This is a genomic window from Streptosporangium nanhuense (assembly GCF_059358815.1).
Window position 1 is genome coordinate 112,763 of sequence record NZ_JCADBG010000006.1, and the last position, 57,671, is coordinate 170,433.

At 72.0% G+C, this 57,671-nt stretch carries 46 protein-coding genes and 1 tRNA gene (2 of these 47 running past the window's edge); 15 read left to right on the top strand and 32 right to left on the bottom strand.

All coding sequences use genetic code 11. From position 1 onward, the window contains the following. The 5 genes from AC5L38_RS14065 to AC5L38_RS14085 form a co-directional block, all read left to right on the top strand. Positions 1-307 carry the 3' portion of a carbohydrate ABC transporter permease gene (locus tag AC5L38_RS14065; RefSeq protein WP_495243224.1) on the top strand. 599 nt of this gene lie to the left of the window's left edge, so only the last 307 of its 906 coding nucleotides appear in the window; its start codon lies off the left edge, out of view; its stop codon occupies positions 305-307. A 107-nt stretch (positions 308-414) separates the two neighbouring features. Beyond that, positions 415-1,017, top strand: coding sequence for a hypothetical protein (locus AC5L38_RS14070; RefSeq protein WP_495243225.1), 603 nt, complete (start codon positions 415-417; stop codon positions 1,015-1,017). Continuing rightward, positions 1,004-1,294, top strand: coding sequence for a 4a-hydroxytetrahydrobiopterin dehydratase (locus tag AC5L38_RS14075; protein ID WP_495243226.1), 291 nt, complete (start codon positions 1,004-1,006; stop codon positions 1,292-1,294). Before AC5L38_RS14070 ends, AC5L38_RS14075 begins: the two co-directional genes overlap by 14 nt. 210 nt (positions 1,295-1,504) lie before the next feature. Beyond that, positions 1,505-2,362 carry a 1-aminocyclopropane-1-carboxylate deaminase/D-cysteine desulfhydrase gene (locus tag AC5L38_RS14080; RefSeq protein ID WP_495243227.1) on the top strand — a complete coding sequence of 286 codons (858 nt, stop codon included), beginning with the start codon at positions 1,505-1,507 and terminating at the stop codon, positions 2,360-2,362. A 385-nt stretch (positions 2,363-2,747) separates the two neighbouring features. Next, positions 2,748-3,320 (top strand): superoxide dismutase family protein, encoded by a 573-nt coding sequence (locus AC5L38_RS14085; RefSeq protein ID WP_495243228.1) that lies wholly within the window; start codon positions 2,748-2,750, stop codon positions 3,318-3,320. Positions 3,321-3,360: 40 nt separating this feature from the next. Here AC5L38_RS14085 and AC5L38_RS14090 read toward each other — a convergent pair whose 3' ends face one another. Together AC5L38_RS14090 and AC5L38_RS14095 are read right to left on the bottom strand one after the other, a co-directional pair. Next, entirely contained in the window at positions 3,361-4,347 is a 987-nt protein-coding gene (locus AC5L38_RS14090) for a pirin family protein (protein WP_495243229.1), read from the bottom strand. Between the two features lie 231 nt (positions 4,348-4,578). Then, positions 4,579-6,048, bottom strand: coding sequence for a serine hydrolase (locus AC5L38_RS14095; RefSeq protein WP_495243230.1), 1,470 nt, complete (start codon positions 6,046-6,048; stop codon positions 4,579-4,581). Positions 6,049-6,233: 185 nt separating this feature from the next. Here AC5L38_RS14095 and AC5L38_RS14100 point away from each other — a divergent pair, with 185 nt between their 5' ends. Beyond that, positions 6,234-8,060 (top strand): sensor histidine kinase, encoded by a 1,827-nt coding sequence (locus AC5L38_RS14100; protein ID WP_495243231.1) that lies wholly within the window; start codon positions 6,234-6,236, stop codon positions 8,058-8,060. Between the two features lie 25 nt (positions 8,061-8,085). Here the strand turns inward: AC5L38_RS14100 and AC5L38_RS14105 are convergent, their stop codons facing one another. Then, complete coding sequence (locus AC5L38_RS14105; protein WP_495243232.1) at positions 8,086-8,934, bottom strand: spermidine synthase; 849 nt, start codon at positions 8,932-8,934, stop codon at positions 8,086-8,088. Between the two features lie 140 nt (positions 8,935-9,074). Here AC5L38_RS14105 and trhA point away from each other — a divergent pair, with 140 nt between their 5' ends. After that, positions 9,075-9,743: a PAQR family membrane homeostasis protein TrhA gene (gene trhA / locus AC5L38_RS14110; protein WP_495243233.1), complete on the top strand. Its 669-nt coding sequence runs from the start codon at positions 9,075-9,077 to the stop codon at positions 9,741-9,743. Positions 9,744-9,779: 36 nt separating this feature from the next. Here the strand turns inward: trhA and AC5L38_RS14115 are convergent, their stop codons facing one another. After that, complete coding sequence (locus AC5L38_RS14115) at positions 9,780-10,979, bottom strand: M20 metallopeptidase family protein (protein WP_495243234.1); 1,200 nt, start codon at positions 10,977-10,979, stop codon at positions 9,780-9,782. A gap of 278 nt (positions 10,980-11,257) precedes the next feature. Here AC5L38_RS14115 and lat point away from each other — a divergent pair, with 278 nt between their 5' ends. Then, a complete protein-coding gene (gene lat / locus AC5L38_RS14120; protein ID WP_495243235.1) occupies positions 11,258-12,559 on the top strand; it encodes an L-lysine 6-transaminase in 1,302 nt (433 codons plus the stop codon). 101 nt (positions 12,560-12,660) lie between these two features. On the opposite strand, the gene AC5L38_RS14125 is transcribed toward lat, so the two are convergent. The 8 genes from AC5L38_RS14125 to AC5L38_RS14160 all read right to left on the bottom strand — a co-directional run bounded on the left by AC5L38_RS14125 (position 12,661) and on the right by AC5L38_RS14160 (position 21,010). Beyond that, the gene (locus AC5L38_RS14125) at positions 12,661-12,915 is read right to left on the bottom strand and encodes a helix-turn-helix domain-containing protein (protein ID WP_495243236.1); all 255 of its coding nucleotides are present in this window, start codon (positions 12,913-12,915) and stop codon (positions 12,661-12,663) included. A 153-nt stretch (positions 12,916-13,068) separates the two neighbouring features. Beyond that, a tRNA-His gene (locus AC5L38_RS14130) sits at positions 13,069-13,144 on the bottom strand. 76 nt (positions 13,145-13,220) lie between these two features. After that, complete coding sequence (orn, locus tag AC5L38_RS14135; protein WP_495243237.1) at positions 13,221-13,823, bottom strand: oligoribonuclease; 603 nt, start codon at positions 13,821-13,823, stop codon at positions 13,221-13,223. A 22-nt stretch (positions 13,824-13,845) separates the two neighbouring features. After that, positions 13,846-15,057, bottom strand: coding sequence for a DUF2510 domain-containing protein (locus AC5L38_RS14140; protein WP_495243238.1), 1,212 nt, complete (start codon positions 15,055-15,057; stop codon positions 13,846-13,848). A 55-nt stretch (positions 15,058-15,112) separates the two neighbouring features. Then, positions 15,113-16,534, bottom strand: coding sequence for a protein kinase family protein (locus tag AC5L38_RS14145; protein ID WP_495243239.1), 1,422 nt, complete (start codon positions 16,532-16,534; stop codon positions 15,113-15,115). A 19-nt stretch (positions 16,535-16,553) separates the two neighbouring features. Next, positions 16,554-18,254, bottom strand: a complete 1,701-nt coding sequence (locus AC5L38_RS14150; protein WP_495243240.1) for a serine/threonine-protein kinase — start codon at positions 18,252-18,254, stop codon at positions 16,554-16,556. Positions 18,255-18,373: 119 nt separating this feature from the next. Continuing rightward, a complete protein-coding gene (locus AC5L38_RS14155) occupies positions 18,374-20,284 on the bottom strand; it encodes a serine/threonine-protein kinase (RefSeq protein WP_495243241.1) in 1,911 nt (636 codons plus the stop codon). An 81-nt stretch (positions 20,285-20,365) separates the two neighbouring features. After that, the gene (locus AC5L38_RS14160; RefSeq protein ID WP_495243242.1) at positions 20,366-21,010 is read right to left on the bottom strand and encodes a pyridoxamine 5'-phosphate oxidase family protein; all 645 of its coding nucleotides are present in this window, start codon (positions 21,008-21,010) and stop codon (positions 20,366-20,368) included. 67 nt (positions 21,011-21,077) lie between these two features. Here AC5L38_RS14160 and pdxR point away from each other — a divergent pair, with 67 nt between their 5' ends. Further along, a complete protein-coding gene (gene pdxR, locus AC5L38_RS14165) occupies positions 21,078-22,457 on the top strand; it encodes a MocR-like pyridoxine biosynthesis transcription factor PdxR (protein WP_495243243.1) in 1,380 nt (459 codons plus the stop codon). Between the two features lie 102 nt (positions 22,458-22,559). On the opposite strand, the gene AC5L38_RS14170 is transcribed toward pdxR, so the two are convergent. Continuing rightward, complete coding sequence (locus tag AC5L38_RS14170) at positions 22,560-23,642, bottom strand: GNAT family N-acetyltransferase (RefSeq protein ID WP_495243244.1); 1,083 nt, start codon at positions 23,640-23,642, stop codon at positions 22,560-22,562. A gap of 197 nt (positions 23,643-23,839) precedes the next feature. On the opposite strand from AC5L38_RS14170, the gene AC5L38_RS14175 reads away from it, so the two are divergent. Continuing rightward, complete coding sequence (locus tag AC5L38_RS14175; RefSeq protein WP_389915741.1) at positions 23,840-24,865, top strand: phosphotransferase family protein; 1,026 nt, start codon at positions 23,840-23,842, stop codon at positions 24,863-24,865. Positions 24,866-25,197: 332 nt separating this feature from the next. Then, a complete protein-coding gene (locus AC5L38_RS14180; protein WP_495243245.1) occupies positions 25,198-26,442 on the top strand; it encodes a GH39 family glycosyl hydrolase in 1,245 nt (414 codons plus the stop codon). Positions 26,443-26,465: 23 nt separating this feature from the next. On the opposite strand, the gene AC5L38_RS14185 is transcribed toward AC5L38_RS14180, so the two are convergent. From AC5L38_RS14185 to AC5L38_RS14225, 9 genes are all read right to left on the bottom strand, one after another. Continuing rightward, a complete protein-coding gene (locus AC5L38_RS14185; protein WP_495243246.1) occupies positions 26,466-27,695 on the bottom strand; it encodes a DUF418 domain-containing protein in 1,230 nt (409 codons plus the stop codon). A gap of 106 nt (positions 27,696-27,801) precedes the next feature. Then, positions 27,802-31,221, bottom strand: coding sequence for a hypothetical protein (locus tag AC5L38_RS14190; protein WP_495243247.1), 3,420 nt, complete (start codon positions 31,219-31,221; stop codon positions 27,802-27,804). Between the two features lie 279 nt (positions 31,222-31,500). Next, positions 31,501-32,304 carry a polysaccharide deacetylase family protein gene (locus tag AC5L38_RS14195; protein WP_495243248.1) on the bottom strand — a complete coding sequence of 268 codons (804 nt, stop codon included), beginning with the start codon at positions 32,302-32,304 and terminating at the stop codon, positions 31,501-31,503. After that, positions 32,301-33,251 (bottom strand): glycosyltransferase family 2 protein, encoded by a 951-nt coding sequence (locus AC5L38_RS14200; RefSeq protein ID WP_495243249.1) that lies wholly within the window; start codon positions 33,249-33,251, stop codon positions 32,301-32,303. Before AC5L38_RS14200 ends, AC5L38_RS14195 begins: the two co-directional genes overlap by 4 nt. Before the next feature lie 2 nt (positions 33,252-33,253). Continuing rightward, positions 33,254-34,087 (bottom strand): glycosyltransferase family 2 protein, encoded by an 834-nt coding sequence (locus tag AC5L38_RS14205; RefSeq protein WP_495243250.1) that lies wholly within the window; start codon positions 34,085-34,087, stop codon positions 33,254-33,256. Positions 34,088-34,242: 155 nt separating this feature from the next. Further along, entirely contained in the window at positions 34,243-35,370 is a 1,128-nt protein-coding gene (locus AC5L38_RS14210; protein WP_495243251.1) for a GNAT family N-acetyltransferase, read from the bottom strand. Between the two features lie 521 nt (positions 35,371-35,891). Next, positions 35,892-38,552, bottom strand: a complete 2,661-nt coding sequence (locus AC5L38_RS14215; RefSeq protein ID WP_495243252.1) for an RNA polymerase sigma factor — start codon at positions 38,550-38,552, stop codon at positions 35,892-35,894. 201 nt (positions 38,553-38,753) lie between these two features. Further along, complete coding sequence (locus AC5L38_RS14220) at positions 38,754-40,544, bottom strand: substrate-binding and VWA domain-containing protein (RefSeq protein ID WP_495243253.1); 1,791 nt, start codon at positions 40,542-40,544, stop codon at positions 38,754-38,756. A gap of 270 nt (positions 40,545-40,814) precedes the next feature. Beyond that, on the bottom strand, positions 40,815-41,444 hold the full coding sequence (locus AC5L38_RS14225) for a hypothetical protein (protein ID WP_495243254.1): 630 nt from the start codon (positions 41,442-41,444) through the stop codon (positions 40,815-40,817). A 162-nt stretch (positions 41,445-41,606) separates the two neighbouring features. Between AC5L38_RS14225 and AC5L38_RS14230 the strand changes: the two genes are divergently transcribed. Both AC5L38_RS14230 and AC5L38_RS14235 read left to right on the top strand, forming a co-directional pair. Then, positions 41,607-42,380 (top strand): DUF4184 family protein, encoded by a 774-nt coding sequence (locus AC5L38_RS14230; RefSeq protein ID WP_495243255.1) that lies wholly within the window; start codon positions 41,607-41,609, stop codon positions 42,378-42,380. A gap of 52 nt (positions 42,381-42,432) precedes the next feature. Next, the gene (locus AC5L38_RS14235; RefSeq protein WP_495243436.1) at positions 42,433-43,365 is read left to right on the top strand and encodes a TrmH family RNA methyltransferase; all 933 of its coding nucleotides are present in this window, start codon (positions 42,433-42,435) and stop codon (positions 43,363-43,365) included. Positions 43,366-43,369: 4 nt separating this feature from the next. Here AC5L38_RS14235 and AC5L38_RS14240 read toward each other — a convergent pair whose 3' ends face one another. The 7 genes from AC5L38_RS14240 to AC5L38_RS14270 form a co-directional block, all read right to left on the bottom strand. Further along, positions 43,370-43,762, bottom strand: coding sequence for a RidA family protein (locus AC5L38_RS14240; protein WP_495243256.1), 393 nt, complete (start codon positions 43,760-43,762; stop codon positions 43,370-43,372). Positions 43,763-43,832: 70 nt separating this feature from the next. Further along, positions 43,833-45,659 carry an allophanate hydrolase gene (gene atzF, locus AC5L38_RS14245; protein WP_495243257.1) on the bottom strand — a complete coding sequence of 609 codons (1,827 nt, stop codon included), beginning with the start codon at positions 45,657-45,659 and terminating at the stop codon, positions 43,833-43,835. 134 nt (positions 45,660-45,793) lie between these two features. Continuing rightward, positions 45,794-47,389, bottom strand: a complete 1,596-nt coding sequence (locus tag AC5L38_RS14250; RefSeq protein ID WP_495243258.1) for a SulP family inorganic anion transporter — start codon at positions 47,387-47,389, stop codon at positions 45,794-45,796. Positions 47,390-47,392: 3 nt separating this feature from the next. Further along, positions 47,393-48,073 (bottom strand): cysteine hydrolase family protein, encoded by a 681-nt coding sequence (locus AC5L38_RS14255; protein ID WP_495243259.1) that lies wholly within the window; start codon positions 48,071-48,073, stop codon positions 47,393-47,395. Positions 48,074-48,302: 229 nt separating this feature from the next. Next, positions 48,303-48,950, bottom strand: a complete 648-nt coding sequence (locus AC5L38_RS14260; RefSeq protein ID WP_495243260.1) for a GntR family transcriptional regulator — start codon at positions 48,948-48,950, stop codon at positions 48,303-48,305. A 137-nt stretch (positions 48,951-49,087) separates the two neighbouring features. Next, positions 49,088-50,035 carry a D-alanyl-D-alanine carboxypeptidase family protein gene (locus tag AC5L38_RS14265; RefSeq protein ID WP_495243261.1) on the bottom strand — a complete coding sequence of 316 codons (948 nt, stop codon included), beginning with the start codon at positions 50,033-50,035 and terminating at the stop codon, positions 49,088-49,090. A 195-nt stretch (positions 50,036-50,230) separates the two neighbouring features. Continuing rightward, positions 50,231-50,773, bottom strand: coding sequence for a DedA family protein (locus tag AC5L38_RS14270; protein ID WP_495243262.1), 543 nt, complete (start codon positions 50,771-50,773; stop codon positions 50,231-50,233). Positions 50,774-50,942: 169 nt separating this feature from the next. Here AC5L38_RS14270 and AC5L38_RS14275 point away from each other — a divergent pair, with 169 nt between their 5' ends. Continuing rightward, positions 50,943-51,599, top strand: a complete 657-nt coding sequence (locus AC5L38_RS14275) for a hypothetical protein (RefSeq protein WP_495243263.1) — start codon at positions 50,943-50,945, stop codon at positions 51,597-51,599. Positions 51,600-51,666: 67 nt separating this feature from the next. Here AC5L38_RS14275 and AC5L38_RS14280 read toward each other — a convergent pair whose 3' ends face one another. Genes AC5L38_RS14280 through AC5L38_RS14290 form a run of 3 tightly spaced genes read right to left on the bottom strand, consistent with a single transcriptional unit; the run spans position 51,667 to position 57,029 of the window. After that, positions 51,667-55,038 (bottom strand): ATP-binding protein, encoded by a 3,372-nt coding sequence (locus tag AC5L38_RS14280; protein WP_495243264.1) that lies wholly within the window; start codon positions 55,036-55,038, stop codon positions 51,667-51,669. Between the two features lie 53 nt (positions 55,039-55,091). Beyond that, complete coding sequence (locus AC5L38_RS14285; RefSeq protein WP_495243265.1) at positions 55,092-56,153, bottom strand: lysylphosphatidylglycerol synthase domain-containing protein; 1,062 nt, start codon at positions 56,151-56,153, stop codon at positions 55,092-55,094. A gap of 54 nt (positions 56,154-56,207) precedes the next feature. Continuing rightward, entirely contained in the window at positions 56,208-57,029 is an 822-nt protein-coding gene (locus AC5L38_RS14290) for a PIG-L deacetylase family protein (RefSeq protein WP_495243266.1), read from the bottom strand. 72 nt (positions 57,030-57,101) lie between these two features. On the opposite strand from AC5L38_RS14290, the gene AC5L38_RS14295 reads away from it, so the two are divergent. Beyond that, on the top strand, positions 57,102-57,671 hold the 5' portion of the coding sequence (locus AC5L38_RS14295) for a glycosyltransferase family 4 protein (protein WP_495243267.1). The gene runs 624 nt beyond the window's last position; 570 of the gene's 1,194 nt are visible here — the first part of the coding sequence; the start codon lies at positions 57,102-57,104; the stop codon falls past the right edge of the window.

Here is a 57,671-nt window from a genome sequence, read left to right on the forward strand (position 1 = left end):
GCACACCCGGACGTTCTTCCAGGTCATGATGCCGATGGCCAAGCCGGGCCTGATCAGCATCACGATCTTCAACATCCTGGGGCAGTGGAACCAGTATCTTCTGCCGATCGTGCTGCTCTCCGGCAACGTCGAGGACAAGTGGGTGATCACCCAGGGCGTCGCCAACATCTCCACCAGCGCCGGGTACGAGGCCGACTGGCCCGGCCTGTTCGCCGCGCTGAGCATGGCCATCATCCCCGTGATGATCATCTACATCATCTTCCAGCGCCAGATCCAGTCGGGCCTGACCTCCGGCGCCGTCAAATGACCGGATCCGGTCAGATTAAGAGTCCCGGCGAGTAATCCCGGGAGTGTGGTCGGGAGTCGTTCATATTCGGAACGACTCCTGTCCCCTCCCCACGGAGAACCCGACACATGGCCCACCACGACCCCGACTTCCCCTTCCCCTTCTTCGGCGCGGGGGAGGCGAGCTACTACATGTGGGCCGAGGTGCACGTACGCTTCGCCCGGCAGCCCAGCACCTCCCAGCGCGCCGTCATCGTCGACACCGTCCCGGTGCCCCTGCGCGGGGCGCTCGACTGGTGCGAGGGCCGCCAGCTGATGGTGGCCAGCGGCCTGTTCCTGCACGGCACGGTGGTCCGCTCCTACCCGGTCGCCCCCGGCGAGTCCGACCGCATCGGCGACGACGGCTGGCTGTACGCCGCCCCCTCCCGGATCGCCGCGCTCAACGCCGACATCGAGGGGTGGCTGCTCCGCATCCACCGTGAGTGCCCGATCCTGGCCGCCTACCGCGCCGAGGACCCCGACAGCGGCGGCACCCGCCTGTCGGGCTGGCACGAGTGGAGCCTCGCCCGGCTGCCCGGCCTGCTCCCCGAGCTGGAGCCCCTCCTCGACCAGGCCAGCCACGCCACCTCCATGGCCCAGGGCGTCATGGCCATGGCCCGGCGCGCCGGAAGCCTGCCCAGGCTTGGCGTCTTCGCCGGAGACATGATCTCCTGGGAGGATGAACCTGCTTGACGACTCCTCGGTGGACGACCGGCTGACCGGCCTGCCCCAGTGGCGGCGCGAGGGCGACGAGATCCGCCGCACGATCGACGCCACCGACTTCCCGACCGCGATCCGCATCGTGGACGAGATCGCGGTCGAGGCCGAGAAGCTCGACCACCACCCCGACATCGACATCCGCTGGCGCACCCTCCACCTGGCGCTCAGCACGCACAGCGCGGGTGGCCTGACGGAACTCGACTTCACCCTGGCCGCCCGCATCGACGAGATAGCCTCGGCCAACGCCTGAACCGCTCCTCGGCCGATCATGACTGACCCGGGTCACGGGCCTCGGAAGCCCGACCGCACACCGCCCTCGCCCGTCGTGGGGTCCGACCGGGCATCGCTTTCACCCGTCGCGGAGTCCGGCCGTGCGCCGTCCTGGCCGGTCGCGGAGTTCGACGACCGGAGACCGCCCTCGCCCGTCGTGGGGTTCGGCCGTGCGCCGTCCTCGCCCCTCGTGGAGCTCGACGACCCCCGGCTCGCCCGCGCGGGCGTGCGCGTGCTCCTCAAGCGCGACGACCTGATCCACCCCGTCCTGCCGGGCAACAAGTGGCGCAAGCTCAGGCACAACCTGGCGCGGGCCGCCGAGCTGGGCCACGAGACCCTGCTGACCTTCGGCGGCGCCTACTCCAACCACGTGCGGGCCGTCGCCGCGGCCGGGACCCGCTTCGGGTTCCGGACCGTCGGCGTCATCCGGGGCGAGGAACACCTGCCGCTCAACGACGTCCTGGCCTTCGCCGAGCGCTCGGGGATGCGGCTGGTCTACATGGACCGCACCACCTACCGCGCCAAGGACACCGTTCCCGTCATCGAGGCGCTCCGCCGGGAGTTCGGCCGGTTCTACCTGCTGCCCGAGGGCGGCAGCAACGAGCGGGCCGTCCTGGGCTGCGCCGAACTCCCCGGGGAGATCGACGTACCGTTCGACGTCGTGTGCTGCCCCGTCGGCACCGGGGGGACGCTCGCAGGCATCGCCGCCGGGCTGACGGCGGGCCGGCGGGCCCTGGGCTTCTCCGTCCTGCGGGGAGCCCGGTTCCTGGCCGGCGACGTCGCCGGGCTCCAGGCGGCCACCTACGGCGAGGTGTCGGCCAACTGGACGATCGACCACGACTTCCACGCCGGGGGCTACGCCAGGCGCACCCCCGAACTGGACGCGTTCGCCGACGACTTCGCCCACCGGCACGGGATGTCACTCGAACGGATCTACGTGGCGAAGATGATGTGGGGCCTCTTCACCCTCGCGGAACGCGGAGCCTTTCCCCGGAACACCACGGTCGTCGCCGTCGTGACGGGTCCGATGGAGGCGGCCCCGTCGTGACGGGCCGGGTGGGGCGGTCTTGTCGCGGCGAACCCGCCGGAGGCGGTTCCAGCCTGACGGGCCGGGTGAGGACGGTCGTGTCGTGACGAACCCGCCGGAGGCGGTTCCGTCCTGGCGGGGCAGGCGAGGGTGTTCCCGCCCCGCGCGCCCGCTTTCGACGTACTTCTGACCTTCAGCCCCGCGCCAGCCGGCCCCGGCGGTCATATCCGTTGTCGGCGGTGATTCCCGTCTTACCGCCTTTCCGTACGAGGTGCGGACGCCGTCCGGACTCCTGTCATGGATCTTCGAGGCGGCGTGGCCGGGAGCGGTCAATACCGAGCGTGGTCACACGATCACTCGATATGGTGAGCGCTGCTCTTCTCCGGTCCGGTCAAGGAGATCTTGGATGCGCATTCTGGGAGTTCTCGCCGCCGTAGCCCTGCTCTGCGCGGGCTGCGGCGAGCAGGTCGCCGCGCCCCATCCGGCCGGGCACAGCCCCAGCGCGGGCCCGAGTGCCGAGGGGATCCGCCTCGCCGGGGGCGGCACGTTCACCCGCCCCGCGCCCCGCGCCTCCGCCATCGTCTACGACACCACGCTGGTGCCCTCCGGAGCCTCGGCGCAGGTCACCGTGGAGTCGGGGGCGGTGCTCGCCACCGCCACGGTCATCGTCAAGGGCATGCTCCACAGCCGCACGTACGGGGCGCACCTGCACGTCAATCCGTGCGGCTTCGAACCTGAGGACGCCGGGCCGCACTACCAGCACTCCCACAGCCGGGCGAGCGCCGAGAACGAGGTCTGGCTCGACTTCACCACCGACGTCCGGGGCGACGCCATCGCCACCACCACCCAGGACTGGGCGCTCGTCCCCGGGCGGCTGCCCAGGTCGCTCGTGATCCACGCCAAGCCCACCCGCACCTCCGGTGCGGAGGCCGGCACCGCCGGCCCCCGCGTCGCCTGCGTCACCCTCACCGAACGCTAGCCCCGGCGGCGGCCCCCGATGCCGGGCCGGCGTTCCGCGATCAGGCGTGGCCGGCGGGGATGGTGCCGAGACGACCGGCCTGATAGTCCTCGAACGCCTTCGCCAGCTCCGCCTGGGTGTTCATCACGAACGGCCCGTAGTGCGCGACCGGCTCACCGATCGGACGGCCGCCGAGCACGATGACCTCCAGGTTGGGGCTGCGGCTCTCCTGGGTGCCGGCCGCCGAGAGCGTGATGGTCTCGCCGTCGGTGCCCAGCCCGGGAAGGTTGCCGAAACCGTCGAAGACGGCCAGCTGGCCCGACTCGATCGGCTGCCGGTCGCCGCCGACGGTGCCGCGTCCCGACAGGACGTACGCGAGCGCGTTGAAATCCTTGCGCCAGGGGAGCGTCAGCCGGGAACCGGGGCTGAGTGAGGCGTGCAGCAGGGTGATCGGCGTCCGGGTGGAGCCGGGGCCGGTGAACTCGCCGACCTCGCCCGCGATGAGACGCACCAGCGCTCCGCCGTCGTGACTGCTGAGCAGGACGACGTTGGTCCTGCCGATGTCCTGATACTTGGGCGCGACCATCTTCTCGCTGCCCGGCAGGTTGACCCAGAGCTGGATCCCGTGGAACAGGCCGCCCTTCTGGACCAGCCACTCCGGGGGAGCCTCCTTGTGCAGGATGCCGCCACCGGCCGTCATCCACTGGGTGTCGCCGTCGGAGATCGTGCCGCCGCCGCCGTGCGAGTCGGCGTGGTCCATCACGCCGTCGATCATGTAGGTGACGGTCTCGAAGCCCCGGTGCGGGTGCCAGGGGGTGCCCTTGGGCTCGCCCGGCGCGTAGTCGACCTCGCCCATCTGGTCCATCATGATGAACGGGTCCAGATACTGGGACTTGATCGTCGCGAGTGCCTTGCGGACCGGGAAGCCCTCTCCCTCGAATCCGCTCGGCGCGGTGGTGACGGCCAGCACCTGGCGCTCGCGGGTCGCGGTCAGCGGCTGCGGCAGGCGGGGCAGGGTCAGCGGGTTCTCTACGGTCACGGCGGGCATCTTGTGTTCCTTCCTGCGTTGTTCGCAGGTGATAACTCAGTTGATGTTTCAACTATTCCATGACGGACGAGGCCGTGGCAACGAAGTGCCACGGCCTCGTCGATCAAGGCGGCCCACCTGGGCGGGGACGCCTCCCTGCGGCTGCTTCCCGCCCGTGGGGGAGCCGCTTCCCGGCGGCCCTCCCCGGCTCCCGGGGTCACCTCCCGATGGGGCCCGCCGCCCCGGGCGGGACTACTTTCCGGCGGCCAGCGCGAAGCCGCCCCGGCTCAGCGAGATCAGCTCGGGGGCCGTGACCCGCTCGTCCAGCGCGGCGGCGGGGTCGCTGGTCAGCGCGGTCACGACGTAGGTCCTCCCCCCGGCCGAGCGGGCCAGGTACGACAGGTCGAGGACACCCGTCTCGGAGCCGCCCTTGGCCCAGACCAGCGGCCACTTCTTCCTGTCGAGCTTGAGACCGACGTCGTTGGCCGACATCACCGCGCTCACCCGCTTGCCGCCCAGCTTGAGAAGCCCGGCGTAGGCGCGGCAGACGTCGCGGGGCGAGCCGAACCACTCCAGCGTGTCGATCTCCCTGGGCTTCTGCCAGAGCACGATGTCCGACAGCGACTGCCTGGCGACCGTGTCCTTCAGGTAGGCGCGCTTTCCCTCGGTGTCGAGCGCCAGGTAGGCGCGGGCCTGCGCGGGGTGGTTCACGCCCTTGAGCAGGAAGACCTCGCGCGTGGTGAGGAAGGGGGTGTTCCGCTCGGGATGGCTCGACCACAGCCGCACCTTGGCCTCCACGGCCTTGCGGCCGACCGTGTGGATCAGGAGGTCGGTGGCGGTGTTGTCGCTGATCGAGATCATCAGCTTGGCGGCCTCCTCGACCGTGGTGGTGCTGCCGTCGGGGCGGCCCGTCAGCCCGTCCTCGCCCAGGCTCTTCCACTCGGGCCTGATCGTGATCTTGGTGTTCCAGCTCAGCCCGCCGTCGCGGATCCTCTCGGCCACGGCGCCCAGCACGTACAGCTTGAAGATCGAGCCCAGTGGCCGGACCGTGTCCGGTGCCACGGCGTGCGCGACGTCGCACCTGCCTCGCCTGTCGATCTCGGCGGCCAGGAAGCCCACCCGCGGCGCGACCTCGCGGAGCCGGGCGTCGAGCTTCCTCCAGCTTCCGGGAGCGGCGGGGACGGAGGGCTCGGGAGGCGTGAGCCCGAGCAGGTTGATCTTCCCGTCCCCGTCCACACCGAGCTGCAGGGTGAACGCCTGCTCGCCGATCGCCCCGGTCCCGGCCAGCGCGGACGGCGTCTCCTTGGTCAGCTTCTCCAGGCGGAACCCCTTCGACGCCTTGAGGAAGGCGTTGACGCCGTTGACCGTCAGCGACGAGAGGTAGCCGGAGTTGAGATGCTCCTTGAGCTCGCTCTCCGCCAGCGGCGCCCGGTCCGGCGCGCCGAGGAACCAGCGCAGCTGCCGCCCCGCGGGGCTGTCCGGGATCTCCGGCTCGGCCAAAGGCCCGCCGGCCGCGAGCGCCCCTGCCGTGAGCGTCCCGCCGGTGAGCGTTCCGCCGGTGAGTGCCCCACCTGTGACCGTCCCTGCCGCGACCGCCTCGGCCGTGGTCGTCCCTGCCACGGCCGCCGACGCGGTGGCGGCCGGCGGCAGGACCATCGCTGGAACGGCCATGACGGCGACGGCGAGGGCCGGCAGGCGCTTCGATCGGAACGGCAACCGCATGAGATGCTCCTTCGGGATGTTCTCCGGCGTTGCGGCCACCTCCCCGATGGCCTCCATCCGAAACTAGAAAGCGCCCTCGGCTCGCGACACCCGGCGGTCCTCCGTCTCGCGGGTGCGGCGAACCGCACCGGATGTGCGGACAACCCCCTGGACGGCGAAGTCCGCGGCAGGTCACCCTACGTCCCATGACGTCCACGGCCCCTCGAACCGTTCCGGCACCCGCGTCGCAGCCGGGTCCGCCGACGTCGGCGTCGACCGCCCCGCTTCGCGCCCTCGCCGTTTTCATGGCCGCGGTGTCGGTGGCCGGGGTGACCACGGGCGGCCTGCTGGAGGCCGGTGTGCCCGTGCCGCTCACCCAGTGGCTGTTCATCGTGGCCTGCGCGATCCTGCCCTCGGTCGGCCTGCTCGTCGCGGTCAGGCGCCCCGACAACCCCTACGGCTGGCTGCTGCTGGTCACCGCTGACTGCCTCGGTCTCGGCGTCCTCGGCGTGGGCGCCCTGGTGGCGTACGGCGACACCCAGGGCCCTCTCACCGTGGCCGGCGCGCTGCTGACCTCGCTGTTCGTCGGCTTCTACGGCCTGAGCTGGGTGTTCATCCCGCTGATCTTCCCTGACGGCAGGCTGCCCTCGCCGCGCTGGCGTCCGGTCGCCTGGATCGCGGGGGTGGCGATCCTCCTGCACTGGCTGGGCGTCCTGCTGAGCCCCGACGAGGTCTACGTCTCGGCCGTTCCGCACGGCAACCCGCTGGGGCTCGAAGGCGTGGCCGGGCTGATCGCCGCCTCGGTGGGCGGGCTCGGGCAGCTGGTGGTCTTCCTCGTCGCGCTGTCGGTGCTGGCCTCCCTCGTGCTGCGCCGGCGGCGCGGCACCCTCGTCGAGCGACGCCGCCTCCGCTGGATGATCCTCGGGTTGGTGGCCGCCCTGGGCGGCTCCGTGACGACAATGATCTTCGGGCAGGGCGGCCAGGCGGTGAGCTGGGTCGGCGTCGTGACGGCGGTGGCCGCGCTGCCCGCGGTGATCGCCACCGTCGTGTTCCGCCACAACCTGCTCGACATCCGGGTGGCGGTCAGGGGCTCCAGGCTCCTCCTGGTCTTCGACCTCCGGCCGACGGTGGACGAGCTCCTGACGGAGCTCGGGCCGGGCCTGGAGGAGGCGGACCCCGTGGAGCAGCTCGGAAGGCTGGCGGAGGCCGTACGGGCGGGCCTGGAGACGAGGTGGGCCGCCGTGACGCTCGCGGACGGCACGCGGGTGGTGGCGGGCGAGGAGGACGGAAAGGCGCTGCTCACCGTCCCGGCGGGGCTGGGGCACATCGCCTGCGGGCCCAAGATCGCGGGGCGCTTCAACGCCGAGGACCGCAGGCTGCTCGGCTCGCTCGCGGTGCCGATCGGGCTGGCGATCCAGAGCGCGAGGCTGGCGGCGCGCCTGGTCAACGCGCAGGAGGCCGAGCGGCGGCGGATCGAGCGCAACATCCACGACGGGGCACAGCAGCAGCTCGTCGCGCTGATCGCGGGGCTGGAGCTGGCCCGTGCCACCGGCGGCGGTCCCGGCAGCCTGGCGCTCCTGCGCGAGCAGGCCCGCCAGACCCTCACCGACCTGCGGGAACTGGCGGCGGGCATCCACCCGTCCGTGCTCAGCCAGGGCGGCCTGGCGGAGGCGGTCGAGGAGCGCTGCTCGCGGCTGCCGGTGGCCACGACCGTGACGGCCGATCCGGCGCTCCGTTCGCGCCGCTTTCCCGACGAGATCGAGGGAGCCCTGTACTTCACGGTCAGCGAGGCCATCGCCAACGCGCTCAAGCACGCCGAGGCCTCCAGGATCGAGGTGCGGCTGGCCTGGTCGGGCGGGCGCCTGCGGGCCACGGTCTCCGACGACGGCAGGGGCTTCGAGCGGGACGGGCCGGGCCGCGGGGGCCTGGGCGCGCTGGCCGACCGGCTCGCCGCGCTCGGCGGCGGCCTCGACGTCTCCTCGGCGCCCGGTGAGGGCACGCTGGTCGGCGCCTGGGTTCCCGTACAGGGCTGAGGGGCGTGGCTACCGGGTCGCCGGGTCAGCCGAAGACCGCGGGCGGGGGTACGGGGATGACCACGGCGTCGCCGTCGTTCAGGGGGCGGGCTCCGGCGATGAAGTTGACGATGTCCGCGCCGTGCACGCAGCGGGCCTGCGTGAGGCCGCCCGCGGCCCTCCGGGTCAGGTCGGAGACGGGCAGGGGCACGCGGGAGGCGGCGACGATGAGGTTGCCGAAGCGGCGCCCCCGCATGACGCCCGGCTCGGCGAGCAGCACGACCTGGGGGAAGGTGCCGCGGACGGTGGCGAGCACCCGGCGGGTGAAGGCCAGCCCCTTGCCGTCGGCGATGTTGATCAGCATGGTGCCGTCCGTGCGCAGGACGCGGGCGACGTCCCCCATGTACTCGGAGGTGGCCAGGTCGATCGGCATCGTGGCACCGCTGAAGGCGTCCAGCACGAGCAGGTCCGCCGAGGCGTCGCCGAGCCCGGCGGTGGCGGTGCGGCCGTCGAGGACCCTGACCTTGAGCCGGGGCACCGACTTCAGCCGGAGCTGGTCCCTGACGAGCTGGACGAGCCCCTCGTCCGGCTCGGCGACGATCTGCCGGGACCCGGGGCGGGTCGCCGCGACGTAACGCGGCAGGGTGCAGGCACAGCCGCCCACGTGCACGGCGTCCAGCGGGCCCTCGCCGAGGAGGTCGATGACGTCGGCCATCAGCCGGACGTACTCGAAGTCGAGGTAGGTGGCGTCGTTGAGGTCGACGTAGGACTGCGGCACGCCGTCCTTGGAGACCACCCAGCCGGAGGGCCGGTCGAGGTCCTGCAGGAGATCGACCTCGCCGAAGGTCACCGGGTACCGTCCCGGCATCGGCTCCCGCGTTTCCCGCCTGCCCATCGGTTCGGTCCTCTTCTCCCTGACATGAACTCACCCGGTGTGAACCCGAAGGGGAAACCATATGCGCAGTAGCGACCGGTTGAGGTCCGTGTAGGACAGATCACAACCTACGGCGGCGTAACTTACGCTACCGTAGGTTCATGGCCCCGATCCTCGCGGAAACGCTCGCAGAGTCCGTCAAGCCCCGTCTTCGCGGCTGGTTGCACGCCGGGGCGCTGCCCGTGGCGCTGGTCGCGGGGTTCGTCCTCGTCGCGCTGGGGCCCACCCTGGAGGCGAGGTTCGCCGCCGCGATCTACGCGATCACCTCCGGCCTGCTCTTCGGCATCTCGGCCACCTACCACCGCGGGACGCTCTCCCCGCGCTCGGAGGAGGTGCTCCGGCGCCTCGACCACGCCAACATCTACCTGATCATCGCGGGCACCTACACCCCGTTCGCGCTGCTCGCCCTGGACGGGCCGGCCAGCGCGGTGGTGCTCGGCGTGATCTGGACCGGCGCGGTCGCCGGGGTCCTCTTCCGGGTGCTGTGGACCGGCGCTCCCCGCTGGCTCTCGACCGCGCTCTACATCGCCCTCGGCTGGACGGCCGTCTTCGTGCTGCCCCAGCTCGTGGCGGGCGCGGGGGTGGTCGCGGTGGCCCTGATCTTCCTCGGCGGGGTGCTCTACACGGCGGGCGGCGTCGTGTACGGCACGCGCAGGCCCGACCCCTCTCCCCGCTGGTTCGGCTTCCACGAGGTCTTCCACGCCTTCACCGTCGCCGCCTACCTGGCGCAGTACGTGGCGGTCTCGCTGGTGGTCTACGCGGCCGCGTGACGGGGCTGTGTGACGCGGCCGCGTGACGTGGGGCGCTCAGCTCGCGGCGAGGGCGAGGCGGCGGGTCGCGAGCTCGGCGTAGAGCGCGGCCCCGTCGGGCAGCACCGCGTCGTCGAACCTGGCCTCGGGGGCGTGGTTGTAGGCGGCCCTGCCCGGATCGGCGTCCGCCGGGCAGGCGCCGAGCGCCACGAAGGCCGACGGCACCTGGTCGCAGACGAAGGAGAAGTCCTCGGAGCCGGTGAACGGCTGGGGCGCCTCGATGAAGCGCCGTTCGCCGTAGACCTCGCGGACGGCCGCGCCCGCGAAGCGGGCCTCGGCGGCGTCGTTGACCGTGACCGGGTAGTTCACCTCGTAGTCGGTGTCGACCTCCAGCCCGTGCGCCGCCGCGATGCCCTTCACCAGCATCACCGCCCGTTCCTGGACGCGCGCGTGCGCGGCGGAGGAGAACGACCGGACGGTGGCCTCGAAGCGGGCCTCGTCGGGGATCACGTTGTCGGCGCTGCCCGCGTGGAAGCTGCCGACGGTGACGACCACGGGATCGAACACGTCGAACCCGCGCGTCACCATGGTCTGCAGCGCGGTGACCATCTCGCAGGCCGCGGGGATCGGGTCCTTGGCGCGGTGCGGGGAGGCGCCGTGGCCCCCGGCGCCGCGCACGGTCACCGTGAACCTGTCCGCGGCGGCCATGATCGGGCCACCCTTGGTCACGAAGACGCCCTGGGGGAGGATCGAGCTGACCACGTGCAGGGCGTAGGCCGCGACCGGGCGCTCACCCGTCATGTCCAGCACGCCCTCGTCAATCATGATCTTCGCGCCGCCCTGCCCCTCCTCGCCGGGCTGGAACATGAAGACCACGTTCCCCGCGAGCCGGTCGCGCCCGGCGGCCAGCAGGTGCGCGGCGCCCGCCAGCATGGTGGTGTGCAGGTCGTGGCCGCAGGCGTGCATCCGCCCGGCCACCTGCGAGGTGACCGCCGCGTCGCCCCGCTCGGAGACCGGCAGGGCGTCCATGTCGCCCCTGAGCAGCACGGTCGGACCCGGCAGGGAGCCGCGCAGCACGGCGGTGATCGAGCTCAGCCCCTCGCCGAGCCGTACCTCCAGGGGCAGGCCCGACAGTGCCGTCAGCACCTTCTCCTGCGTGCGCGGCAGGTCGAGGCCCAGTTCGGGCTCCCGGTGCAGGGCGTGCCGGAGGCGGATCAGCTCGTCCCGCATGTCGGCTGCGGATTCGCGAAGGGACATCGGGACTCCTCTTGCTGTTGTGCTGCCTTATCGCACTTACCGCACTTACCGCACGATAGGCCGATTTGACCGGCTTGTGGTCTCGGAAGGGGTGATCTCCGGGAAGGGAAACGGTCATCCGGGGGAGGTCGGCCCGCGCGGCCCGAGCACCCGGATATCCGCGTTCCAGGCGGGCGCGAGCAAGAAAATCTTCGTAGGAATCGAATCTGATGCGTAATGTCTCCGTGTAGAAGCGTCAAGGACGGGGGATCATCTTCTCGGATCACCGTGGAGGGGACATGGACGTTCATGGTCGTCTCGCCCGTCATCTGCTCGTCGACGGCTACCGGCTCGTGCTGGACCTCGAACGGAGCCGGGGTTCCCGTCTCGTCGACGCCCACACCGGCCGAAGTTATCTGGACTTCTACACCTTCTTCGCCTCGGCGCCCCTCGGGGTGAACCCGTTCGACGACGACCCGGAGTTCCTGGCGCTGCTCGGCAGGGTCGCCGCGAACAAGCCTTCCAACTCCGATCTCTACACCACCCACCTGGCCGACTTCGCCGAGACGTTCGCCCGGGTGCTCGGCGACCCCGAGCTGCCGCACCTGTTCTTCGTGGAGGGCGGCGCCCTCGCCGTGGAGAACGCGCTGAAGTGCGCCTTCGACTGGAAGAGCGGTCTCAACGCCTCGCGGGGGCGCTCCCCGGAGCTCGGCACCAAGGTGCTCCACCTCACCCGCGCCTTCCACGGGCGCAGCGGCTACACGCTCTCGCTGACGAACACCGACCCGATCAAGACCGACCGCTTCCCGAAGTTCGACTGGCCCAGGATCGAGGTGCCCGCGATCCATCTGGGCGACGTCGAGGCGGCCGAGGAGAGAGCGCTGGCCGCGGCGCGGGCGGCCTTCGAGCGCCACCCCCACGACATCGCCTGCTTCATCGCCGAACCCATCCAGGGCGAGGGCGGAGACAACCACATGCGGGCGGAGTTCCTGCTCGCGATGGAACGGCTCTGCCACGAGCACGACGCCCTCCTCGTCATGGACGAGGTGCAGACCGGCGCGGGGGTCACCGGCACCCCGTGGGCGTACCAGCAACTGGGGCTGCGTCCCGATGTGGTGGCCTTCGCCAAGAAGGTGCAGGTGGGCGGGATCATGGCGGGCCGCAGGGTCGACGCGGTGCCCGGCAACGTGTTCCAGGTCAGCGGCAGGATCAACTCCACCTGGGGCGGCGGCCTGGTCGACATGGTCCGTTCCCGCCGGATGCTGGAGATCGTGGAGCGCGACGGCCTGATCCCGCGCGCGGGCAGACTCGGCGCCGAGCTTCTCGCGGCGCTGCGGGAGATCCAGGAGCGCTTCCCCGACCTGGCGGAGAACGCGCGCGGGCGCGGCCTGATGTGCGCCTTCGACCTGCCGGACGCGGTGGAGCGTGATCTCCTGGTGGCCCGCCTGCGGGAGGAGGAGGGCGTGCTGGTCCTGCCCTGCGGCGAGCGGTCGGTACGGTTGCGCCCGGCACTCTCGATCACCCCCGAGGAGCTCGGGGAGGGCACGTCCGCCATCGCCCGCGCCCTGGAGGCCTCCCGCTGCCTGCGGCTCTCCGCCTAGCGGTCCGGGGCTCCCCGCCGAGGCGCCCTCCGGGAGCACCGGCCAGGCGCTGCCCGGGGCTCTCCGCCCAGCGGCAACGAGGGTCCGCGCGCCGGCGGGCGCTAGTGGTGCTGGGGTTCGTCGCGGGCCGCCCGTTCCAGCCACAGATCGATCGCGGTGACCCGCGAGTCGACACCGAGTTTGGCGTAGATCCGGTTCACGTGGTTCTTCACGGTCTTCTCGCTCAGGAACAGGTGCTGGGCGATCTGCCCGTTGGAGCGCCCCGTCGCGATCAGTTCCATGACCTCGGTCTCACGCCTGCTCAGACCCGTCACGACTCTGGGCTCTGCGTCGAACGGGGCGTCGTCGACTCTCATCCGGCCTCCGTGGCTGCAACACGGTCAGGTCGCCGAAACCCCCGAATCTAACGGCGTAGCGATATCAGCGAGCATAACCTGCAATATCCACTTTTGGTGGGTAATGAGATCGGAAATGAAGAACGGCCGGTCCCTGGGGACCGGCCGTTCTCGTGGGGTGAGCGAGGGGACTTGAACCCCCGGCATCTAGGACCACAACCTAGCGCTCTGCCAACTGAGCTACGCCCACCATCGCCGCCGCAGCAGCACATGAAAAGTGTAGCGGTCTTTGGGAGTCGTTTCGTACCGGGTTTCTCGCGAAACGCTCAAGACCTGCGTGTGGACACGCCTTCGGCCAGCTCCCTGGCAGTGGCGGAGTCGGGGCCGGGCTGGGGCACGAAGACCGCCGCGCGGTAGTAGCGCAGCTCCCGGATGCTCTCGACGATGTCGGCCAGCGCCCGGTGGCCGCCCTGCTTCTCGGGCGAGGCGAAGTAGACCCGGGGGTACCAGCGCCGGGACAGCTCCTTCACCGAGGAGACGTCGATCATCCGGTAGTGCAGGAATCCGTCCACGGCGGGCATGTCGCGGGAGAGGAACGACCGGTCCGTGGAGATGGAGTTGCCGCACAGCGGGGCCTTCTTCGGCTCCCGGATGTGGCTCCTGATGTATTCGAGCACCATGGACTCGGCCTCGGCCAGCGTGACACCGCCCTCCAGCGCTTCCAGCAGGCCGGAGGCGGTGTGCATCTCCCGCACCACCTCCGACATCTGCTCAAGGGACTCGGGCGGGGGCTTGATGACCACGTCCACCCCCTCGTCGAGCTGGTTCAGCTCGCCGTCGGTGACCACGCAGGCCACCTCGACGAGCGCGTCACGTCCAAGATCGAGCCCGGTCATCTCACAGTCGATCCAGACCAGCAGGTCACTCATAGCCCTCAGGGTAGTACTCACTTCACTGGAGCTTGAATGACTTGATCACCTTGTCTGCCACAGAAATGTCGAGATTGTCTGGTACGGAGACGTAGGCCAGCGCCGGACGGGTGTTCTCACCACGGTCGACGATCAGGAACGCGGCCCGCTCCCGCTTCCACTTCCAGCCGTTGGCCTCGGCCTGCTCGGAGAAGTCCAGGTCGAAGACGAACAGCCAGGCGTCCCGGCCGCTGACCTTGACGGCCTTGTCCTCGATGATCTTCCGGCTGTGCGACGGGGTGTAGAAGGCGGGCTCCACGACCTGCAGCAGCGTCGCGGCGGCCGAGCGCATGCTCTCGACGCCCCGGTAGCCGTACTGGTCGGGAAGCTCGCCGGTCAGCACGTTGCCGAGCCAGTTGCCGCCCTTGCCGTCGAAGTCCTCCTGGGCGACGGCGACGGCCGCGCTGGACCAGACGAACCCGAGCCCGCCCCCGACGCTGGGGGGCACCTCCCACGGCTCACCGGGCATCTCGTACGACAGGCCGGTCACCGGGTCCGTGATGCGCCCGTCCACGACCTTGGGCAGCGGGCTTCCCGAGGGGGCGGGCGTCGCCTCGGGAGTCGGCTCCTGGCTGGGCTCCTGGGTCGCGCTGGGAGGCGGTGTCGAGACCCCGGTGGGCTCGCTCGCGGTGTTCCTGGGCGCGGGGTTCATCAGGTACATCGCGGCGACCACGATCACGACGATCAGGATCAGCACGCCGCCGCCGCCCAGGATCCACGGGAGGGGGCCGCTCTTGCGCGGGGGCGGCCCGGACGGGTAGCCGCCGCCGTAAGGCGGGAGGGGCATCTGCGCCGTGTGGCCGTTCGGTGGCCCGCTCTCCCAGTGCGGCTGTCCCATGCCCGCCGGCGCCTGCCCGGCCGGACCGGGCCACTGGCCGGAAGGGCCGGAAGGACCGAAGGAGCCAGGAGGGCCGGAGGGGCCTTGCGGTGCCGGGCGCGGTCCCGTCTGCTGAGGGCCGGGGCCCGCCGGATGCGGTCCTGTCTGCTGGGGGCCGAGCCCGGCCGGGTGCGGTCCCGTCTGCTGAGGGCCGGGTCCCGCGGGGTGCGACTGGGGGAAGGAGCCGGTCTGCGGGCCCTGCCCGGCGGGAGCGTCCGTCTGATGGGTGGCGTCGGTCCACTCGCCGCCGTCCCACCATCGCAACAGCGGTGAGCCGTAGGGGTCGGGATACCAGCCGGAGGGGGTCTGCGTGGTCATGGCCGCCAGAGTAGTAAGAACGGCTTTGTGCCGCATTGTGGACCTTGGTGATCACTCATGAACATTTGTAGATGAACGTTGCTCTGTCCTGCAGCTTCTTCCCCTCGGGGACCGGGGAGAGCAGCATCAGGGTGGCGGTTCCCTTGAAACTTCCCTCGCCCTTGACCGTCCACTCCAGGATCACCTCGTGCGAGGCGTCCCCGGACGCGATCCGGTCGGTATGCGTGATCGGCTCCTTGCGGTCGCTCCGCTTCCACTGGTAGCGGATCTCGCCGCCCGAGCCGTTGGTGGACAGCACTCCGGTGATCTTGACCGTCGTGTCGCACCCCTGCGCCTTCTTCGGGGCGCTGACGTTCACCTTCGTCACCTCGAGGGGCGTCGCCGGGGTCCAGAACAGCCAGAGCGCCAGCGCGGCCACGACCATCAGCGCGAGGATCACCGAGGCGAGGACCGTACGGCCGCGCCTGCGCCGCGCGCGGGGGGCCGCGGCGGCGGCGAGCCCGCCGGAGGGCAACTCGGTCTGCTGCTGGTCCCGGCCGGCCCGCCACAGCTGGGCGGCCGTGGTCTCCGACGGCACCCCGGGACCGAACCGCATGACCACGTCCTCGGACCGGCGCCCGCCGCCCCCGGGGGCACGCGGATCATCCGACCTGGGTACGTGCAGCAGCGTGACGATCTCCCCCTCGTCGGGGGCGGAGCGCGCCGGCCCCGGATGCCCGCCCAGGGTGGGCGCCTCGTGCCCCGGCCACCGGTGCAGGGTCGCCAGGAGCCTGTCGCGGGTGATGAACCCGGACGGCAGGACGTCGCGTCCGGCGAGCAGCGCGTCGCGCGCGGGAGCGAGCCCCCTGATGGAGGCCGTCGCCGCGACCCTCTCCAGCAGCCCGGCGGCCTCGCGGTCGGCCGAGGCCCAGGTCGCGGCCAGCCCCCGGGCGAGCGATGCCCAGGCCGCCACGTCGCGTTCGGGCGCGGGGGGGCGGCCGAGCAGGGCGTCGGCCAGCCCTCGCTCGGAGAGCAGCGCCGATCCGTCGGAGGAGATCACCACGGTGCCCGGGTGGAGCTCCCCGTGGGCGAGCCCGGAGGCGTGCACGGCCAGCAGCGCCTGCGCGGTCTCCACCAGGACGGTGGCCGCGCTGCCCGCGTCGGGCCGGGGTGACCCGGGCGGTCCGGACGACAGCAGGTCGCCCACCGTCGGACCGGCCGGTTCCGAGGTGACCAGCCAGATCTCGTCCCCGGCCGTGATGAGGTCGGCGACCGGGACCAGCCCGGTCGTGCCGCCCTGCGCGAGCCTGCGGTCGGCGATCACGGCCGCGACCAGCCGCTCGCGCGCCGCGGGATCGGCGACGAGCCGGGGATCGAACCTGAGCGCGCTCCCCGGCCGTCCGTCGGCCGCGACGGTCGACGACCAGACTCCCAGGTCGTCCGCCCAGGTGCGACCGGTCAGCCGGAACCCGGCGACGCCTCCCCGGTCCGTGCTCATATCGCGATCGTTCCCCTGTCTACCGGCGTCTCCGGTGCCGTCCCGCCATGCCGCGCTTGACGGCCAGTGTGAACGGTACGGCACCACTCGTCACCAGGCCCAGTGCCAGGAACGCGGCCGGGGCCGTCCCCGCGGGCGGCGGGGGCGAGCTGGTGAGGGTCGGGGGCGGTGTGGTCTCCGGTGGCGAGGTCTCCCCGGTGGGAGTGGGCTCCGGATCCGGCGTACCGGTGGAGGAAGGCGTGGGCTGAGGCGGAGTTCTCGTGGGCCGGGTCGGGGCGGTGGTCGGCTGCTGGGTCGGGGTGGGCGACGGCGGCCTGGTCGTGGGGCGGTCGGGGTCGCGGGGACCGCCCACGGTGGCGTCTTCGTCCGGGGTGGGGGACGAGGACGGCTCCTGCGTCGCGGGCTTCCTCGTCGGCCGCGTGGTGGGCCTCCTGGTCGGCCTCGCCGACGGCGTGGGCGTCGCGGCCGCCGTCGTCGCGGTGGGCGCCACGGGCGGCAGGCCCGAGGTGGCGGTGGTGCTCGGGCCCGGCGTCGGCGTGGCCGCGGACGGCGACGCCTCCACCGGCTCGTCGGTCTCCTCGATCTCGTCCTCGGGCAGGAGCGTCTCCAGAGGGTCGGAGGGGGTCGGGCTCTGCGAGGTGACGGAACTCTGTGACTGGATCTCCGTGGAGTCGCCCGAGCCGACCAGCACCGCGGTCAGCCCGCCGATCACCGCGATGCAGCCGACGCCGACGAGGATCTTGACGCTCAGCTTGCTGATCGAGGAGGTCCGCTCCCCGGCGTCGTCGCCGCCGCCGAGCTCGGTCGTGGCCAGCGAGGTGTCGGCTCCGGGGACGGGCGCGTCCAGCGGGAACATCGCGGCCAGCAGGCCGGCGATCCCGGCCAGGCGGCGCCGGCCGCGCTCCTGCCAGTCGGGGCCGTAGGCGTCGGCGGCCACCGCCTCCAGCTCGGTGAGGAAGGCGCTGGCGGTCGGCGGCCGGTCGGCGGGGTGCTTGGCCAGGCCGCGCTCGACCAGTCCCTGCAGGGCGGCGGGCACCTCCTCGACCGGCGGCGGCATGACCTGGTGCTGGCGGGCCAGCGCGGCGATGTTCGTGGCCCGGAAGGGCCGGGTGCCGGTCAGGCACTCGAAGAACACGACGGTGGCGGCGTAGACGTCGGTGGCGGGCCCGGCGGGGCCGCCCACCCACTGCTCCGGAGCCATGTAGGGCGGCGTGCCCGCGGGGGTGTCGCCGTCGCCGGAACGGACCGCGATGCCGAAGTCGACGAGCTTGCTCCTCCCGTCGGCCTCCACCATTACGTTCTCCGGCTTGAAGTCGCGGTGCACCACGCCCGCCGAGTGCGCGGCGGCCAGGCCCAGGAGCGAGCCCTTGAGCACGAGCAGCGCGGCCTCGGGGCCGGTCGGCCCCTCCGAGCGCAGCAGCGACCGCAGGGCGACGCCGTTGACCAGTTCCATGACGATGGCCGCGCCGTCGCCGGTCTCGACGTAGTCGTACAGCCGGACGGAGTGCGGGCTGCTCAGGGCGTTGAGCACCCGCGCCTCGTGGCGGAAGCGGGCCACGAACCCGACGTCGCTCCTGAGCTCGTCGGACAGGTACTTGATCGCCACCATGATGTCGTCGGCGTCGTGCCGAGCCATCACCACACGCCCGGCCGCACCGGCGCCCAACTCGCGGATCTCGGTGTATCCGGGGACTCGCCAGGCCGATGGCGTGCCGTACATACGGTCTCCTCAGTTGTCTGGGCCCCCACCCATAACAGACGGACCGTAGCCTAGCGATAGATAATCGCATTTCGCTCATTAACCGCGAATCAGTCTCACGGTAGGGAGCTGATCAGTGGTTATCCGCTACCGGTGCTCCGATCCCCCGGCGGGGCAGGTATGACCGAAACACCGATTTTCGGTCTTGCGCTGCGGATGACCGGGGGGTTCGCGGTGGCCCGCGTCGTGCGGGTGGCCGTCACCTCCGGTCCGGGACGGGGGGTGCGGGTGACCGTCGGCCTCGGGGTGGGCCTCCGCGTGGGCCTGGACGTGGGCTTGGACGTGGGCGCGGCCGTCCTGGTCGCCGTCGGAGCCGGTTTCGGGGTGCGCGTCGGCCCGGCGCACGGGGAGGTCTCGCCGCTCGCCCCGCTCGTGCGGCCCGAGGGGAGGCCGGTCACCACCACGTTCCAGGCGGCCCCGCACCCCAGCCGGGAGAAGCCGAACCTGACCGTGCGCGAGTAGCTCGTCGCGCCCGACAGCGGCACGACCGCCCTCCGCACGGCCGGACCGGCGCGGAAGACCACGCGCAGGCGCACCTGCCGGGCGCTCGCGGTGTCGACCGCGACCGACACCGAGGCCGCGCCCCGCGCGTTGACGTGGGCCCCCACCACCTCCACCCGGCGTACCCCGGCCGCGGGGGGCGCGGTGGAGGGGCCGGTCGTCGGCGTCGGTGATGAGGACGGGGGCGTCGGCGTCGCCGGGGCGGGCGTGCCGGTGGCGGGGGGAGCGGTCGTCCCCCCGGCGGAGGGGGTGCTCGCCCCGGTGGGGCCGGACGACGGGGCCGGTCCCGTGGTGGGGGCGTTCTGCCCCGGGGTGGGGCCGGCGGACGCGGCCGGTCCCGCGGACGAGGGAGGGGAGAAGCCCGCGGGGGAGGGCGCGGGCAGGGACGGCGGCAGCCGGCCCCGCGTGCCGGGTGAGGGAGGCAGGGGCGGCGTCGCGGCGGCCACGTCGATCCTGCGCGGCGGCTCGGGCCCTCCCGAGGCCAGGGCGTACACGCCGGCGCCGCCCGCGACCAGCACCACCCCCGCGGCGCCCACCGCGACCCCGGCGGACTTCGACCGCAGCGTGTCCAGCACCGTCCTGAACAGCGTGGTCCCGCCCGCCGGGGCGGGGGCGCCGGGAGGGAACAGCAGCGGGAGCAGCGCCACCAGGGCGGCCAGCCCGGCACGCCCGCGCTCCTCCCACTCCTCCCCGTACGCCGCGACCGCGACGCTCTCCAGCTCCGCCAGGAACTCCGCGGCGCCGGCCGGCCGGTCGCCGGGCCGCTTGGCCATGCCCCTGGCGACCAGGGGCCTGACCGGCTCGGGGACCTCCTCCACCGGGACCGGCGCGGTCATGTGCTGGTGCATCAGCACCACCCGCTCACCTGAGCGGTACGGGCGGTGCCCGGCCAGGCACTCGAAGAAGACCGCCGTCGCGGCGTAGACGTCGGAGGCGGGGGAGGCGGGCGCGCCCGCCCACTGCTCGGGGGCCATGTAGGGCGGGGTGCCCGCGGCCCGGCCGCCCTCTCCCGTCCGCACGGCGATGCCGAAGTCGACCAGCTTGCTGGTGCCCGTGGCCTCGACGAGCACGTTCTCCGGCTTGTAGTCGCGGTGCACCAGCCCGGTCCGGTGGGCGGTGGCCAGACCCAGGAGCGAGCCCTTGAGCACGGCCAGCGCCGCCTCCGGCCCCGTCGAGCCGTGCTCGCGCAGCAACGCGCGCAGGGAGACGCCGTTGACGGCCTCCATCACGATGGCGGCGGCGCCACCGGGCACCTCGACGTATTCGTACAGCCGGGCCACGTTCTCGTCCGCCAGCTCCACCAGGAGCCTGGCCTCCTCGCGGAAGCCGGCGAGGAAGCCCGGGTCGTCCCTGAGCCACTCGGCCAGGTATTTGATCGCCACCTGGGTGCCCGACTCGTCGTGACGGGCGAGGACCACCCGCCCGCCGCCGCCCGCGCCGAGTTCGCGCAGCTCGGTGTAGCCGGGGGGTGTCCAGCCGATGGCCGTCATGGCCGCCTCCATGGTTCGGGGGCCGGATAGGGGCCTCGTCATGGAGACGCGCGGCGCCCGGGAGGGGTTTGCCGCGAAGACTTACCGAACGGGTATGGTTCGCGACGCGATGTGCTCGGGTACGGCCAGGTCCCACGCCAGCGCGGGATCGGGCTCGGGGGTGCCCCAGACCTGGTGGAGCGGCAGGACCCCGGCCCAGATCGGCAGCCCGTAGTCCTCCTCGTCGTCGACCGGCGGGCCCTGGCGCACCTTCACCGACGCCTCGGCGAGGGAGAGGGCGAGCACCATGGTCGCGGCGAGCTCCTTGCCGGTGGGCTCGCGGGTGGCGTCCCACTGGCCGGGGGCGAGCTGCTCGGTGATCGCCCGCAGCCCGGCCAGCCGCTCCTCGGGGTCCTCCACCCGGCGGGGGCGGCCGTAGACCATGGCGGAACGGTAGTTGAGCGAGTGGTGGAAGGACGAGCGGGCCAGCACGACGCCGTCCACGTGGGTCACCGTGACGCAGACCTCGTCCGCGTTGCGCAGGGAGGTCGCGCCCGTGGAGCCGTGCAGGTAGAGGGTGTCGCCGATCCGGCCGTAGCCGGTGGGGACGACCATGGGCGATCCGCCGGCCAGGATGCCCAGGTGGCAGACCAGCCCGGCGTCCAGCACCGCGTACAGGTCCTCCCTGGAGGTCCGGCCCCTGTTCTTCGCGCGCTTGAGGGTGGTACGGGGAGTCGTGGAGAGCATGGCACTAACCTAGGAAAAAGTGGACACCGAGAACATGTCCACTTTCACACGCTTACAGGAGACCACTTTGCCGCGCCCCTCCGTCGACCTGCCCGTATCGGTGGACCGCGAGGCCGCGACCGCGCTCGCCGTCCAACTCGGCGACCGTCTCAGGGACGCCATGCGCGGCGGCGCCCTCTCCTCCGGGGAGCGCCTGCCCTCCACCCGGGCCCTCGCCCGCCAGCTCGCGGTCAGCCGTACCGTCGTCACGGAGGCCTACCAGCAGCTGTACGCGGAGGGCTGGCTGGAGGGGCGCCACGGCTCTGGCACCTACGTGGCCGACATGGCGGTCCCCGCCGAGGGGCGGATCGTTGTTCCCGCGCCTGTTCCCGTACCTCCCGTGCCGGTCGGGGAGAACGGGCGGGAGGTGATCGACCTGCGTCCGGGGAGGCCCTGGGTCCACGACTACGACAGGGCGGCCTGGCGCAGGGCCTGGCGCGGGGCGGCCGACCTGCCGCCGGCGAGCGACCCCGACCCCCGGGGCCTGCCGAGGCTGCGCGCCGCGCTGGCCGAGCACCTCCGCAGGAGCAGGGCGATCCCCGCCGCGCCGGAGAACATCATGGTCACCCGGGGCACCGGCAACGGGCTCGACCTGGTCGCCGCGACCCTCCTGCGGCCCGGCGACCGCGCGGGCGTCGAGGAGCCCGGCTACCGCGTCGCCAGGAACGTCTTCGCCGGGCGGGGCGCCGAGCTCGTGCCCTGCCCGGTCGACGAGGACGGCGTCGTCGTCGAGGGCCTCCCCGACGACCTGCGCGTCCTGTACACCACCCCCGCCCACCAGTACCCCCTCGGCGGGCGCCTGCCCATCCCGCGCAGGGAACGCCTCCTCGCCTGGGCCCGCCGCACCGGCGCGATCGTCGTGGAGGACGACTACGACGCCGAGTTCCGCTACGACGTAGCCCCGCTGCCCGCCCTGCACGGCCTCGATCCCGACCGGGTGGTGCTGCTGGGCAGCCTGAGCAAGGCGCTGACGCCCGACGTCGGCGTCGGCTGGCTGGTCGCCCGGCCGGGTTTCGTCGAAGCCCTCGCCGTGACGAGGGACGCCCTGGCCGACCGCACGAGCGGCCCGGCCCAGCAGGCGGTGGCGGTGCTCCTGGAGAACGGGGACCTGGACCGGCACCTGCGCCGCACGCGCCTGGAGTACGCGCGCCGCCGCGCCGCGATCGTCGACGTCCTCGGATCCAGGGTCACGGGTGACACCGCGGGCCTGCACGTCATGGTGGAGTTGCCCGAGGACACGGTCGGGCCACTGGTCGAGGCGGCCCACGCCCGCGGCGTGCTGCTCGACTCGATGGCCCGCCACTACTACGGGCCGCGGCTGCGGCACGGCCTGGTGATCGGCTACGGCTCGGCGTCGAGGGCCGACGTCAGGCGGGGGGTCTCGGTGGTCGCCGAGCTGATCGGCTGACCGGCCGGCCCGTCCTCGGGGCCGGCTCGTCATCGGAGCAGCCGCTTCCCGGGGCCGCCCGGCGCGGGAAGGACCGTTCCCACGCCGCGGCGGCGAACCGGCTCACGACTGCATGGACGTCCGCAGGCGGCCGTACGTCTTGAGGGCGCGGTCGGCGGTGGTGCGCAGCAGCGGGCTGGCCAGGACCGTGCCGCGCGCCTTGCGCACCGGCACGCGCAACATCCAGTGGACCCCGGCGCCGGGGCTCAGCCGGGCGATCCGGCCCTCCGCGACCTCGTACTCGCCGTTCTTGAGCTTCTCCTTGTACTCCTTCTCGCCGCGGCCCATGTCGATGACCTGGATCCCGGCCTCGGCGGCCTTCTCCGCCATGGCCAGGTGGTGGATCAGGCCGGGGGAGTACTTCGCGAAGGCGGTGTCGTAGGCGGGGAACCAGCCCGCGAGGGTGGTGCCGGTGCGCAGCCCGAAGTGCCCGGCGACCGGCTTGCCGTCCGCGTACAGCATGTCGAGGACCCCGCCGAAGTGCTCGGTGTCGGTGGCGAGGAACCGCTCGACCAGCTCCACGATCCACGGCCGGGCGAACCGGTCGGTGCGGCCGGTGCGGCGGTACTGCTCGGTCTTCCAGCCGAGCAGCGTGCGCAGCGGCGCGAGGTCGGTGGTGGCGTAGTCGTGCCGGAGCGGCCCGACGTCGCGCTGGAGCTTGCGGCTCTTGTACGCCGTCGAGCGGTAGGTCTTGCCGGAGGTCACCTTGATCGTCTCGATGTACGACTCGTGGCCGTCGCGCAGATCGATGATCGGCGAGGGGTACCTGCAGTGCCCGGACTGGAGCAGCGGCTGCCCGGCGATCAGGTGGTCGAACTCGTAGACGGCCAGGCCGCACTCCCGGATCAGCCGTTGCGCGTCGATCTCCACGTCCTTGGCGTGCACCAGCCCCTGCGCGTCGGTCAGGCCCGCGGCGACGGGCATGCCGATGCCCATCGGATGTCGCTCGAAGGGGAAGAAGCCGACCACGTCCGGCCCGTCGTGCAGCACCGCCACCCGGACGCGTTCCTGGAGCGCGCCAACGGTGACGGTGAACTCCGGAGACAGGAAGGGACTGTCGAAGGCGGGGTCGGCGCCCTGGAGGGCCCTCCATCGGTCGATGTCGGCCGGGCCGAGGTCACGGGGCTGAACGATTGAGACGCGCATGAGCTCCTACTGGGATGTGCGGGGTCCCCTACGTCATCCAATGAAGGATGGCGTAAAGCCCAAGCATGCTGGTAGGCACGTAATGTAACGATAAAGGACGGAATAGAGCGCAGGTGGGGTCCGTCGCAACGTTTCGGGATCTCATTGGGCGACCCCGGCTGGCGCCGCCGACCCGAGTGACGTTCTAATGGGTGGCTATGAGCACCCCTGGCATCGACTGGCCACGCCTTGTCGGATGGATCGCGGCCAATGTCCCCGATGTTGGTGAGCCTACCGGGGTCTCCCTGATCGCGGGCGGCAGATCCAACCTGACGTACGTCGTCGAGACCTCCGGGCGCCGCCTGGTGCTGCGCCGCCCGCCGCTGGGGCACGTGCTGCCGACCGCCCACGACATGCGGCGCGAGTGGCGGGTGATCTCGGCGCTCGCGCCGACCTCGGTCCCCGTGCCCGAGCCGGTCGCCTTCTGCGACGACCAGGAGGTGATCGGGGCGCCCTTCTACCTCATGGGGCACGTGGACGGCGCGGCCGTGCGGACCCAGGAGGACGCCCTGGAGCTCACCCCCGTCCAGACCCGGCGGCTGTCGGAGCGGCTGGCCGAGGTGCTCGCCGCGATCCACGCGATCGACTACGAGCGGGTGGGGCTGGGCGACTTCGGGCGTCCCGAGGGATACATGGCCCGCCAGCTGGAGCGCTGGGGACAGCAGTGGGAGCGGTCGAAGACCGCCGAGCTGCCCGCGTACGACCGTCTGGTGGCCCGCCTGCGCGAGCGCCTGCCCGCGCGCTCGGCCTCGACGCTGGTCCACGGCGACTACCGGCTCGACAACACACTCGTGCGGCTCTCCCCCGACCCCGACATCCTCGCCGTCGTCGACTGGGAGATGTCCACGCTCGGCGACCCCCTGGCCGACCTCGGCCTCACCCTCACCTACTGGCAGGACCCCGGTGACGAGGAGCGCGCCGCGGTCCCGGTCGCGGCGGGCGTCACCGTGGCGCCGGGCTTCCTCACCGCCCGCGAGTTCGCCGCCCACTACGCCAAGGTCTCCGGAGCCGACCTGTCCGACCTGGACTTCTACGTGGCCTTCGGCAACTACAAGCTCGCCGTCATCGTGGAGGGCATCCACGCCAGGTTCAAGCAGGGCAAGACCGTCGGCGAGGGCTTCGAGCACATCGGCGCCGCCGTCCCCACGCTCGTCGACCGGGCCCTCCGGGTCCTGGGGGGCTGAGACGCCCGCACGGCCGGCACCGTCGGCACGGTCGGGCGAAAGCTACCGTAGAAGTTTCAAGCGTTGTGCAAGTCGCCCTCGATACGCTGGTGAGGCGGCCGGTAACGCTTGCCTGTGAACCATGTCGGGGCACCGTCACGTCCGATGCCGCTGTGGAACGCTACATTCGTTGACCTGCGAGGATCGAGGATTCGGTGATACCGACTAACGGACGGCACCAGCGTCGGCGCCCGGCCTGGCCGGTCGCACTGGGAGCGTTGGTCGTGACGGCGGCACTCGTGGTCGGCATCATCGCCTATGCCGCCAAGCCGGACGTTCCGCGCGGACAAACCATGACAATGGCCCCATCGCAGGCGGCGCCCGTGCTGGAGGCGCCCCCCGCCGTCCACGAGTGGCCGCGCTGGGGCATCACCCACACGGAGTTCAGCGCCGACAACGAGGGCGGCGAGGTCACCGAGGCCGCCTCCCACATGCTCAGCCGGGTCCCGATGCTGCAGAACCAGCACATCATGGGCTGGGGCGCGGGCAATCCCGAACCGGCGCCGGGCAAGAACGACTTCCGCGACCTCGACCGCCGGATCAGGTTCATGTCCGACTCCCAGTCCATCCCGATCATCACGCTGTGCTGCTCGCCGGACTGGATGAAGGGCGGCAGCTCGGGCAGGACCGACTGGACGCAGCTGGAGACCGCCCCGAGGCCCGAGCACTTCGACGACTACGCCAAGCTCGCCGCGACCGTCGCCAGGCGCTATCCCACCGTCAAGCACTTCATGGTGTGGAACGAGCTGAAGGGTTTCTGGAACACGCCCCAGAACCGCTGGGACATCGAGGGCTACACCGAGCTCTACAACAAGGTCTACGACGCGCTGAAGGCCGTCGACAAGGACATCAAGGTCGGCGGCCCCTACGTGTCGGTCGGCAGCACCACCACCCCCGAACAGGGGGCGGAGATCCAGGGGGCGTGGGGGAGCATCGTCCAGCGCGACCTGGAGGCGGTCGAGTACTGGATCCAGAACAAGAAGGGCGCCGACTTCATCGTCGTCGACGGCGCCTCGGTCACCAAGGAGGCCGGGGCCTTCCCCGACGAGTTCACCGCCCTGGGCAAGTTCGGCGCCCTCACCAAGTGGCTCAGGGAGAAGAGCGGCGACCTGCCGGTCTGGTGGGCCGAGTGGTACGTCGAACCCATGAACAGCGACTGGGAGGAAGATCGCCGCATCGCCGTCCACACGGCCGCGATGATGGAGTTCGCCACCAGCGGCGTCACCACCTCCCTCTTCTGGAACCCCCAGCGCAAGTCCACCGGCGACGACCAGGCCTGCCCCGGCTGCCTGTGGCACCCGAGCACCGGCTCGGAGATGCCCATGGCGGGCGTCATGAGCGGCTTCACCAAGTGGTTCCCCCTCGGGGTCGCGCTGGAGACGGTGACCTCCTCCGACCCGAAGGTGTGGGTCCTGGCCCAGGAGCGCCAGCTCGTGATGGTCAACACCACCGGCGCGGCCACGACCACCGTCGTGGACGGCAGGCAGTTCGAGCTGAAGCCGTACGAGGTCAGGTGGGCCGAGCGCCCGGGAGCCTAGCTAGAACCCCGGAACCCCGGAACCTAGGGGATCCGGGCGGAGTCCGGGGAGCGGGCGGGCCGGCGCCGGTTGGTGAACCAGCGCAGCAGCCACTCCACCGGCCCGTAGCGGTGGCGGCGCAGCCACCACAGGCTCCACACGGCCTGCGCCGCGAAGATGCCGACGCCGATCATCACCACGTGGAACGGGCTGAGCTGGTCGACCAGGCTCAGCCCGTAGCCGGTGAAGATGAGTGAGCTGATCAGCGACTGCCCCAGATAGTTCGTCAGCGCCAGCCTGCCGGGCGCCGCGAGAGCCCCGGCCAGCCGGGGCACCGCGGGCAGCAGGCGCAGCAGGGTGGCGGCGTAGGCCGCGGCCAGCAGCGGCGCGGTGACCAGATTCACCGCCTGGCCGACCATGTGGTACGCGTGACCGCCGCCCGACCAGGTCGAGTGCGCGTAGACCAGCGCCCCGGCGAGCCCGGCGGTGAACCCCGCCCACTGCAGCCGCCGCAGCGTGGCCGTGTGCCCGGACAGGTCGGCCATCAGCCGCAGCTTGCCCAGGGCCAGCCCGACCAGGCAGGCGGCGAGCACCGTGGGCCCCTGGAAGAAGACCCGCAACACGAAGATCTTGGCGAGCTTGTGCAGGTGCTCGTTGATGATCATGGATGCGGAGCCGTGCAGCGCCCGGTCCGACAGGGCGGCCTGCGCCGCGCTCTCCGACACGGCCTCGGAGGCGTCGGTGCCCAGCGCCGCCAGCCCGGCCAGCAGCAGCACCCCCACCGCCAGCGCCACCGTCAGCGCGAGCGCGGCGATCATCGCGGTGCGCGGGGTGATCCGCCGCACCGCCAGCAGGACCAGCCCCACGATCGCGTACGTCGCCAGGATGTCACCGGGGAACAGCAGGATCGCGTGGGCCAGACCGAGCAGGAACAGCCCGCCCAGGCGGCGCAGGAACCGGGGGACGAACGCCGCCGACGACCGGCGGGCCGAGTCGATCTGGAGGGTGAAGCTGTAGCCGAACAGGAAGGCGAACAGCAGATAGAACTTGTTCTCGAAGAGCACCGAGACGACCCAGCGCACCTCCCAGTCGAGCGGCGCGGAGAACGACGGCGCCGCCAGCCCCGCCATCCGGTATCCCGAGGCGAGATAGGTGATGTTGACCACCACGATGCCGAACAGCGCGAAACCGCGTAGCGCGTCGACCGCCGCGATCCGCCGCCCTGTGACCTCGGTGGAGGCCCCCGTCCGGTCACGGGGTTCCCCTTCGAGCATCCAACCGCCCTTCGAGCAGCTTCGAGACGTGCGTTCCCCGGGAACGGTGCTCAGTATGGCCCGCCCCGGCCGGTCGTACGCCGGGAGACCTCGTCCTTTACCCAAGTCAGGACCCGATGACGATGAACCTCTCCACGATCACTCCCACGGCCAGCACGAAGGCGGGCACCGCGAGGAACAGGATGCGCCTTCTCGTCCTGGCCGCCTGGTCGCGGCCGCGCAGGCGGACCACCTCGTAGCCGAACAGCGCGATCCACGTCACGCCCAGTGCGCCCAGGCCGATCGGCGTCCACGGAGAGGTCGGGTCGCTGCCGCCGATCGGCACGCCCGGCTCGGGGATCTCCGCCCCCTCGGGATACTTCCTGAGCGTGTAGACGGCGGCGTCCTCGCCGTTGAACACCCGCTTGAGCTCCTTGTGGGAGTCGAGCGCGGCACGGAACCGCTGCGCCCAGTCCGTCGGGAAGCCGTGGTTGAGCTGCAGGTATCCGGCCTGTCCCCGGGTCGCCACCAGATAGGTGTTGGGCGGCGACACCCGGAGCTTGTCGATCACCGTGGAGAGCAGGGCCGGGTTCTTGTCCACCAGCACCTGCTGGTAGGAGATCTTGTCGAAGTCGCGTTCGCCCCACGGGATGCTCGGGGTGACCTCCTCGCCGACCACCGGGACCAGGTAGAGGACGCGGGCGCTCGGCTTGTCATGGTCGTAGATGTAGTGCATCGCCGCGACCTCGCTGGCGGAGACCCGCTCGAACTGCTCGTTGCCGTACCGGGCGACCAGGAAGACCATCGCCAGCACCATCGCGCACCCGGCGGCCAGCAGCAGCGAGATCCGCCGCGTCAGCTCCGGGTTGAACCGGATGTTGCGCCTGCGGATCGGCACCGTCTCCTCCGGCGCGTCCTCGGTGCCCGCCGGGAGGTTCGGGAAGAAGGCGTACGCGGCCAGGATGCAGGCGCCCGGCAGCGCGAACAGGTAGATGCGCAGGCCGATCTCGCCGCCGTAGTTCTGCAGGCCGAGGGCGAGCACCGGGATGCACAGCAGCAGCAGGGCCGCGCGGTCGCCGACGCCGCGCCGCAGGCGGCGGAACAGGCCGGCGGCGGCCAGCGTCAGGATCACGCCGCAGATGCCCAGGCGGGCCATCAGGACGAGCGCGTGCTTGGGGTCGCTGCCGTCGATCCGGTCGCCGGTGTTGCTCTGCAGGTTCTCCAGGATCCGGCCCAGACCGCCGAAGAGCTGGTCGATGTGCCCGCTCCAGAAGGTGACCGTCTGGTAGCTGATCCACGCCAGCACCATCAGGCCCAGGAAGAAGGGCAGCCCCCAGCTGAGCGAGGAGCGCCGCAGCAGGAGCAGGCCGGTCAGCGCGCCGAGCATCATGAACGGCGTGATCTGGTGCGAGGCCGTCGCGGTCGCGAACAGGCCGATCAGCACGATCAGCATGATGGACCGGTCGTAGACGCCGGTGGAGTGCGGCAGCTCGCCCGGTGTCAGCCCGTCCAGGCGGGCCAGCAGCCGCCGGACGAACCCCTTGGCGGGCATCGGTTTCTCGCGGGGCTCCACCTTGCCGAACCAGCGCAGCACGATCGCCACGAAGGCCAGGTAGATCGCGTACGTGAAACCCTGGGAGGAGAGGTAGTCCTGGCCGATCCACTGCACGATGACGAACAGCAGCGCGGCGAACCAGCGGGCCCGGGTGGTGGCCACGACCTGGCGCAGGATCAGCACGAACGGCAGGAGGTACAGCAGGTTCGACAGCAGCGGCGTCCACCGCATGATCGTCGTCAGGTCGGTGACCCCGGCGGCCTTCGTGACGAACGCCACCAGCGCGAAGAACCCCGGCCACGCCATGCGGGCGTCGAGGAGGGCGGAGGCCTCGCCGGTGCGGTTGATGTACTCCACGAAGCCCGCGTGGACGTAGGCCGTGTGGAACCTGGCCTCGTCCTCGATCAGCGCGGCGGCCCCGTGCAGGGCGAACATGATCGCCGCGATCTGGAAGAGCAGCAGGAACTTGCGGTCGGTGTTCTGGCCGATCGTGACGAAGAACGCGACGACCATCAGCAGGATCGCGGCGAACGCGGTCGGCGGCATGGCCGAGATCAGGCCCACACCGTCGATCTGGTTCAGGTCGACGCCCCGCAGCGGGCCCGGCGCCACGCGCAGGGCCAGCACGTACATGATCAAACCCTCGATGGTGAGGACCGGCGGCAGCCACACCATGGCCGACTGCAGCACGGTCTGCAGGCGCGAGGGTCTGGCGGTGGGCGTCGCGGCCGGGGCCCCGGTGGCGCTCGCCGCGACCGGGGGCATGGCGCTGGTCGCCGGTGCCCTTCCCGATCCCCCCACGGCCTCCTTCACCGCCCCGGAACCGGTCCCCGAGCTCCTCTGCGTGCCCTGTGGGGCCTGGTGGGCCGCCGGGGTCGCTGTTACCTCGGGGAGGGGCCTGGAGACGTCCGAGGGCTGCCTGGACGCCCCGGGGGCCCGTCCCCACGGCTCCCCGCCCGGAAGCCCGGAGGACTCCCAGGGGTCCTCCGGGTCCTCCGGGTCCTCCGGGTCCTCCGGGTCCTCCGGGTCCTCCGGGTCCGCCTGGTCCTTGAGGTTCTCGGGCCCTTCGGGGTCCGAGGGGGCGGCAGGTTTCGCGGGCTTGCTGGGGGTGGGCGTGAGGAGCGGCGCGGCGCGGCCGGGCAGGCGCATCTCCGCCGTGGTCTCGGCTCTGTCCTCGTCCTCGTCCTCGTCATCGTCCTCGGCGGGCGCGGGCGGCGCCCCGGGAACGCGGGCCGGGGTGGCCGGGAGGGACGAGGGTGGGGACATCGGCCGGAGGGGGAGCCTGATGATGGCGGTGACCTCGGGGTCGTCACCGTAGACGCTGTCATCCGGCGCGCCGTCCGCGCCGTCCGCGCCGTCCGCGCGGTTCGAAGCGCCCGAAGCGTCCGGGGTGTCCGGGGCGTCCGCGTCGTCCGCGCTGTCCACTGCGTCCGAAGCGCTCGCGGCGTCTGTGGCATCTGTGCCGTCCGTGGCGTTCGGTGTGCCGTCGTCCGCGAGGTCCGCGAGGTCCGCGTCGTCCGCGTCGTCCGACGCGTCGTTGTCCGCTGAGCCTGTGACGTCCGTAGCGTCCGCGGAGTCCGGCGGTGTGCCGTCGTCCGTCGCGCCGTCGTCACGGGGGTCGCCCCCCGAAGCCTCTTCACCTCTGGGAGTCTCACCGTCGGGAGTCTCACCGTCGCGCGTCTCACCGTCGCGCGTCTCACCGTCGCGCGTCTCACCGTCGCGCGTCTCGCCGCCGGGAGTCTCGTCGTCGGGCGTCTCACCGTCGGGAGTCTCGTCGTACGGACTCCCGCCGGACGCCTCGCCGTCCGAAGCCTCGCCTTCGGCGGTCTCGTCGCCCGGGAGCTCGTCGGGAGCCTCGTCGTCGGGCGCTTCGAAGGGCGCCGTGCCGGTGGGCTCGCCGTCGGACCCGGCCCGGGGCCCGTCCGAGGGCGCGGGGTGGGTGGGATCCATCTCCCCGACCTCGGCGGTCTCCGCCGCCCCCGTCGTCGTCACGTCATTACCTGCCCGTTGCCTCACGTCTAACATCATGGCGGCTACGCGGACCAGGGTGTGACGAGTCGGCGCGAAGATCCGTCACGTCCGGGCGCTTCGCGTAGATCGTTGAGAAGCGGTACCGCGGCCGTGTTCCGGCCGGGCGGCCCCTCTCCCGGCGCCTCCGCCCCCAGGGGAAGGGGGCGCGGGACGGAGCGAGGACCGCAGATCACACCGGGCCGGCCGCCGGTGCGCGACCCGCCCCGCGGATCGCGCGTCCTCCGGGGCGTACCCGGCCGTTCAGGCCTGGCCGCGTACCTTGCGCAGGCCGTATCGCGTGCGCCTGACGACGGCGTACCCCTTCGTCAGCATTCGTTCCCTCATGTAGATCAGCGGGACCTGGTTTCCCTCGACCGCCCGGCTGAACATCCTCATCGACGTGCCCTCGGCGACGGTCAGGCGCGGCAGCGCGAGCACGTCGTGCCGGTCGGCGGCGATGGCGTTGTTCACCGCGCAGGCGGCCCAGTATCCGGCCTTCCTGACCTCGCGCCGCACGCGCGCGCTGGAGTAGCCGTACGGGTAGGCCATCGTCGAGACCAGGGAGCCGATCTTGTCTTCCAGCAGGGCCTTGTTGCGCCGCAGCTCCTGGCGGAGCTCGTCGTCGGGCAGCTGGTCGAGCTGGGGGTGGCTGTGGCTGTGCCCGCCGATCTCCATGCCGCACGAGGCGGCCTCGCGGGCCTGGCTCCACGACAGCATCGTGTCGAGGGGCCTGCCCGCCGCGTCCTTGCCCGCGTCACGGACCCACCCGCTGGTCAGGAAGACCGTCGCGGGGAAGTCGTAGCGTTCGAGCAGGGGCAGCGCCTCGCTGTGGAAGTCGGCGTAGCCGTCGTCGAAGGTCACCACGACCGGCCGCTCCGGGATGGAACGGCCGTTGTTGTTGTGCAGCGAGGCGACCAGGTCGGCCACCGTCAGCGGCGTGAAGCCGGTCTCCTTCAGGTAGGCCAGCTGCTCGGCGAAGGCGGAGGGCCGTACCGCCAGCGGCTTCGTCTCGGCGTTGGGCCGGTCGGAGACCGAGTGGTACATCAGGATCGGTACGCGGATCATGACGGACGCACCCGCTTCAGCTTCAGTCGAAGGGAGCCGACGACGTAACCCCAGGTCGTCCAGGCGAGGCCGACGACGATCGCCCCGGCCCTGCCGAGACCGGACACGTCGCCCCGCAGCGCCTGGCCGACCCCGCGCAGCGCGCCCAGAGGCAGCGCCTTCAGCGCGTGGGCCCGCTCGCTCGACAGGCCGTCACCCGCTCCCACGCTCTGGGCCACCAGCGCCTTGGACAGGCCCTCGGCGAAGCAGCGCGAGCGGAAGTAGGCGAACGTCGAGCGTACGGGCGGCACCTTGTGGCCGATCACCGCGGCCGGCTCGAACAGCATTCCCGACCCCGGCATCCGCTGCGAGAGCCGGATGCAGAACTCGGTCTCCTCACAGCCCAGCGGGCGGGGCTTGCGCCCCTGCACGCTGCGCCCGATGCCGGTGTGGAACCCGCCGACACCGCCGATGACCTCCCTGCGGAAGGCCGCGTTGCCGCCCATGACGTTGCGGATCCGCGCCCGCTCCGTGGGCATGCCCAGATAGCTGCACCCCACGGTCCAGTCGAACTCGTGGGGATACCAGCCGGGCCGGTGCCCGATGCCCCACAGCGGCCTGGTCAGCCCGCCCACCCCCACGATGGTCGGGTCCTGGAAGCCCTCCTCCAGCGCTTCCAGCCAGCCAGGCTCCGCGACGGCGTCGTCGTCCAGATACGCCACGATGTCGCCGGAGGCGGTCGCCGCGCCGGTGTTCTTGCCGCCGGACAGCCCCTTCTCCTGAGCGTTCTCCACCACGATCGCGCCGGGATACTCCTTCTTGAGCCTCAGGTGAAGATCCGGGTTGTAGTCGACAACAAGGATGATCTCGTGCGGCTCGCGCGTCTGGCTCTCGACCGATTCGACGGCCGCCCGGATGTCATCCCAGCGGTCCTCGGTGTAAACGCAGATGACGACACTGCTTCTCATGGCTACGCGGCGCCCTGATCGGCGGCCGGGGTGGCGGCGGCCGGCTCGTGAACGACGGGAGCGGGGTTGCTCCGCCACTCGCGGATGATGGTCTTCAGCACCCGGATGCCGTCGCGGACGGCGTGCAGGTTGCTCTCGCCGTGGATGCGGCAGCGCTCGTGGCTGGGGACCTCGTGGACCTTGAGCCCGGCCTTGGCGGCGCGGACGTTCATCAGGGTCTCGATCTCGAAGCCGTCGCAGTCGAGGTTGAGGACGTCGAGGTGGCGGGCCCAGAAGGCGTTGTAGCCGTAGCACAGGTCGGTGTAGCTGGTGCCGTACATCCGGTTGACCAGCGCGGTCAGTGACTTGTTGCCGAACTTGCGGATGAACGTCAGGTCGTCGCTGCCGCCGCCGGAGGCGTAGCGCGAGCCCTTGACGAAGTCGGCCCCGGTGACCAGCGCGCCCACGAACTGGATGATCTCGCGGCCGTCCGTCGACCCGTCGGCGTCGATCATCACGATGATGTCGCCGCTGCACGCGGCGAACCCGGCCGACAGCGCGTCGCCCTTGCCCTTGCCGGTCTGGTGCACCACGCGGACGTTGGGGCGCAGCCTCCTGGCCACGGCGACGGTGTCGTCCTTCGAGTTGCCGTCGACCAGGACGATCTCGTCGATCCACTGCGGCAGCGTCGCGAAGACGTGCGGAAGGTTCTCCGCCTCGTTCATGGCGGGGACGACGACGCTGACGGTGGGGGAGATCGCCATGTTGGGAGTGATCGGCGTGAACCGCTCGATGGGTGGCACCGCCCTCAGCGGTGGCTTCTTGTTGTTGTAGTGCTTGGTGATCTCGGGACTCATTGTGACGGATGTCCTTCCGGGCGGTCGGTCGTCAGGGGCGACTGGCGGACGGACCCGGGGCCATCGCCGACCGTAACGACCGGCGGAAACGGCGAATGCGATGAGGGATGCATGTGAGGGTCCTGGCGGGTGATGTGGTGATGAACGGAAGCGGGCTAGCCCACTCCCCATGGTTCCTTGACGACCGGAGTGCCTGATTGGTTCTGCGCGGGGGAGCGCATACGGCCGAAACCCTTCAGTACACGGTCAGCAAGCCTGTACAAATTCGGGCGATCCGTGACGATCGTTCGTGCCTTGTTGACCGGGGTGCGGCCGATCCAGTGGACGGCGGCGGCCGGGGAGGGACGCGACACGCGACCTTCCGCGACGAAGAGGTCACCGCTTTTCAACCAGCTCTTGTACTCGCGTCCGCCCTTGCCCATGTCGACCTGCTGCAGCCCGGAGTTCGCGGCGTGCTCGGCCATGTGCAGGTGGTGCATGATGCCCGGGGAGTAACGCGCGAACTCGGTGTCGTAGGCCGGGAACCAGCCCACCAGGGTCGTCGCCGTCCTGAGGCCGAAGTGACCGGCGACGGGCCTGTCTCCGGCGTAGACCATGGTCAGGACGCCCGCGAAACTCGCGGACTTCTCCGCGTGCATCTCGTCGAGGAGTTGAACGATCCAGGGCTGGGCGAAACGGTCGACCCGTCCCGTCCTGCGGTACTGGTCGGACTTCCAGTTGGTGAGGGTGCGGAGCGTGCCCAGCTCGGCCGAGTCCCACTCGAAGCGGATCTCGCCCTGCTCGCGGCCGAGCTTGCGCTCCTTGTAGCGGACGGTCTTGAGGTTCTTCGGCGAGTTGGCCTTCACCTGCTCGATGTAGGTCTCGAACCCCGCGCTGAGGTCCATCACCGGGGCCGGTCGCACGTCCGACTCGTACGGCGCGAACGTCGGCTGGCCGGGGACCAGGTGGTCGAAGTCGAAGACGGAGAGCTTGCAGGCGCGCAGCAGGGTCCGGACGTCCAGCTTGAGGCCGGCGACCGAGATCAGTCCGTGGCAGGTGGTCAGGAAGCCCCCGAGGGGCTTGCCGATCCCGAAGCTGTGACGCTCGTAGGGGAAGAACCCCACGATCTTGCCGCCGTCCTGGATGACCGCGACGCGGACGTAGTCACGGAGCCGCCCCATGGCGAGCGTGAACTCGACGGAGAGGAAGGGGTTGTCCAGCGACGGATCCGCCACCTGCAACTCCCGCCATCGCGAGATCTCGGACTCCCCGAGGTCACCCGGGCGAACGATGACGATGTTCACCTTGACCTGGCCCCCTGTTCGGTCTGCAAGCTCCCGCTCCCCCGATACAACACACGTAGTACGTATATGAAGCCGCCAAGCACCGCAATCGTCGCGACTCCGGCACGGGGCGACCATGCGTCAAAAGTAAGCATGGCAGCGGCCAGGAGAACGTTGACCACCAGGCTGGCCGCCGCACCCACTGATAGTGCCGCAAGCGGGTCACGATCACGCAACAGTCCTACCACTGCGACGCCGGGAACGACCAACAGGAACAGGGGCGTAAGGATCAATCGTAACGGAGTGTCGATGTCGGCTAAGGCGATCACGGCCCCCGCGACGCATGCGAAGGTGAGTGCCCATCTGAGCACCCTGCGTTTGATCGACATCTCCGAGCTCCTGGTTGGTAATGATGTGACTGATCGCGCCCTTCATGTGACCAATCACTCAGCATGGACGTCAATGCCGACGCTCGGCACGACTCCATGGTTTACCGGATCCCAGGGAGAAGTCTCGCTGTTAGGTAAAACGAGATGCGCGAATCAGCCCGTCGCCCCCTCGGAGCTCGCCCCGGCGGAGGGGGTCGGAGTCGGGTCGGGGGCCGGCTCGTCGTCCGGGGGCGCAGGCGCGTCTGGCTCGGGACTTTCCCACGAGATCGCGCATCCGGTGTTGCCTCCGGCGGACCTGAACGCGACCCGTCCGGTGCCGCTCTCGGACGGGTCCTTGGCGGTGACCCAAATCACGCTTCTCGCACCCGCCTTCAACTGCCCCTGCGCGGGATGCACGGCGAGCCCGCCGGAGGTGGTCGCCGACCACGAGACCGTGGCGTTGCGGGCCGTGAGACGGATCTGCCCGGCGCCCTCCCCGATGTCGCCCGGGCACGAGACGCTCAGCCGCCCGGCCGCGGGCGGCGTGGTGGCGGTGCGGGTGGGCCGGGGCCGTCCCGCCGTGGGCGCGCGGCTCGGTGCCGGCCGCGCCGCGCTCGCGGTGGGGGCGGTGGGAACGGGCGTCTCGGTCCTCCTGCTCCGCCTCGGCGTGGGGGTGGGCGCGGCCTCCGCCTCGGGGTCCTCCAGCAGCGGGTCGGGCTCCGGCCCGGGGCCGGGCTCCAGCGTGATCAGCGCGGGTTCCGTCCCCGGCCCGGTCTGGGGGTCCCTCAACGCCCCTCCGGCCAGATCCTGCCCGCCCACGACGGCCACCGCCCCGGTGGCCGCCAGCACGCACACCGCCGCCAGCAGCACGGGCCCCCTGCGCCCGCGCCGCCGCCGCCGCTGCGCCTCCCTGCCCGGCGCCTTCCCCCGCTTTCCCTCACCCGAGGACGACGGCGTACTCTTTTCCTCGGGACTTCCCGCCGGTGGTGTGAGCCGTGCTTCGGAAGCCCCGGCCGGTGACGTACGCCAGACCTCGGTGCCGCCGGTCGGCGGGGTGGGGCGAGCCTCCCCGCGCGCGGGGGACTCCCCGAGCCAGGTCTCACCGTCCGGTGACGACGCGGGCCACGGCCCGTCGTCCGAGGACGACGTGCGCCAGGTCTCGCCGTCCGCGCTCGACGCGGGCCACGATCCGCCGTCGGGGGACGACGTGAGTCGCGCCTCGCCGGCCGGGGACGGCGTGCGCCAGGTCTCCCCGTCCAGGGACGAGACGGACCACGGCCCGCTGTCCGGGGACGGGGTGTGCCAGCTCCCGGCGTCCGGGAACGGCGGGGTGCGCCAGGTCTCGCCGTCGGTGGACGACGCCGACGGGACTTCGGCGTTCGCGGGTGGCGCCGCGCGCCACGCCTCGCCGTCCGCGGGGGGAGCCGGCCAGGCGTCGGGGTTCGTCGTCGGCGCCGGCCACGCCTCGGCGCTCACGGCCGGCGCCGGCCAGGCGTCGGCGTTCACGGGCGGCGCCGGCCAGGCGTCGGCGTTCACGGGCGGCGGCGCGTGCCGCGTCTCGCCGTCCGTGGCCCAGGACGAGCGCGGCGTCTCGGCGCCCGTCCACGGTGCCGCGCGTCCGGGATCGCCGTCCGTGGGCGACGCCATCACGTACCTCGGCGCCGTCCCGGCCTCGGGGTGGCGCGGCCCGCTCTCCGGGGAGCGGGCCCCGGCCTCCGGGAAGCCCGCCACGGTCTCCGCGTGCCCGGCCCGCTTCTCCCCGTACCGTGCCTCCGTCCCGGGCGGCCACGCTCGCGCGTCCGAGAGTGACGGTCCCGCGCCGGCGGGGGGTGTCCCCGCGTCCGCGAGCGATGTCCCCGCGTCCTCGAAGGGCGCGGAGTTCCGGGAACGGGTGCCCGCGGGGGGCGTGGCACCCGCGCTCGCGGCGGGTCTCTCCTCGCGTGCGCGCCTGCCGCCCGCGCCCTTCCGCCCGCCCCACCGGCGGCCCCCCGGGCGCCGTTCGGCAGGGGTGGGGAAGCCGGCCTTGTCGAAGCCGTGCCCGGCGACGACGGCGGCGCGCTCCTCGCGCGCCTCCGGGTTCACGCAGGTCTCGATCACCCGGCGGCGCAGGGAGAGCGGGGGATAGGCCAGGGGGACCAGGTCGAGCAGCCGCCCGGCCGAGACGTGCCGGTCCCTGCGCTCGACGCAGACCTCGCACCGGCCGATGTGGGCCGACAGCCGCCTGCGCAGCAGCGTGGTGAGCGGGCCCTCCCACGAGTCCACCATCGCCGACAGGTCGGGGCAGTGCGCCCGGCCGACCTTGGCGAGCACCACGGCGGCGGCCGCGTTCTCCAGGTGGTCGCGGGCCCGGCCGAGCCTCGCCGTGACCTGGCGGGAGCTCAGCCCCAGCACCGCGCCGACCTCGCCGCTGCCGAGGTCGTGGCGGAGCGACAGTTCGAGCACCTCGCGCTCCTGCCCGCTCAGCTCCGCCATCGCCTCGTGGACCAGGGCCGCGAGTTCCCGCTCGCCCGGGTCGTCATGGATGTCGGGCGGCGGCGCCGGCTTTCGCGGGTCGCCGTGCCCCCCGTCCGCGCACCGGATCCGCACGAGCGCGTACAGCCACGCGCGCAGGCGGCCGGGCTCGCGCAGGTGGTCCATCCGGCCCTGGGCCGTGACCAGGGCGTCGTGTACGGCACCGGCGGCGGCCTCACGGTCGCCCAGCAGAGAGTGGGCGTAGTCGTTGAGACGTTCGGCATAGGAGTCGTAGAGGCTCGCGGGCGCCGTTGTGTCGGCACGCCGCAGCGCCTCAACGAGTTGTTGATCGTCGGTTCGGCCGACGGTCGGCCATCCGGGCACGGATATTCCTCCCCCGCGAGACGGGCTCGTTCACGGGTTTCACCACTTGCCCGTTCCAGCCCACACGCGTAGGACGTCACCTCCCGGCAACCGGTTGACCGAAGGGGTCGATATCATGCCGATACGGTATGACCTGGGAAAACTGCTACGGCTGGTGCCAATGTGACACCAGCCGTACAGGGTGAAAATGATGCGTGAGGGTCAGTCGCAGTTGGGCGCGCAGAGCCTGCGCTTCATGCCCTCCAGGAAGAACTTCCTGACCTCCAGGATGTCCTTGGCGATGAACGCGTCACCGGCCGTCGCCTTGGCGAGGGCGTCCATCTGGCGCTTGCCCTTGGGGGCGTCGGGGCCGAAGGCGATGATCAGGACGCTGACCGGCTTCTCCGGGTCGAACTGGTCCTTGAGCCGCTTCAGGATCTGCTGGTTGCTGATCCCGCCGTCCGGGTCGTCGTTGCCGGCGCCGTCGGTGAGGATCAGCACAGTGTTGATCTTGTCGCTCTGGTACTCGTCGGTCATCTGCTTGTAGGCGGCGGCGAGGGTGTCGTTGAGCCCGGTGTCGCCGGTCGACTTGGCCCGGGTCGTGATCAGCCTCTGGTTGATCACGTCCCTGCGCAGGGCGCCGTTCATGTCCTCGGTGAGCGGGCCGACCGGGACCGTCTCGCGGTAGTCGACCCCCCGGCCGTTGAGGTGGGTGGAGAACTCCCACAGTCCCATCTCGCTCTTGGCCGGGAAGAGCTTCATGCCCTCGACGGCGATCCTGCTGATCGCCTGCATCCGGGTCAGGCCGGTACCGGGCACCGGCAGGGCCATGGTGCCCGAGACGTCCAGCAGGGTGAGGAGCCTCGTGCCCAGCTTGATCCGGGACCAGGTCTGGGACATCCTCGCGACGGTGTTGCCGTCGGGCGGCTCGATCGCCTGGGGGGCCTTGGCCTGGAAGCCGTCGGAGCCGGAGATCGCCTTGCCGCCCTTGCCGTCCGGGGTGCGGAACCCCTGCTCCTGCAGCGTCTTCCTGGACGCCTCGCTGCCCAGCTCCTTCCGGAACGCCTCGGCGGCCTTGCGCACGGCGGCGTCCTCGGCGGTGATCACCACCGGGTAGTCGAGGTTGATGGTCCCCTCGGCCGGATAGAGCGGCACGGCCGGGACCTCGGGCTTCTTGACCTTGTTGAACGCCCAGATCCCCTGCTCCGAGGAGATGCCCAGCGGGGCCTTGCTGCCCTTGACGCCGAGACTGGACAGCAGCGCGTCCTGGTCGCGGACCGTCGACGTCGACCCCGACAGGCTCTTGAGCGCGCCGACCAGCTGCTCCTCGCCCGCGCCCGAGGCCGTGGCCACCCCGGCGGCGGCCAGGAGCGCGCCGAGCCCGGCGGCGTTGAGCGAGGGATCCAGTACGAGGACGCGCACCTTGCGGCCGGGGCCGTCCACGTTGGCCACGTTGGCGGCGTTGATCATGCCGCCCCAGCTGGCCTCGCCGAAGCTCTTCTTCAGGTTCGGCACCACCGAGCCGGAGGCCACCATGACGATGGGGGAGTGGGCGATGGACGCGCCCGCCTCGGGCACCTCCTGGTTCCTCGCCCGCAGGTTCGTCACCCACAGCTTCGAGTCCGGGATCCACATGTCCATCGGGACGGCCTTGCCGCCGCTGAAGGAGGAGGCGACGGTCGCCGAGGTGCCCTTGGCCACCGTGACCGTGGCGCACCTGCCCTCGACGTCGTGGGCCGCCTTGTTGAAGCGCGCGGCGATCTGGGACAGGGCGGGCTGGATGTCCGGGGAGGCGGTGATCCGCACAGGGAGGGCCTCGCCCCCGCACGCCCCGGTGCCGCGGTCGCGGTTGATGACCACGAACGCGGCGACGCCGAGCAGCACGGCGAGGGCGACGGACCCGGCCAGCGGGACCAGCACCTTGCCGCGCCCCCCGCGCTTGCGTCTGGGCTGCGGTTCCTTGTACGGGGTGTAGCCGTCCTCGAGTTCATCCGTCCGGTGACGTCCGCCCACGATGTCCTCTTTGGTGTCGATGTCATGGAGCTAGCCGGTCACCCTATCGGGAGGTAGACCGCAATATTCACGGAACTGTACTGGGAATGATTACTGGGGCAAAAAACGCATTTCGGTGCCGCTGTTACCGAGTGTGTCGATCATGGAACCCTGTGTCCGCGAGGCGGCCGACGACCGGCGACGACGGAGATCACCAGGTCGGGCCGCGGAAACGACGGAAGATCGGCGACAGGGGGAAGAACGGTCGGGGACCGGCGGCGGAGAAGACGCTCAGTGGCAGCAGGAGTGCCCGCGCCACGCCCTGAGGCCCTCGCGCGCCGCCACCGCCGCCAGCAGAACCGCCATGGTGGGATCGATCCACCACCACCCGACGGGATTCAGCGCGAGCCCGGCCAGCACCCCCGCCGCGAGCAGGGCGCACATGAGGTTCTGCGTACCCTCGCCCGTCGTCGCCGCCGAGTGCAGCCGGGCGCCCAGCCGCCGCTTGGCCATCCCCAGGAACGGCATGCCGACCACGCTGGCCGCCGTGACCGCGATCCCGAGCACGCTCGGCACGGCCCGGTGGCCCGCGTCCAGGTCGTGCGCCACGTGCAGCACCAGGTAGGGGGCGAGGATCCAGAAGCTGACCGCCACCGCCCTGCGGGCTCGCGCCTCGGCGTGCGCGGAGCCGGTCCTGGCCCCGGTGAACCGCCAGACCACGATCAGGCTGGCCGCCGCCTCCACCAGGGCCGACACGCCCCAGCCGATGAGCGCGACCGAGTGCGCCCCCAGGCCGGCGGCGATGCCGAGCACGCTCTCGACGCCCAGCCAGACCAGGGTGGCCAGGGAGAGCGCGCGAGCCCTGCGGGCGTCGCGCAGCCACTCGGCGCCCGGCGGCGCCAGCACGATCTGGTCGGTCACGACGGCCTCCGGTGCCCGCTCGACAGCGTTCGGTAATCTATCCCTCACAGAGTGTCGGAAGGCGGGAAAGCGGCAAGGCTCCACGCGATGACAGCGGCGTGCTCCCACGAGGGCGCCGTGTCGCAGGATTGAGCTGTCCAGCAGATCGTCGGAGGGAAATCCGTGCCGTTCACGCCCAGTCACGTCGCAGCGGTGCTGCCGTTGATCTCCTCGGAGCGGATGCGCCGGTTCCTCGACCCCTGGGCGCTCGCCCTGGGCGCCATGGTGCCCGACCTGCCGATCTTCTTCCCGTTCCTGCCCGACTACATGATCTGGCACTCCGTCAGGGGCGTCCTCACGATCGACCCGTTCGCCGTCGTGGTGCTGCTCGCCGTCTTCCACCTGGTGCTCCGCGACCCGCTGACCGCGCTCCTGCCTCCCACCCTCGCCGGGCGCGCGGCCTCGCTGACCCCCGGCATGTACGGGTTGCGGCGGCTGCCCGCCGTGATCGCCGGAGGCGTCGTGGGCGCCCTCACCCACAAGGTCTGGGACTCCTTCACCCACTCGTACAGCTCGGCCCTGTGGGGATGGAGCTGGCTGGACATCCGGGTGGCGGGGGTGATCTCCCTGTTCCGCCTGCTGCAGTACACCTCCACCGTGATCGGCCTGGCGGTCGTCCTCTGGTGGGCCTGGCGCGGGCTGGCCGGGATGGAACCGCGGCCGGTGCCCGAGCGGCTGCTCCTGCCCGCCGGTGAGCGGGCGGCCGTGCTCCTGGCCGCCGCCGTGTCGATCCCGCTGGGCGCGGTCGCCTGGGCGGTGGCCTTCCCCTCGGGCAGCAACGCCGAGCTCGTGACGAGGCTGGGCGCGGGGGTGGTCGTCGGCTGCTCCGCGACGCTGCTCGTCTACGCGCTGATATGGCAGCTCAGGCGGGTCATGGCAGTATTCGAGGGTGCCTGAAGCCATCGACCCCCATCTGGCCGACCACCTGGCCGACCACCTGGCCGACCACCTGGCCGACCACCTGGCCGACCACCTGGCCGACCACCTGGCCGACTACGCCAACCTGCGCGACGTCGAGCTGCGCAAGAGCATGGAGGCCGAGCACGGCCTCTTCATCGCCGAGGGGGAGAAGGTCATCCGCCGCGCGGTCGCGGCGGGCTACCCCGTGCGTTCGGTCCTGCTCACCTCCCGCTGGGCCGAACCTCTCGCCGACCTCCTCGGCCCGCTCGGCGACCGGGTCCACGTCGTGGACGACGCCGTCATGGAGGACGTCACCGGCTTCCAGGTCCACCGGGGCGCCCTCGCCGCGATGGAACGCCTCCCCCTTCCCGGGGTGACGGACCTCCTGTCGGGACGCGAGGCGCGAAGGGCTCCCGCCGAGCACGTGACACGGCCGGCCGAACTCGGACAGCCGGGAGGCGAACCCGGATCGGCCCCCTCCGCCACGCGAAAAACTCCGGCCGGGCAGGTGGCGCCCCGGCGCGTCCTGGTCCTCGAAGACCTCGTCGACCACGGCAACGTCGGCGCCATCTTCCGCTGCGCCGCCGCCTTGGGCGTGGAGGCGGTGATCCTCTCGCCGCGCTGCGCCGACCCTCTCTACCGGCGCTCGGTGAAGGTCTCGATGGGTGCGGTCTTCGCGATCCCGTACGCCCGGATGACCGACTGGTACGCGGGCCTGGCCGAGCTGCGCGGAGCGGGCTTCCAGACGCTCGCCCTCACCCCGGACCAGTCCGCCACCCCCATGGACAAGGTCACCATGGCCGGACGGGTGGCTCTGCTCCTCGGCTCGGAGGGTGACGGGCTCTCCTCCCGCTGGCTGCGCGAGGCCGACGAGGCGGTCTGCATCCCGATGAGCCCGGCCGCGATGGGCCTGGGCGTCGACTCCCTCAACGTGGTGGCCGCCGCCGCCATCGCCTGCCACGGCCTCATGCGCGCGGGCTGACGGGTCACCGTGCCGCGGGACGTCGCGCGTCGACCTCGATCTCGATTCTCATGCGGGGGTCGGCGAGGCCGCACACGAGCATCGTCGCGGCCGGGCGGACCTCGCCGAAGTGGCGGCGCAGGGTCGGCCAGCAGGGCTCGAAGTCCTCGCGTTCGGGCAGCATGTAGCGCACCCGGACGACGTCGGCGAAGGAACAGCCCGCCTTGGACAAGGCCTCTCCGATGTTGCGCAGGCACTGCTCGGCCTGCTCGACCACGTCGTCGGAGATCGTCATGGTCGCGTAGTCGTAGCCGGTCGTCCCGGACACGTGCACCCTGTCGCCGTCGACCACCGCCCGCGCGTATCCGATCTGCTCCTCGAAGGTCGAACCGCTCAGGATCGCGAACCGCTCAGTCATGCGGAGAACCGTAGCAACCGGCGTCGGCGCACCGTCGTTGCGAGCTCGCGGCCACCGAGGCGCCGGATCGTCAGGGCCGGGGCAGGGAGAGGAGATAGTCCGGCCAGTTGCCGTGGTGGCTGATGTCGGGGGCGTCCTCGGTGGCGTACGACTCGCAGAGGAAGCCGTGCACCGCGCGGCCGTCGGCGAGGTGGATCGTGCCGAGGCCGAGGGGCGGGGCGGTCTGCGTGAGAAGGGTGCCGAGTGCCGAGGCACTCAGGTCGTACAGCTCGACCTCCACCTGGACGCCGCCGGAGGTCGAGCGGACCAGCCCGGGGAGCGGCAGGTCGCCGCCGTTCAGGGCGTGGAGGCGGTAGAGGGGGGCCGTCAGGGCGGTTCCCAGGCCGATGGCTCCGAGGGAGGTGAGCCGTCCGTGCAGGGGCTGGCCCGAGCGGTGCGCGCCGACCACGGCGAGCACCGCCCCCGCTTCCGGAGTGTGTACGGCCACAGGCCGCGCGTCCTGGACCGGGATCGCGGGGCCGCCGGTGAGGGCGTGGAAGGCGGCGCCGAGACCGGCGAGGAGTTCGTCGGAGCCCGCCGGTCCCAGGAAGGTGACGCCGTGCGGGCGGCCGGCGGTCGTCGTACCGGCGGGCACGGAGATCCCGGCCAGGTCGAGGAGGTTGGTGAAGGTGGTGTAGTGGCCGAGGATCGCGTTGCGCTCGATCGGGCTTTCGAGCATCTCCGCGACGGTGAAGGTGGTGGGCACGGTCGGGACCGCGAGGACGTCCATCGAGGCCCACGCCGCCCGGGTCTCGGCGTCCAGCGCGCGCAGGCGGTAGAGCCCCTCGAAGGCGTCCACCGCGCTGAGCGCGCCGCCGCCGGACAGCACCTTCAGGGTGACCGGGTGGACCTCGCCGGGGTTGCGGGCCACGAAGTCGCCGACCGCCGCGAGCCGTTCGGCGAGCCACGGCCCCTCGTACAGCAGCCGTCCCGCGGCGAGGAACGGGTCGAGAACGACGGGGACGAGCGCGTGGCCGAGGCCGGCGAGCCGTTCCACCGCCTCCGCGAAGGCCGCCCCGGCGGCGGTGTCGCCGAAGAACTCCGGGTCGCGCGGCACCCCGATCCGCAGGGGGTACGCGGAAGGCGGCACCGCACCGGGGGCGGGAAGTTCCCGTGACCAGGGATCGGCGGGTTCGAAGGCCGCGATGACCGACAGGACGGCCAGGCCGTCGGCGGCCGAGCGGGCGAAGACGCTCGGGCAGTCCAGCGACGCGCACGCGGGCACCACGCCGAGCGTGCTGACCAGGCCCCGGCTCGGCTTGACCCCGACGGTTCCGGTGAGCGCGGCCGGCACCCGGCCCGACCCGGCCGTGTCGGTGCCGACGGCGAACGAGACCAGGTCCGCGGCCACCGCCACCGCGGAGCCCGAGCTGGACCCGCCGGAGATCAGGCCCGGCAGCAGCGGCGACTCGCACGCGCCGTACGGGCTGCGGGTGCCCGACAGGCCGGTGGCGAACTGGTCCAGGTTCGTCTTGCCGACGAGGAGGGCGCCCGCCGCGAGCAGCCGTTCCACCAGCGGCGCGCCGCGTTCCGGGACGTAGGAGTAGGCGGGGCAGGCCGCGGTGGTGGGCAGCCCGGCCACGTCCACGTTGTCCTTGACCGCGAACGGGACGCCGTAGAGCGGCGGGCGGGTGTCCGGGTCCGGCCAGCGGCGGGCCAGCCCGGCCGCGTCGCCGAGCAGGTCCGCCGCCGGGCGCAGGGTGATCCACACGTGGTCGTCACCGCGCGCCGCGATCCGCGCGAGCACCTCCCCGGCCACGTCGGCGGGGCTGGCCGCCCCGGAGCGGTAGAGGCCGGAGAGGCTCTCCAGGTCCAGGCGAAGCGGACTGTCCGTGCTGTTCAGAGCGGGAGGCGGCATATGCCTTTCCTGGGTGTGTGGTGTCCGATGTCTGCCAGGGAGACACGGGGGCGCGGATCGGTTCGTGACGGGCGTGCCCCGCGAGCCGGTGCGGATCGGTGCGGATCGGTGCGGGTCGGTTCGCGGGGCGGCGCTCACGACGTGGCGGGGACGGGTTTCCCGCCGGCCTGCTCGGGGTCGTCGGTGGCCTCCGGCGTCTCGTCCGACGGTTTGGGCTTGAGGAAGACGAAGGCGAGCAGGATCAGCCCCGCGAAGAGGTAGCCCAGCGAGACCTGGCCGTTGGCGTTCCACTCGACCCGTTCCCCGTGGATCAGGCCGATGAAGGCGAGGGCCGCGCCGGCGAAGGCGTACCCGGCGGCCCACACGAACGACCGGTCGATGACGAAGGCCGTGATCGAGCCGAGTATCAGGCCGGCGAGCACGGCGCCCCCGCCGAGCAGGGCCGTTCCCTCGTAGACCGTCCCGCTCCGCGCGATCGTGTCGTACCCGACCTCCCGCGCGCTGGTGCCCGCGGCGGCGAGCGCGTTGTCCATGTAACCCTGCGCCCAGGAGGCGATGTTGGGAATGATCGCGATCACCACGGCCACCGCGTGCGCCTTCGGCACCGACTGGAAGGCCTGGGCGCCGATGAGCAGGCCGATGTAGAGCAGGATCGGCACGATCGCGGGCGTCGGAAGCACCGCGCCGAGCAGCGCGAACATGCCGAGGAAGCAGAACAGCGCGATCACGACGCCGCTCGCCATCGAGTAGCTCGTACGCCCGCCCGCGGACTTCCACCCCGGGTGGCCGATGTAGACGGCGGGCGGGAACGGCGAGCCCAGCATCGAGCCGACCACCGCGCCCGCGCCGTCGGCCAGGAGCACCGAGCGCAGGTTGTAGGAGTCGCCCGCGGCGGCGGCGCTCTCCACGTTGCTCATGCCCTCGGTGAAGTTGTAGATGCCGAGGGGGATGGCGGTGGCCAGCAGCGGCGACACCTGGCCGAGCCCTTCGAGCAGGCGGTCGATGTTCAGCGACGGCAGGCTCACCGCGATGTTCTCGGCGGCGGCGCCCACGTCGGCGGGGTTCATGTAGCCGCCGATCCAGGCGATCGCGGTACCGGCCAGGAGCGCGGCGAGCCCGACGGGGATGTTGCCCGGCAGCCTCAGGTCGGTGAAGAAGCCGACCATGATGATCACCAGCACCGGCAGCGCGATCCAGGCCGCCTCCCACATCTGCGCGGCGGGCCGCATCGAGATGAAGGCGATCGAGATGCCCGCCAGGGTGCCGAGCATCGCCGCCCTGGGGGTGAAACGGCGGATGTACGGGCCCACGAAGGCGCCGATCAGCACGATGACGCCGATGATGAAGCACCAGGCCAGCCCCGCCACCCAGGCCTGCAGGGGGTTCCTGGTCGCCAGGTAGGTCGGCAGCATGATCACGAACACGACGATGAACATGTGCGGGACGCTGGGCCCGTACGGCATCGCGCACACGTCGGTGCGGTTCTCGCGGCGGGCCAGCCGCCGGGCGAGGTAGGTGTAGTAGACGTTGCCGATCAGGAGCTGGATGCCCATCGCCGGGAGGATGACGCCGAAGACGTCGGAGCCGGGCAGGTGGAGGACCCCGAGGCAGAGGCCGCTCAGCACCAGCACGTTGACCATCACGTTGAAGCCGAGGCCGAAGAAGGCATTGGTGTCCCCGCTGACCCACCAGGGGAGCTTGAGCTGGGCGGGGCCGGTTGTCGTGGTCATCGGTCAGCTCCGGGTTTCGAGTGCCTTGAGATAGCCGCCGGAGGGGGCGACCCAGCCGAAGATGCCGCCCTGGGCGGCGATCATTTCGAGCCCGTACCGCTGGAACTCGGCGAAGTAGGAGCCCACGCAGTCGGACAGGACCAGGCACTCGTAACCCCGGTCGTTCGCCTCACGGACGGTGGTGTGCACGCACACCTCGGTCGTGACGCCGGTGACGACCAGGCTGCGGATGCCGGCCGCGCGGAGGGTCTCGTCCAGGCCGGTGGCGTGGAAGGAGCCCTTGCCGGGCTTGTCGACGACCAGCTCGCCCTCGGCGGGGGCGAGCTCGTCGATGATGTCGTGGCCGTACTCGCCGCGGATCAGGATCCGTCCCTTGGGGCCGGGATCCCCGATGCGCAGCGACGGCGCGCCGCGGTTGAGCTTGGCGGGCGGGCAGTCGGACAGGTCGGGCAGGTGCCCCTCGCGGGTGTGGATGACGGTAATCCCCGCCGCGCGGGTGGCGGCCAGCACCTCCTGGAGCGGCGGGATGACCCGCCGCAGCATGGACACGTCGTTGCCCAGGGTCTCCCCGAAGCCCCCGGGTTCGACGAAGTCCCGTTGCATGTCGATGAGCAGCAGCGCTGTGTGTCGCGGATCGAACCCGTATGCGTAAGGCTCGGCCTCGACGATGAGCGGATCGGACATGTTGACTCCGTGTTCCTCGGATCCTCCTTTTGTCGATTGTCGACAAGATTGTGTCGGTGGTTTTCCCGCCCGGTTACGCTTCTGTTAGCGGATCGGATCAGAGCGTGAGGAAACCCTCGGCGGGACGGTTCAGCGCGTGATGAGACCCCGGCCGAGACGGTTCAGCGCGTGAGGAGAGCCCCGGCGGAGCGTTCGGAGCCTGAGGAGACTCCCGGCCGGTACGGTCGCCTCAGCCGATGTAGGTGCGCGCCCCGTGCCGCGACAGCGCGTCCAGCGCGGTGGCCGGGTCGCCGGAGGCGATCGCCTCGAAGAGCCGCCGGTGCCGCTCCACCCCCTCCGACGGGGCCCGCTGCTCGGCCTCCCTGCGCAGGTTCGCGGCCATGTAGAGCTGCAGCTTCAGGATGACGGGCTCGTACGCCATCAGCAGCTGGCGGTGGCCCGCCAGCGCGACGAGCGCGACGTGGAAGCGCCGGTGCGCCTCGTTCTCGCCGAGCGGGTCGTCCAGCCGCACCGCCGACGCCATGCCCTCCAGGGCCTCGGCCAGCGCGGTCATGCCGTGCGCGTCGGGGAGCGGCAGAGCGGTCTCGACCGCGTAGCGTTCGAGCACGTCGCGCAGCCCGAACAACTCGTCCACGTCGTCCCCGGTCAGCTCGGTGACGCGGGCTCCCCGCCGGGGCAGGTGCTCCACCAGCCCCTGCTGCCCGAGCGACCGCAGCGCCTCGCGCAGCGGTGCCCGGCTGATGCCGAACCGCTGGGTGAGCTGCTCCTCGATCAGCCGCTCGCCCGGCGCGAGGGCGCCGGAGAGGATCTCGTGACGGAGCCGTCGCATCGAAAGCTCGACCAGGCTGGGGTGTTTCAGCTCCCCATCGGGTTCCACCCGTCCATCTCCTCTTGACTCTCGACGTGTGGAACAAACTCTCTCAGAGATCGGCCGGATTCCCGCGCGCGGGATGGCGGCGCGGCCGGGGACACCGGTCGCGCGCCCGCCGGGAGCGCGTCACCCCCGCGGAGCTCTCACAGCTCGGGCAGGGTCTGCTCGCCCGCCCAGTCGAGCAGGCGCGTCGCGCTCTGGAAACGCCGGTCGGCGTTGGACTCGCCGAGGATGACGCCCACGAGGCGGTGGCCGTCGCGGTCGGCGGCGAACGACAGGCAGTATCCGGCGGCACCGGTGTAGCCGGTCTTCAGGCCCATGACCCCCGGCGTCTTGCCGAGCAGCTTGTTGGAGTTGGTCCAGGAGTGGGCCCGGTGCACCTTGGACTTCGCCACGAGGTGGCGCCTGGTGGAGGCGATGACCCGCAGCAGCGGGTCGCGGAGCGCGAGATCGGCCAGCTTCGCCTGGTCCAGGGCGGTGGAGTAGCCGGGGCTCGGCTTCGGCAGGCCGTCGGCGTTGGCGTAACGGGTGTCGGCCAGCCCCATCGAGCGGGCCGTGGCGTTCATCTTCGCCACGAACTTCGTGTCACCGGGACCGTAGACGCGGGCCAGGGCGTGGGAGGCGTCCGCCCCGGAGGGGAGCATGACCGCGTAGAGCAGGTCCCTGACGGTCAGCCGCTCCCCGGCGCGCAGGGAGGCGTGGGTCGCGCCGTTCGCCGCCGCGTGCCGCACGTCCGCGGCCTGGATCGTGACGGTGTCGTCCAGTTTCGCCTGCCTGAGGACGACGTACGCCGTCATGACCTTGGTCAGGCTGGCCACCGGCATCCGCTTGCCCGCCTGCTTGCTCAGGTGGACCGTTCCCGTGCTCGCGTCGTACAGGTACGCGGCCCGTCCCGGCACCGAGGGCGCGGAGACGCGCCGCTCCGCGACGGGCGCGGCGGTGGCCGGGACGCGCGCCGCAGACCCGCCGGACAGTGCCGGTGCCGGTGCCGAGGCCGTAGCGGCCGGTGCGAACACCGGAGACACGGTGGCAAGGGTGACCGCGGTGACCAGCGCGGCGCGGGCTGTGAGGCGTGCTCCCCCGTGATGCATGCGAGCCATGCTGACAGAGGTCGCCGTTGATATGCGGAAGTTGGCGGTTTGGCTATGGAAAAGTTGACATCGGTGCCGTGGGCGGACGTCAGGAGTGTGGGAGTGCGCGGCCACGAGGTCCGGTCGCGCCGGAGTCGGCGCTCGATCACACGACGGGCTCACGTCGCCCATGTGCCGCCGGTCGGGCCGGCCGTCTCAGGCCGCGGTGGCGAGTCTCTCCGCCTCGCGGCGGGCGGCCCGGCGGCGGCGCCAGCGGACGAACCCGACGACCGCCGCGACCGCCACCAGCGCGGCCAGGCCCGCCAGGAGCGGCGAGCGCGCCGCCAGCCCCAGCCAGCCCCAGATCACCGAGTACAGGCCGAACGAGGTCACCGGCACCCAGGTCAGGCAGCCGAGCGCGCTGGCCACGACGTACCAGGGATAGGAGATCCGCAGCACCCCGGCCACCCAGGGCAGCGTGTGGCGCAGCCCCGGCACCCAGAAGCAGGCGTAGACGGCGAGCGCGCCCCACTTCCTGACGACGTTCTCGACCCGGGTGATGTTCTCCTGGCCGATCTTGGCGCCCAGGCGCGAGGTGTAGAGCCTGGAGCCCAGGACGTGGCCGATCCAGTAGTAGGCCTGGAACGCGCCGAACAGGGCCACGCCGCCGACGATCACCCAGAGCCACAGGGGCATGCCCAGGAAGGACGCGGAGGCCGGGTCGGGGATGCCCGCCACAACAGGTCTCACTCTGAACATCACCACCACGGTCGTTCCACCTGCCTACCCCGATATTAGGGCAGGCTTACCTCAACCGGCAGACCGGCATCCCTCCGAGCGTCCCGGGCGTCCCGGCTGCAAGCGGACGTCAACTCCAGAGCAAGAACCGTGGCGTACACCTTGGGAGTAACGAAGAAAGGTGTCCGTCATGAGTCCGCGTAGCAGTGTGGCGCCGGTGGTGGCGAGTGGGACCGCGAGCGCCGTCAAGCTGCTCGTCGCCACCCTCGCCTTCGCCGGAGCCTACCTGGGGGTCGAGGCCACCTACGGCACCCCGGCCCAGGTCCCGGCCGGTGCGGCGGCACAGGCGCCGGTACGGACGGTGGAGCTGTCGTCGCGGTCGATGCCGGCCACGGAGCAGGCCCCGGTCACGGAGCGGGGGGCGGCCACGGAGCGGGTCTCCGCCGCGGGCCGGGTTCCCGCCACGGACAGGACCACGGGCAAGACCCCGGGCAGGACCGCGGAAAAGATCACGGACGGGGTCACGGACGCAGTCGCGACCCGCGGCACGGTCACCGTCAGCGCGCTCGACGCGCTCGGCCCGTGCGACAGGCCGTACCGGGCGCGGAGCGTCGTCGACAACGCCGACCCCCGGGCCGCCGTCTCCTACGGCTGGCGCCTGGAGCGCTGGAGCCCCGGCACCCGCCGCTGGCAGACCTACCTGGGCACCGGGTCCGGTTTCGGCGGCGAGAGCCAGACCGTCGAGTGGCAGCCCAGGATCGTCAACAACCCCGGCTGGTACCGCGTCGTGCTGTCGGTCTCCGGCGACGCCCCGCTGCGCAGCGAGAAGTTCCTCGTCGGCTGCTGACCGCCCGGTCCCCGCCTCTCCCAGGCCCCTGCCCGGGGAAGTACCGAAGCTTCAGCCCCGGAAGGCGTCAGCCGCCGAGGGAGCGCTGTGCCGCCTCCACCCACCGCTCCACGCCGACCCGCTCGGCCACCGCGAGGGCGTTCTCGTAGTGCGGCCTCACCGCGTCGGCGAAGCCCAGCCGCAGCGCCAGGTCGCCCAGGGTCAGGGCGACCGGCCAGAGGGCCACCACCCCGGTCCCGGCGCCCGCGATGCGGTCGGCGAACGGCTTCAGCGTGTCGTACGCCTCGATCATCCGCTCCCGGTCGTCCAGCAGCATGCCCGCCAGGGCCCGCCAGACCATCGCCAGCTCGTAGAGGAAGTCGGGGCGCACGGGCGTCTTCACCGCGATCACGGCCCTGGCGTCGCGGTGGTGGCCCGCCGAGGCGAGGGCCACCGCGTAGGCGTCGAGGGTCCACTTGGCCCCGCGCTGGTGCGCCTCGGCCAGCGGCTCGACCATCTCGGCGGCCCGCCCGTTCACCAGGTGCAGGCAGAACGTGGTGATCAGCGGCAGGTCCTGGCGGCCCTCCAGCATCCCGGCCTTGGCGGTCAGCCGGGCGGCGTCGCGGTAGGCGCGCTCCGCCCCGGCGAAGTCACCGGCGATCATCAGGCGCTGCCCGGCGTACCAGGCGACCACGGCGGCGGGCGCGGACAGGCCGTACTGCCTGGCCATCTTCTCGGCGGCGGCCACGTGCGCGTCGGCCTCGGCGAACGCGCCCGAGGCGGCCGCGCACTCCATCAGCACCAGGTGGGCCAGCGCCTGCACCGAGATCTGCCCGGTCGTCTTGCCGACCTCCAGCAACTCCCTGCCGATGACCTCGCGCTCGCCCACCGGGGTGATGCCGTACGACTGGCGCAGCCGCCCGCTCAGCGCGGTCGCCAGCAGGGCGGGGTCGCCGGAGCGCCGGGCCAGCTCCTCGGCCTCCAGCGAGGCCTGCTCGCCCCGGGGGGTGGCCGAGCCCTCGAGCTCCAGGGCGAGCGTGGCCAGCAGGCTCGCCCGCAGCGACTGCTCGCCGGCGGGCAGCTCGACCAGCGCCTGCTCGGCGACGTCGACGATCTCCCAGGCGGTGCGGGTGAAGTCGCGGGCCATGCCCTTGTGCGGCACCGCCAGCGAGGCGGCCACCCGGGCGGTGAGCTCCAGGTTGCCCAGCGGCAGCGCCGCGTCCATCGCCTCGCGCCGCCGCCTGCGGGCCGCGGCCATGTCGCCGCAGAGCGCCAGCGCCTTGATCAGCCGCAGGGTGAGCAGCAGCCGCTCCCTGGTGCTGTCGGGCGTGTGGGTGACGCCCGACCGGTCGAAGGCGGCGATGGCCTGCTCCCACAGGGTGGCCGCCTCGCGGTGGGCGAAGCGCCGCTCGGCCTGCTCGGCGGCGAGCCCGGCGTAGTGCACCGTCTTGCCGGCGGTCTCGCTGGTGCCCGCCGAGTCGTAGTGGTGGGCCAGCGCGGCCACGTCGCCGGGGTTCCTGCGCTCGATCACCGAGGCCACCGCGGCGTGCAGCCGCGAGCGGCGCAGCCGTGAGGCGTCGGAGTACAGGGTGTCGCGGACCAGGTCGTGGTCGAAGCGGAGCATGCCGGGCCCCGGCTCGGTGACCAGGCCGGCGAGCAGCGCCGCCTCCACCGCGTCGACCACGGCCTCCTCGTCGCCCGAGACGTCGACCAGCACGTCCACGTCGACGTCGCGGCCGATCACCGCGGCCTGCAGCAGGATCTGCTGGGCGATCGCGGGCAGCCGGGAGATCCGCCTGCGCAGCACGTCGCGGACGCCGGAGGGCACGCCGGAGATCACCTCGGCGGCCGTCGCGCGGTCGCTCACCGCCTCGGCGTCGAGCAGGCGGACCGTCTCGCGGACGAAGAAGGGGTTGCCGCCGGTGCGCTCGACGATGCTGTTGACCGCGTCCTCGTCGACCTCGCGCACGCAGGTCGCCCTGACCAGCTCGGCCACCGCCTTGGTGTCGAGCCCGGTGAGCCCGACCCGGACCGGACCGAGCCTGGCCAGCGCGGCCAGCACGTCGGCCTGCTGGTCGCTCAGCTCGCTGTCGCGGCAGGTCACCACCAGCAGCACCCGGCTGGTGGCGAGCAGGCTCGGCAGCGCGCGCAGCAGCGCCAGCGTCTGGTCGTCGGCCCAGTGCAGGTCCTCCAGGGTGAGCAGGATCGGCGTCTCCTTGGCGACGGCGGCGAGGTAGCCGCCCACCGCCCGGTGCAGCCGGAACCCGCCGGAGGCCTGGTCGTCGTCGGGCTCGGGGGCCGCGTCGTCGAGGAGCGGGGCCAGCAGCGAGGCGTACTCGCCGGGCCCGGCCGCGTTCACCAGGGTGCGCAGGATCTCCACCCAGGCCCAGCCGGGAGGCGTGGCGCTGCTGTCGGGGCAGGCGCCCGAGGAGATGCCCCACCCGTCGTCGGACAGCCGCCTGATGAGCTGGCGGACCAGCGTGGTCTTGCCCGCGCCCGCGTCGCCGCTGATGACCGCGACGGTGAAGCGGCCGGTCCTGGCCGCGGCGGTGGTGAGCCTGCCCAGCTCGGCGTCGCGGCCGACGAACGGCTCCGGCTCCAGCGGGGGCAGCTCCACCGGGGCCACCGTGGGCCTGGGCGGCCAGGTCTCCGCGGCCACCTGCTGGCGCTGCCTGGACGGCGGCGGGGTGGCGAGCTGCAGGCCGGGGTCCTGGGACAGGATGTCGGACTCCAGCTTGCGCAGCGCCGGGCCCGGGTCGATGCCGAGCTCGTCGGAGAGGATCGTGCGCGCCCGGCGCAACGCCGCCAGCGCGTCGCCCTGCCGCCCGCAGCGGTACAGGCCCAGGGCGAGCAGCCGCCAGCCCTCCTCGCGCAGCGGGTGCTCGGTGGTCAGCGCCTCCAGGTCGGGCACCGACTCGGCGGGCAGGCCCATCCGCAGGCCGCTGTCGGCGTGCCGCTCGCGGGCCACCAGGCGCAGCTCGGTGAGCCGGTTCACCTCGGCCTCGGCCCACGGCTGGTCGGCGAAGTCGGAGTACGGGGTGCCGCGCCACATCCCCAGGGCCTTCTCCAGGCGGGCCCGCGCTGAGGCGGGGTCGTCGCCCTCCAGGTGCTCACCGGCGGTGCGGACCAGCGTCTCGAAGCGGAGCGCGTCGACCTGGTCGGGGGCGGCGCGCAGCGCGTAGCCCGAGGCCACGGTCACCAGCAGCCGGTTGGGGCCGCCGCGCGGACGGCCCGGCTCCAGCACCCTGCGCAGCCGGGAGATGTAGACCTGAAGGCCCGACTGGGCGCCCTTGGCCGCGTCGTCGTCCCACAGGTCGTACAGCAGGGAGTCGACGGGAACGACCTGCCCGCGCGCGACGAGCAGGCGTGCCAGGACAGCACGTTGACGAAGCCCGCCCAGGTCGAGCTCGTCATCACCGGAATGCGCCTCGACCGGGCCGAGAACTCGGAAAGCCACCATGTCAGCCGCCACGCTATGTGGGCCTTCCGATCGCATACAAGGTATTTCCCAATCTAGCGACTGATCGACTCCTTTTCAGGAGCCGATGCGGCGTTCTCACGCCTGCGCAGGAACGTCCACGCCCCCAGAGCCAGCCCGCCGAAGGGGATTTCGACAGTGTAGGTCCAGAACCCGAAAAGCAGGGCGGCGGCGGTGGCGGAGTCCAGCGGAGCACCGAAGAAGACCAGGGCGCCGATGGTTCCGGCCTCCATTATCCCCGTACCGCTGGGAGTCACCAAAGCCGTGGTCAGCACCCGGGACAGCGCGAAGGCGGCGATCGACTGCGCCAGGCCGGGGTAGGCGCCGGTCGCGTGCAGGCAGACGACGAGGATCAGCCACTGGAAGCCGAGGAAGAAGACCATGCCCAGCGTCAGCCCGGCCCAGCGGCTCCGCACGATCTCGGAGGTGTCGGCCCGCAGCTTGGTCAGCGCCTCGGAGGCGGCGTGCTCACCGGGACGGATCCGGCGGGGGAGCAGCCGGGTCAGGGCGTCGAGGCCGCGGCCCAGGACGCCGGCGGCGCGGTCCCAGTAGAGGGCGACGGTCACCACGGCGACCAGCACCAGGATGGACAGCACGCCGGCCCAGCCCGCCCTGGTCACCGAGGGGCTGAGCGGCTGCCCGCTGAACAGCAGGGCCACGATGCCCGCCGCGGGCAGCAGGAAGCGGAACAGCGTGTTCCAGATACCGGTGGTCAGCGTGGAGACCAACACGGCCCGCGCGGAGAAACCCCAGCTCTTGGCCATCGCGAACGTCAGCGCCACCCCGGCCGCGCCGCCGAAGGGAAGCAGGTTGCTCACCGCGCTGCCGCTCGCGTTCAGCGTCAGGGCCTGCAGGTGGGTGAGCCCGGGAAGGGAGGCGGTCAGCACGAACGTGTAGGCGAGGAGGCTGAGCAGCCAGACGGCGGCCATCAGCGCGACCTCCCCGGCACTCAGCGCGGCGAACTGCGCGCCGATCTGCGCCCAGGAGACGTGCTTGCCCGTCAGCGCCGCCACGACCTGGGGCATGAAGAACACGAGCGTGGCGGCCAGTGCCAGGGACACCACCGACAGCCCGACCTGGAACAACCTGCTCTTCATGCGACACGCCCGCTCTTCATCCGGCACCCCCGGTCAAGTCTGCCGGTCCCGTTCTCATCCTTTGGGAGGAACTTCGAAGGGGTGCCTCAGCCGGGATCCCAGGGGGGCGTCCCGGCGGACGTACCACTCGGTGCCGAAGACGAGGCGGTACAGGGGCTGGGGGATCTTGAGCATCACCCCGAGCGTGCGGGTGTCGGCCCCGGTGGCCTGGGAGGCGTGGGCGGCCATGCTCGCCCGCTTCTGGCGGGCGAAGCGCCGCACCGCGACCCGGTGGGTGATCACCTCGCCGGGGGAGTACGCCCGCTCGAAGGCCCGGATGTCGAGCTGCGGGTAGAACCTCCTGGCGAGCCGCAGCCCCCGGAGCAGGGGGTCGCGGTTGACGGTGGCCTCCAGCACGATCGGGGTCCGGGCGATCTCGGCGGCCCGGCCGCCGACCCGGTGCACCTGGACGTGGTCGGGGTGGCCGTAGCCGCCCGCCGGGTCGTAGGTCGTCAGCAGGTCGGCCCTCTCCTCGGTGAGGATGGCGGCCAGCCGTTGGGCTGCCTCCTCGGCGTCGGCGTCGATGAAGGCGTCGTCGGGCCGGTCGTCGGCGACCCCGCCGCCGGGCGCGAGCCCGGAGTCGCCGTAGCCGAGGTTCACCACGCGGGCGCAGCCCAGTGCCGCCGCCGATTTGTACAGCTCGGCCATGCGGGCGGCACCCAGCGCCTCACCGGGTTCGAGGTCGGCCTGGCCCCGCTCTCCCGAGGTCGCCACGACGAGCACCACCCGGTGCCCCTCGGAGGCGAGCATCGCCATGGTGCCCGCGGTCAGCAGGGCCTCGTCGTCGGGATGGGCATGGAAGAACACTGCTGTCTTGACGCTGCTGATCAGGCTCACTCCGTTCGCGCGACTCGGACGCGCCCTCGCGGGGCACGCAGGCATGATCTCACGCGGGTCTACGCTGGCACGGTGAGGATCCTCCACATCAGTGACTGTTACCTGCCGCGTCTCGGCGGGATCGAGGTGCAGGTCGCCGATCTGATCCGGACGCAGCGGGAGGCGGGCCACGAGGTCGAGGTGGCGACCGCCACCCCGGGGGAGAGCCTTCCCGGGGTGCACAGGATCGTCGCGAGACTCCCCTTCGACCTGCCGGTCCACCCGTTCGGGACGGGCCACCTGCTCCGTCTGGTGAGAGCGCGGCGCCCCGACGTGGTGCACGTGCACACGGGCGCGGTCTCGCCGTTCGCCTGGATGGGCGTGCGGGCCGCGACCCGCGCGGGCCTGCCCGTGGTCGTCACCGTGCACAGCATGTGGGACCCGGTCACGCGGGCGCTCTACCGCGGGCTGCGGCTGCTGTTCGGGTGGCACCGCTGGGGGCTGGTGGGCACCGCGGTGAGCGAGGCCGCCGCCCTGCCGATCCGCGCGGTGGCCGGGCCCGGCGTGCCGGTGCACGTGGTCTCCAACGGCCTGGACATCTCCGGCTGGCGCTCCATGCCCCTCCCCGCCGATCCGGTACGGCCCGAGCCGGGCGGGGATCCC

Coding starts and splice junctions, on each gene's coding strand:
- AC5L38_RS14070 (WP_495243225.1), top strand. CDS start 415: ATGGCCCACCACGACCCCGACTTCCCCTTCCCCTTCTTCGGCGCGGGG.
- AC5L38_RS14075 (WP_495243226.1), top strand. CDS start 1,004: ATGAACCTGCTTGACGACTCCTCGGTGGACGACCGGCTGACCGGCCTG.
- AC5L38_RS14085 (WP_495243228.1), top strand. CDS start 2,748: ATGCGCATTCTGGGAGTTCTCGCCGCCGTAGCCCTGCTCTGCGCGGGC.
- AC5L38_RS14090 (WP_495243229.1), bottom strand. CDS start 4,347: ATGCCCGCCGTGACCGTAGAGAACCCGCTGACCCTGCCCCGCCTGCCG.
- AC5L38_RS14095 (WP_495243230.1), bottom strand. CDS start 6,048: ATGCGGTTGCCGTTCCGATCGAAGCGCCTGCCGGCCCTCGCCGTCGCC.
- AC5L38_RS14100 (WP_495243231.1), top strand. CDS start 6,234: ATGACGTCCACGGCCCCTCGAACCGTTCCGGCACCCGCGTCGCAGCCG.
- AC5L38_RS14105 (WP_495243232.1), bottom strand. CDS start 8,934: ATGGGCAGGCGGGAAACGCGGGAGCCGATGCCGGGACGGTACCCGGTG.
- trhA (WP_495243233.1), top strand. CDS start 9,075: ATGGCCCCGATCCTCGCGGAAACGCTCGCAGAGTCCGTCAAGCCCCGT.
- AC5L38_RS14115 (WP_495243234.1), bottom strand. CDS start 10,979: ATGTCCCTTCGCGAATCCGCAGCCGACATGCGGGACGAGCTGATCCGC.
- lat (WP_495243235.1), top strand. CDS start 11,258: ATGGACGTTCATGGTCGTCTCGCCCGTCATCTGCTCGTCGACGGCTAC.
- AC5L38_RS14125 (WP_495243236.1), bottom strand. CDS start 12,915: ATGAGAGTCGACGACGCCCCGTTCGACGCAGAGCCCAGAGTCGTGACG.
- orn (WP_495243237.1), bottom strand. CDS start 13,823: ATGAGTGACCTGCTGGTCTGGATCGACTGTGAGATGACCGGGCTCGAT.
- AC5L38_RS14140 (WP_495243238.1), bottom strand. CDS start 15,057: ATGACCACGCAGACCCCCTCCGGCTGGTATCCCGACCCCTACGGCTCA.
- AC5L38_RS14145 (WP_495243239.1), bottom strand. CDS start 16,534: ATGAGCACGGACCGGGGAGGCGTCGCCGGGTTCCGGCTGACCGGTCGC.
- AC5L38_RS14150 (WP_495243240.1), bottom strand. CDS start 18,254: ATGTACGGCACGCCATCGGCCTGGCGAGTCCCCGGATACACCGAGATC.
- AC5L38_RS14155 (WP_495243241.1), bottom strand. CDS start 20,284: ATGACGGCCATCGGCTGGACACCCCCCGGCTACACCGAGCTGCGCGAA.
- AC5L38_RS14160 (WP_495243242.1), bottom strand. CDS start 21,010: ATGCTCTCCACGACTCCCCGTACCACCCTCAAGCGCGCGAAGAACAGG.
- AC5L38_RS14170 (WP_495243244.1), bottom strand. CDS start 23,642: ATGCGCGTCTCAATCGTTCAGCCCCGTGACCTCGGCCCGGCCGACATC.
- AC5L38_RS14175 (WP_389915741.1), top strand. CDS start 23,840: ATGAGCACCCCTGGCATCGACTGGCCACGCCTTGTCGGATGGATCGCG.
- AC5L38_RS14180 (WP_495243245.1), top strand. CDS start 25,198: ATGACAATGGCCCCATCGCAGGCGGCGCCCGTGCTGGAGGCGCCCCCC.
- AC5L38_RS14185 (WP_495243246.1), bottom strand. CDS start 27,695: ATGCTCGAAGGGGAACCCCGTGACCGGACGGGGGCCTCCACCGAGGTC.
- AC5L38_RS14195 (WP_495243248.1), bottom strand. CDS start 32,304: ATGATCCGCGTACCGATCCTGATGTACCACTCGGTCTCCGACCGGCCC.
- AC5L38_RS14200 (WP_495243249.1), bottom strand. CDS start 33,251: ATGAGAAGCAGTGTCGTCATCTGCGTTTACACCGAGGACCGCTGGGAT.
- AC5L38_RS14205 (WP_495243250.1), bottom strand. CDS start 34,087: ATGAGTCCCGAGATCACCAAGCACTACAACAACAAGAAGCCACCGCTG.
- AC5L38_RS14240 (WP_495243256.1), bottom strand. CDS start 43,762: ATGACTGAGCGGTTCGCGATCCTGAGCGGTTCGACCTTCGAGGAGCAG.
- atzF (WP_495243257.1), bottom strand. CDS start 45,659: ATGCCGCCTCCCGCTCTGAACAGCACGGACAGTCCGCTTCGCCTGGAC.
- AC5L38_RS14250 (WP_495243258.1), bottom strand. CDS start 47,389: ATGACCACGACAACCGGCCCCGCCCAGCTCAAGCTCCCCTGGTGGGTC.
- AC5L38_RS14255 (WP_495243259.1), bottom strand. CDS start 48,073: ATGTCCGATCCGCTCATCGTCGAGGCCGAGCCTTACGCATACGGGTTC.
- AC5L38_RS14265 (WP_495243261.1), bottom strand. CDS start 50,035: ATGCATCACGGGGGAGCACGCCTCACAGCCCGCGCCGCGCTGGTCACC.
- AC5L38_RS14270 (WP_495243262.1), bottom strand. CDS start 50,773: ATGTTCAGAGTGAGACCTGTTGTGGCGGGCATCCCCGACCCGGCCTCC.
- AC5L38_RS14275 (WP_495243263.1), top strand. CDS start 50,943: ATGAGTCCGCGTAGCAGTGTGGCGCCGGTGGTGGCGAGTGGGACCGCG.
- AC5L38_RS14280 (WP_495243264.1), bottom strand. CDS start 55,038: ATGGTGGCTTTCCGAGTTCTCGGCCCGGTCGAGGCGCATTCCGGTGAT.
- AC5L38_RS14285 (WP_495243265.1), bottom strand. CDS start 56,153: ATGAAGAGCAGGTTGTTCCAGGTCGGGCTGTCGGTGGTGTCCCTGGCA.